Genomic DNA, 57,492 nt, shown 5'->3' with positions numbered 1-57,492 from the left:
AAGGAAGAGTTGACACACCGGGCCGCCCGCGCGGCCCGACCCCTTTCAACGCCGGTTCGAGAGGCTTGTTCATGGCCGACCACGCAACCCACGACGCCCAGGCTCGGGCCAGCCTGCACTTGCTGGTGCGGGACATCGAGCGGGTCCGCCGGCAGGTGGACGCACTGCGCACCCTCACCGCCCAGTTGGGCAACGTCTACCGCCCGCGCCGCTCCGGCCCCTCCACGGGCTTCGTCGTCTACGGGCGCGCCCCCGCCCCGACCGTCCGCCTCGCCCAGGAGCTGCGGGACAGTGTCGAGACCCTGGTCACGGCCGCCGTGGACTTCGACCGTTCGCTCGGCTTCTCGTGGGACGCGGTGGGCTCCGCGCTCGGCGTGACCAAGCAGGCGGTGCACCGGCGCTACGGCTCCCGGCGCGCCGCGGCCCAGACGGCGGCGCCCGCGGCCGAGGCCGGCGAGCACGCACCGGAGCCGACGGGCACCCGCCCGGTCAACGTGGGCTCGGGGCTCCCTGCGGTGCCCACGGTCCCGGCGGCCCGGTCCATGCCGACCCAGCCGACCTCGGGCAGCCCGTCCCTGCGCGACGAGGTCCGCCCGACCGCCTTCCCCGGCCCGCGCAACGGCTGACCCACGACGCGGCCCACGCCGGCCGACGCACAACGGTCGCCCCGTCATCCCGGCGCATCTCCGGGAAGGCGGGGCGTCGGCATGTGCGCCGCTCACCCGATGTCGGGCGGATCGATGCGCACCCACACCGCCGTGTCGCTCCCGCGTGCCGTCCGCGTCGCCTGGGCGGCCTTCAGCGCACCGGCCAGCGCCGCCCCGCGCCCCGGCGGCACCCGGACCAGTGCCCGCTCCCAGTGCTCCCCGGGCGGCGGCGCGCCCACCCGCCGCGGCCGCCCCGCCGCCGTGACCGGCAGGGGCACGGGGCCGAGCACCTCCGCCTCCGGCGGCAGTTCGACCGCGTCGAGGAAACCGCCGACCGCCTCCGGCGGCCCCGCCACGGCCGCCATCCGCGACACCGGGGGGAAGCCCAGCTCCGCCCGTTCGGCGAGCTCACGCAGCGCGTGTCCGACCGGGTCCCAGCGCACCAGCGCCTGCACCGGCCGCAGCGTCGGCTCGGCGACCGCGACGACGGTGCCCCCGGCGCTCTGCGGACGTACCAGGGCGGCGGCGGCCAGCCAGCGCCGCAGCGCGTCCTCGCCGGACCGCAGGTCGGGCCTGCCGAGCATGGCCCAGCCGTCGAGCAGCAGCGCCGCCGCGTAGCCGCCCTCGGCGACCGGTTCGGCCCCCGGAGTACTCACGATCAGCGCGGGGGCCCCGGACACGGTGTCCAGCACGTGCTCGCGTCCGGAGGTGCGCACGGGCACGGCCGGGAAGGCCCGCCCCAGCTCCTCCGCGGTGCGCCGGGCGCCCACGACCTGCGCACGCAGCCGGAAGGCGCCGCACTCCGGGCAGTGCCAGGCGCCCTCCTCGCGCCCGCACCAGCCGCACCGCAGGGCGGAGGCGGACTCCTGCCCCTCCAGCGGCCCCGAGCAGTGCCGGCACCGCGCGGGCGTCCGGCACGCCGCGCAGGCCATCCGGGGCACGTAACCCCGTCGGGGCACCTGCACGAGCACCGGTCCGTGCCGCAGCCCTTCCCTGACGGCCTGCCAGGCGAGGGTGGGCAGGCGCGCGGCACGGGCGGCCTCGTCCCGGGCCAGGTCCTGGTCCCCCACGGTCCGCACCAGCGGGGCGGCGCCCCTTACCTGCTCGCGGGTGGCGACCAGGGGCCGGGCCCAGCCGGTCTCCACGAGCTGGGCGGCGTCCACGGTGCAGCTCCAGCCGCCCAGCAGGAAGGCGCAGCGGTCCTGGGCCGCGCGCAGCAGCAGTACCTCGCGCGCGTGCGGCTGCGGCGCGTGCGGCTCGCTGTGACTGTCGTCGCCGTCGTCCCACAGGGCGACCAGACCGAGGTCGCGCACCGGCGCGAACATGGCGCCCCTGGTCCCGACCACGGCCCGTACGGCGCCCCGGCGCACCGCCAGCCACTGTGCGTACCGCTTCTCGGGACCGGCGTCGGCCGTGAGCACCGCGTGCCGTCCCTCGCCCAGGAGCGCGGTGAGCGCGGCGTCGGCGCGGGCGACCGCCCGCCCGTCCGGCAGGACGACGAGGGCGCCCCGGCCGGAGGCCAGCGTGGCCGCCACGGCCCGCGCGAGCTCCTCGGCCCAGTGCGGACCGGGCAACGCGTTCCACACCGCCCGCGGTGCTCCCCCGGAGGCCAGGGCGGCCACGAACGCCGCCCCCTGCTCGTACCGCGCCCACGAGCCCGGCTCGGGCACCGGCGGGGCGGGCAGCGGCTGCGGCGACTCCCGCTTCTCGGCGCGGGCGTTGCGCGGGGGGACGGCAAGCTGGAGGACGTCCGCGACGCTGCCCGCGTACCGGTCTGCGACCGACCGGACCAGGCCGAGCAGCTCCTCGTCGAGGATCCGCTCGGGTGAGACGACCTGGGCCAGTGCCGCCAGGGGTCCCGCGTAGTCGGACTCGGCGAGCCGCTCGACGAGGAAGCCGTCGATGAGCCCGCCGCCCTCGCGCCGCCCGTCCCGCACCCGGTGGCGTCCGGCCCCGAAGCGCACCCGCACCCGCACACCGGGCTGGGCCTCGGCGTCCAGCTCCTCGGGCACGGCGTAGTCGAAGTACCGGTCGAGGTGGAGCACGCCCTTGTCGACGAGGACCCGGGCGACCGGCAGCTCCTTGGCGAGCGCGGCCCCACGCCAGGTGCGCGGCTTGGCGCGGGGTGTCTGCGTCCTGCGCACCGTCTCCCGGATGAGCGCGAGCTGCTCGGGCGGCGCGTCCTGCGCGCCGCCCTGCTCCGGTCCGTTCTCGCTGCTCACGCCTGCATTCTCGCAAAGACCACTGACAACACCGCCGGGACCGGCTCCATGTGACGAGGCCCGGCGCCCCCTCCGGGGGCACCGGGCCTCAGCTGTCACAAGGGGCGACGGGGCCCCGGATCCTTACAGGCCGGCGGCCTCGCGCAGCGCGTCGACGCGGTCGGTGCGCTCCCAGGTGAAGTCCGGCAGCTCACGGCCGAAGTGGCCGTAGGCGGCGGTCTGGGCGTAGATCGGGCGGAGCAGGTCGAGGTCGCGGATGATGGCGGCCGGACGCAGGTCGAAGACCTCGTCGATCGCCTTCTCGATCTTCTCCGGCTCGACCTTGGCGGTGCCGAAGGTCTCCACGAACAGGCCGACCGGCTCGGCCTTGCCGATGGCGTAGGCGACCTGGACCTCGCAGCGGGCGGCGAGGCCCGCGGCCACGACGTTCTTGGCGACCCAGCGCATCGCGTAGGCCGCGGAGCGGTCCACCTTCGACGGGTCCTTGCCGGAGAAGGCGCCACCGCCGTGGCGGGCCATGCCGCCGTAGGTGTCGATGATGATCTTGCGGCCGGTCAGACCGGCGTCGCCCATCGGGCCGCCGATCTCGAAGCGGCCGGTCGGGTTGACCAGGAGACGGTAGTTCTCCGTGTCGATCTTGATGCCGTCCTCGAGGAGCGCCTTCAGCTCCGGCTCGACGACGAACTCCTTGATGTCCGGGGCCAGCAGCGACTCGAGGTCGATGTCGCTCGCGTGCTGCGAGGAGACGACGACGGTGTCCAGCCGGACCGCCTTGTCGCCGTCGTACTCGATGGTGACCTGGGTCTTGCCGTCCGGACGCAGGTAGGGGATGGTGCCGTTCTTGCGGACCTCGGACAGGCGCTTGGACAGGCGGTGCGCCAGGAAGACCGGCAGCGGCATCAGCGTGGGCGTCTCGTCGGAGGCGTAGCCGAACATCAGGCCCTGGTCGCCGGCGCCCTGGCGGTCCAGCTCGTCCTCGTCGCCCTCCACGCGGTTCTCGTACGCGGTGTCGACACCCTGCGCGATGTCCGGGGACTGGGCGCCGATGGAGACCGAGACGCCGCAGGAGGCTCCGTCGAAGCCCTTCTTGGAGGAGTCGTAGCCGATGTCCAGGATCTTGCCGCGGACGAGGTTGGCGATGTCCGCGTAGGCCTTGGTGGTGACCTCTCCGGCCACGTGCACCAGACCGGTGGTGATCAAGGTTTCGACGGCGACCCTGGAGGTCGGGTCCTCACGCAGAAGCGCGTCGAGAATCGTGTCGCTGATCTGGTCAGCGATCTTGTCGGGGTGACCTTCGGTCACGGACTCCGAGGTGAACAGGCGACGGGACACAACGCTCCCTGGGGTTGCAGCGGCTGCTGGCTGATCATTGGTGGACGGCACGGGGAGCTGCACCCGGCGACGTCCGAGAACAGTTTATCGGTCGCACTCTGCCGCGGGCCCACCTGTCTCAGCTCTCGGGAGGGCTGTGACCTGCGGCACGCGCATTCTGCCCAGAAGAAAGCGCCCTTGGCCAGGGGCGCCACGCTCGAATGCGCCTTCTTCTGCGTCGTCTTCGCTGCTCCTTCGAGCAAATGGGTCATTCACTCCAGCCGCCGGGCGACGAGGTCCCACACCGCGTCGGCCAGGGCTTCCTTCGGTCCGTGGGCGACCGGCGTCTCACTGCCGTCGGCGCCCAGGACCACCGCCTCGTTCTCCTCGGAGCCGAAGGTCTTGCGCTCCCCCACCTCGTTCACCACGAGGAGGTCGCAGCCCTTGCGCTTCAGCTTGGCCCTGCCGTTGGCCAGGACGTCGTCGGTCTCGGCGGCGAAGCCGACGACCACCTGCCCCGCGCGGGCCCGGGGTGCGGAGAGCTCCGCGAGGATGTCCGGATTGCGCACCAGGGTGATCGGTGCGGGTTCCTCGCCGTCCTTCTTCTTGATCTTCCCGGTGGCGTAGGCCGCGGGCCGGAAGTCCGCCACCGCCGCGGCCATGACCACGGCGTCGGCGTCGGCCGCTGCGCGCAGCATCGCCTCGCGCAGCTCCACCGCCGTGCCGACCGGCACCACGTCCACGCCGGCCGGGGCCGGCATCGAGGCGTTCGCCGAGACGAGCGTGACGCGGGCGCCGCGGGCGGCCGCGGTGCGGGCGAGGGCGTAGCCCTGCTTGCCGGAGGAGCGGTTGCCGAGGAAGCGGACCGGGTCGAGGGGCTCCCGGGTGCCGCCGGCGCTGACGACCACGTGCCGTCCGGCGAGGTCGGGCTCGCGCACCCCGCGGGCGAGGACGCGGCGGCAGACCTCGAAGATCTCGCCCGGGTCGGGCAGCCGGCCCTTGCCGGTGTCGACGCCGGTGAGGCGGCCGACGGCGGGCTCGATCACCACGGCGCCGCGGCGGCGCAGCGTCGCCACGTTCTCCTGGGTGGCCGGGTGCTCCCACATCTCGGTGTGCATGGCGGGGGCGAAGACGACGGGGCAGCGGGCCGTGAGCAGGGTGTTGGTGAGCAGGTCGTCGGCCAGGCCGTGGGCCGCCTTGGCGAGCATGTCGGCGGTGGCCGGGGCGACGACGACCAGGTCGGCGTGCTGGCCGATGCGCACGTGCGGGACCTCGTGGACGTCGTCCCAGACCTCGGTCGAGACGGGGTTGCCGGACAGGGCGGACCAGGTGGCGGCGCCCACGAAGTGCAGTGCGGAGGCGGTGGGGACGACGCGGACCTCGTGCCCCGACTCGGTGAGTCTGCGCAGCAGCTCACAGGCCTTGTACGCGGCGATGCCGCCACTGACCCCCAGAACGACCTTCGGCTTGTCCACCGTCTCTCCCCGGCTCGGATAACGCGCTCGGACCACGCGCCCGGACGACGCGTTGGAACTGCGCCCGGACGGCGCGTACGTCCCATCACACACCACAGGCCCGACAGTCGGGCTGCCGGGCCTGTGGATAAGTCAGCGTAAGGCTGAAGATACTACCGCCGATGTTGCCGGTGTTACTGCGCCGGACCCTCGATGGCCTCGGAGGTCAGCAGCCCCGCGTTGATCTCGCGCAGGGCGATCGAGAGCGGCTTCTCGTGGACGTGGGTGTCGACGAGCGGACCCACGTACTCGAGGAGGCCCTCGCCGAGCTGCGAGTAGTACGCGTTGATCTGGCGGGCCCGCTTGGCCGCGTAGATCACGAGGCTGTACTTCGAGTCCGTGGCCTCGAGGAGCTCGTCGATCGGCGGGTTGATGATGCCCTCGGGCGCGGAGATGGAAGAGGACACGCTCTACCTTCCGATGGATGGGAAAGATTCTGTCGGGATGACCGCAGGGTGACCTGTAACGATCACACGACGTTCGTCAAGGCTAGCAGCTCGCGCGCCACGTCCTCGACGGAGGTGTTCACCAGGGTCTGGTCGAACTCCGGCTCGGCCGCCAGCTCGACCTTGGCCGCGGCGAGGCGGCGCTCGATCACCTCGGGCGGTTCGGTGCCCCGGCCGGTGAGCCTGCGCACCAGCTCGTCCCAGGAGGGCGGGGCCAGGAACACCAGCCGGGCCTCGGGCATGGACTCGCGGACCTGCCGCGCACCCTGGAGGTCGATCTCCAGGAGCACCGGCTCACCGGCCTCCAGGCGCTCCAGCACGGCCGCACGCGGCGTGCCGTAGCGGTTGCCGGCGAACTCGGCCCACTCCAGCAGCTCACCGTTGGCGATCAGCTTGTCCATCTCCTCGTCGCTGACGAAGAAGTAGTGGACACCGTGCTGCTCGCCGGGGCGTGGCCTGCGGGTCGTCGCCGAGACCGACAGCCATACCTCGGGGTGTTCCTTGCGCATATGGGCGACGACCGTGCTCTTGCCGACCCCCGAGGGGCCGGAGAGCACGGTCAGCCGCGGACGTGCGTCCGGGGGTACGGGGGACGTCCCCCGGGGTGTTGCAGCCATGCAGCGATTATTCCAGCAATCCCGGAGTGGTCCGGACTCAGCTGCCGGTGCTGCCGAACTCGCGCTCCAGGGACGCGATCTGGTTGGACCCGAGACCGCGCACGCGGCGGCTCTCGGAGATGCCCAGTCGCTCCATGATCTGCTTGGCGCGGACTTTGCCCACGCCCGGCAGGGACTCGAGGAGGGCGGAGACCTTCATCTTGCCGATGACGTCGTTCTCCTGACCCTGCTTGATGACCTCGTGGAGGGAGGCGCCGGAGTGCTTGAGTCGATTCTTGACCTCGGCCCGCTCCCGGCGAGCCGCGGCGGCCTTTTCGAGCGCGGCTGCGCGCTGTTCAGGGGTAAGGGGCGGAAGAGCCACGCCTACGTCACCTCGGATGTCGAACTGTCGGATACGGACCGGTGAGGAACCTAGTCGCCCCTCACCTGGTGAGCCACGAGCAACACGCTTGCCCGTTGACTCTCGACGGAGACTAGCGGTCAAGTCCGCCAGAGTCAGCGAGAACAGCGGAAAAGTCCTGGTCAGCCTCCGTCAGGCCGGACATTTAGGACATACTCCCTCTGATTTGAGGATGTATCCAGGGTCAGGACGCCGTGACCGCGGTCCGGATCTCCGCCGCGAAACGGTCGGCGGCCGTCCGCAACGCGGCCACATCCGGACCGTGACGAAGGACACCCCGGCTGACGCTCGGCACCACGTCGCGCACCGCGGCACCGAACACGCGCGGCAGGTCCGCGGGCGTGGCCCCCTGGGCTCCGATGCCCGGCGCCAGCAGCGGACCGTTGATGCCCAGGTCGTACGAGGACAGGTCACCGAGTGTGGCACCGACCACCGCGCCGAAGGAGCCGAGCGGCTCCTCCCCCGCGTTCTCGGCGGCCAGGTGCGCCAGCATCGTCGCCCCGACGCCGCGTCCGTCGCCCCGGACCGCGTGCTGGACCTCGCCGCCCTCCGGGTTGGAGGTCAGCGCCAGCACGAACAGGCCCGCGCCGCTCTCGCGCGCCAGGTCGACGGCCGGCTTCAGGGAGCCGTAACCGAGGTACGGGGAGACGGTCAGCGCGTCCGAGAACAGCGGCGCGTCCTTGTGCAGGAACGACTCGGCGTACGCGGCCATCGTCGAGCCGATGTCGCCGCGCTTGGCGTCCATGACGACCAGCGCACCGGCCGCCCGCGCCTCCTGGACCGACGTCTCCAGCACCGCGACGCCGCGCGAGCCGAACCGCTCGAAGAAGGCGCTCTGCGGCTTGAGGACGGCGACCCGGTCGGCCACCGCCTCCACGACGGTGCGGCTGAAACGCTCCAGGCCGGCCACGTCGTCGTTCAGGCCCCACTCGGCGAGCAGGGAGGCGTGCGGGTCGATGCCGACGCACAGGGGACCGCGCTCGTCCATCGCGTGGCGCAGCCGGGCGCCGAAGGGCTCCAGAACCGTCATGCGTGCTTCCTCACGTCGGCGCCGACCGCGTCGGCGAGGGTGGCGTACGGGCTCTGCCGCAGGCGCGCGGCGAGCCCCTTGTGGATCGCGCGGCCCCAGAAGGGCCCCTCGTAGATGAAGGCGCTGTAGCCCTGGACCAGCGTGGCACCGGCCAGGATGCGCTCCCAGGCGTCCTCGGCCGTTTCGACGCCCCCGACGCCGACCAGGGTGATCCGGTCGCCCACGCGCGCGTAGAGGCGGCGCAGCACCTCCAGGGAGCGCGCCTTGAGGGGGGCGCCGGACAGCCCGCCGGTCTCCCCGACAAGGGCGGGCGACGAGGTCAGGCCGAGGCCCTCGCGCGCGATGGTGGTGTTGGTGGCGATGATGCCGTCCAGGCCCAGCTCAACGGCCAGGTCGGCGACCGCGTCCACGTCCTCGTCGGCGAGGTCGGGCGCGATCTTGACCAGGAGCGGGACACGCCGGGCGGTCACCGCGCGGTCGGCGGCCTCGCGGACCGCGCTCAGCAGCGGGCGCAGCGCCTCGGTCGCCTGGAGGTTGCGCAGGCCGGGCGTGTTGGGCGAGGAGACGTTGACGACCAGGTAGTCGGCGTGCGGGGCGAGCCGCTCGGCGGACTTCACGTAGTCGCCGACGGCCTCCTCCTCGGGGACGACCTTGGTCTTGCCGATGTTGACGCCGACGACGGTCCGGAGGACGGGCGTGCGGGAGGCCAGCCGGGCCGCTACGGCGAGCGAGCCGTCGTTGTTGAAGCCCATGCGGTTGATCAGCGCGCGGTCGCCCACCAGGCGGAACAGCCGCTTCTTGGGGTTGCCGGGCTGGGGCTCGCCGGTGACGGTGCCGATCTCGACGTGGTCGAAGCCGAGCATCGCCATGCCGTCGATCGCGACGGCGTTCTTGTCGAAGCCGGCGGCGAGACCGAAGGGGCCGTGCATCCGCAGGCCCAGGGCCTCGGTGCGCAGTTCCTCGTACCGGGGCGCGAGCGCGGCGGCGACGAAGGTCCGCAGGACGGGGACGCGGACGGCCAGGCGGATCCAGCGGAAGGCGAGGTGGTGGGCCGCCTCCGGGTCCATCCGCTTGAAGACGAGAGAAAAGAAGATCTTGTACATGGTGTCCTCATGAAGAGGGGGACACCGTTTCCGGTGTCCCCCTCGGGGCTGCTAGTCGCGGGCCGCGGTCAGGAATTCGGCGTGTTCCTGGAGTGAGCGCACTCCCACGTCGCCGTGGTTGAGGGCGTCGATGCCCTGGACCGCCGCCGCCAGCGCCTGGACCGTCGTCAGGCAGGGCACGGAGCGGGCCACGGCCGCCGTACGGATGTCGTAGCCGTCGAGGCGGCCGCCGGTGCCGTACGGCGTGTTGACGATCAGGTCGACCTCGCCGTCGTGGATGAGCTGGACGATGGTCTTCTCGCCGTTCGGGCCGGTGCCCTCGGACTGCTTGCGCACGACGGTGGCGTTGATGCCGTTGCGCTTGAGGACCTCGGCGGTGCCGGAGGTGGCCATCAGCTCGAAGCCGTGGGCGACCAGCTCGCGCGCCGGGAAGATCATCGAGCGCTTGTCGCGGTTGGCGACCGAGATGAAGGCGCGGCCCTTGGTCGGCAGCGGCCCGTAGGCGCCCGCCTGCGACTTGGCGTAGGCCGTGCCGAAGACGGAGTCGATGCCCATGACCTCGCCGGTGGAGCGCATCTCCGGGCCGAGCACCGTGTCGACGCCGCGGCCGTGGATGTCCCGGAAGCGGGACCACGGCATCACGGCCTCCTTGACGGAGATCGGCGCGTCCAGCGGCAGGGTGCCGCCGTCGCCGCTCGCCGGGAGCAGGCCCTCGGCACGCAACTCGGCGATGGTCGCGCCCAGCGAGATGCGGGCGGCGGCCTTGGCCAGCGGCACCGCCGTCGCCTTCGAGGTGAAGGGGACGGTGCGGGAGGCGCGGGGGTTGGCCTCCAGGACGTAGAGGATGTCCCCGGCCATCGCGAACTGGATGTTGATCAGGCCGCGTACGCCGACGCCCTTGGCGATGCCCTCGGTGGAGGTGCGCAGCCGCTTGATGTCGAAGCCGCCGAGCGTGATGGGGGGCAGGGCGCACGCCGAGTCGCCGGAGTGGATGCCGGCCTCCTCGATGTGCTCCATAACGCCGCCCAGGTACAGCTCCTCGCCGTCGTACAGGGCGTCGACGTCGATCTCGATGGCGTCGTCCAGGAAGCGGTCGACCAGGACCGGCCGGGACGGGCTGATCTCGGTCGACTCGGCGATGTACGCCTCCAGGCGCGTCTCGTCGTAGACGATCTCCATGCCGCGTCCGCCGAGCACGTAGGAGGGCCGCACCAGGACCGGGTAGCCGATCTCGTCGGCGATGGCCTTGGCCTCGGCGAAGGTGGTGGCGGTGCCGTGCTTGGGGGCCGGGAGCCCGGCCTCGGCGAGGACCCGGCCGAAGGCGCCGCGGTCCTCGGCGGCGTGGATGGCCTCCGGGGAGGTGCCGACGATCGGCACGCCGTTGTCCTTGAGCGCCTGGGACAGGCCCAGCGGGGTCTGGCCGCCGAGCTGGACGATCACGCCCGCGACGGGACCGGCCTGCTGCTCGGCGTGGACGATCTCCAGGACGTCCTCCAGGGTGAGCGGCTCAAAGTAGAGCCGGTCGGAGGTGTCGTAGTCGGTGGAGACGGTCTCCGGGTTGCAGTTGACCATCACGGTCTCGTACCCGGCGTCGGACAGCGCGAAGGAGGCGTGGACGCAGGAGTAGTCGAACTCGATGCCCTGGCCGATCCGGTTGGGCCCGGAGCCCAGGATGATCACCGCGGGCTTCTCGCGGGACGCGACCTCGGTCTCCTCGTCGTAGGAGGAGTAGAAGTACGGCGTCCGGGCGGCGAACTCGGCGGCGCAGGTGTCGACGGTCTTGTAGACCGGGCGGACGCCGAGCGCGTGCCGCACCTGGCGGACCACGTCCTCGCCCAGGCCGCTGATCTCGGCGATCTGCTGGTCGGAGAAGCCGTGCCGCTTGGCCTCGGTGAGCAGGTCGGCGGTCAGCTCGCGGGCCCCGGCGATCTCGTCGGCGATCTCCTTGATGAGGAAGAGCTGGTCGACGAACCACGGGTCGATCTTGGTGTGCTCGAAGACCTCCTCGGGCGTGGCGCCCGCGCGGATGGCCTGCATGACGGCGTTGATGCGCCCGTCGGTGGGCCGCACGGCCTCGCGCAGCAGCTCCAGCTTGTCGCCGGGCTCGCCGACGAAGGTGAACTGGCTGCCCTTCTTCTCCAGCGAGCGCAGCGCCTTCTGGAAGGCCTCGGTGAAGTTGCGGCCGATGGCCATGGCCTCGCCGACCGACTTCATGGTGGTGGTGAGGGTGGAGTCGGCGCTCGGGAACTTCTCGAAGGCGAAGCGCGGTGCCTTGACGACCACGTAGTCCAGCGTGGGCTCGAAGGAGGCCGGGGTCTCCCGCGTGATGTCGTTCGGGATCTCGTCGAGGGTGTAGCCGACGGCGAGCTTCGCGGCGATCTTGGCGATGGGGAAGCCGGTCGCCTTGGATGCGAGGGCCGAGGAGCGCGACACGCGCGGGTTCATCTCGATGACGATCACGCGACCGTCCTCGGGGTTCACCGCGAACTGGATGTTGCAGCCGCCGGTGTCGACGCCGACCTCGCGGATGATGGCGATGCCGACGTCGCGCAGCACCTGGTACTCGCGGTCGGTGAGCGTCATCGCGGGCGCCACGGTGATCGAGTCGCCGGTGTGCACGCCCATGGGGTCGAAGTTCTCGATGGAGCAGACGACCACGACGTTGTCGTTCTTGTCGCGCATCAGCTCCAGCTCGTACTCCTTCCAGCCGAGGATGGACTCCTCCAGGAGCACCTCGGTGGTCGGCGAGAGGGTGAGGCCCTGGCCGGCGATGCGGCGCAGCTCCTCCTCGTCGTGGGCGAAGCCGGACCCTGCGCCGCCCATGGTGAAGGAGGGGCGGACGACGACGGGGTAGCCGCCGAGCGCGTCGACGCCCTTGAGGACGTCGTCCATGGAGTGGCAGATGTAGGACCGGGCGGACTCGCCGTGGCCGGTCTTCTTGCGGACCTCCTCGACGACCTCCTTGAACAGGTCGCGGTCCTCGCCCTTGTTGATGGCCTCCACATTGGCGCCGATCAGCTCGACGCCGTACTTCTCCAGGACACCGTTGCCGTGCAGCGAGATGGCCGTGTTGAGGGCCGTCTGGCCGCCCAGGGTGGGCAGAAGGGCGTCGGGGCGCTCCTTGGCGATGATCTTCTCGACGAACTCGGGCGTGATCGGCTCGACGTAGGTGGCGTCGGCGATCTCCGGGTCGGTCATGATCGTCGCCGGGTTGGAGTTGACCAGGACGACGCGCAGGCCCTCGGCCTTGAGCACGCGGCACGCCTGGGTGCCGGAGTAGTCGAACTCGGCGGCCTGGCCGATGACGATCGGGCCGGAGCCGATGACCAGGACGGACTGGATATCGGTGCGCTTAGGCACGCTGGCCCTCCATGAGGTTCACGAAGCGGTCGAACAGGTAGGCGGCGTCGTGCGGGCCCGCTGCCGCTTCGGGGTGGTACTGGACGCTGAAGGCCGGCTTGTCGAGGAGCTGGAGGCCCTCCACCACGTTGTCGTTGAGGCAGACGTGGGAGACCTCGGCGCGGCCGTAGGGGGTGTCGGAGACCTTGTCGAGCGGGGCGTCGACGGCGAATCCGTGGTTGTGCGCGGTGACCTCGACCTTGCCGGTCGTACGGTCCTGCACGGGCTGGTTGATGCCGCGGTGGCCGTACTTCAGCTTGAAGGTGCCGAAGCCGAGGGCGCGGCCCAGGATCTGGTTGCCGAAGCAGATGCCGAAGAGCGGGGTGCCGCGCTCCAGGACGCCCCGCATGACGGAGACCGGGTGGTCGGCGGTGGACGGGTCGCCGGGGCCGTTGGAGAAGAACACGCCGTCCGGGTCGGCGGCGTAGACGTCCTCGACGGTGGCCGTGGCGGGCAGCACGTGTACCTCGATGCCGCGCTCGGCCATCCGGTGCGGGGTCATGCCCTTGATGCCGAGGTCGATCGCGGCGACGGTGAACTTCGCGGTGCCGATCGGGACGGCTTCGCCGTCGGGGCCGATCGCCGGGACGACGTACGCCTCGGTGGTGGCGACCTCGGCGGAGAGGTCGGCGCCGCTCATCTCGGGGGCCTGGCGGACCTCGGCGAGCATGGTGCCCTCGTCGGGCAGCGCGTTGCCGGAGAAGATGCCGACGCGCATGGCGCCGCGCTCGCGCAGGTGGCGGGTGAGGGCGCGGGTGTCGATGCCGGAGATGCCGACGACGCCCTGGGCGGCCAACTCCTCGTCGAGGGAGCGCGTCGAGCGCCAGTTGGAGGGCACGCGCGCGGGGTCGCGCACCACGTAGCCGGAGACCCAGATCTTCCTGGACTCCATGTCCTCGTCGTTGATGCCGGTGTTCCCGATGTGCGGGGCGGTCATGACGACGACCTGGCGGTGGTACGACGGGTCGGTGAGGGTCTCCTGGTAGCCGGTCATGCCGGTGGAGAACACGGCTTCGCCGAAGGTCGCCCCCACGGCCCCGTAGGCACGGCCGCGGAAGGTCCGGCCGTCCTCCAGGACGAGTACGGCGGGAGTCCGGTGGGCTCCCCTGGTGGAGGTCGTCATCGTGCGCCTTCCGTTTCCGTCTTGTTGATCATGTCGTTCAGGGTGTCGACCCACTCGTTGTGCTCGGCCGCGTGGTCGGAGCGGAAGCCGGAGTCGATCAGCTTGTCGCCGTGGGCCCAGGTGACGACGAGCAGGCCGCCCTCGGTGAGGACCTTGCCGGCGATGCCCTTGTCCAGCCGGGCCTCGCGCAGCGCGGCGACGGGGACGAAGAAGTCGGCGGCGCCGGGCCGTACGACGTCCAGTCCCGCGTCGGTCAGGGTCAGCTCGACCCGGCTGCGGGTGCCCAGGCCGTGCGCGACGATGCGGTCCAGCCACTGCCCCGCGGTGGTGGAGCCGTGGTAGCGGCCGCTCATCGTCAGTTTCGCCCGGCCGGGCGAGTCCGGCGCGGCGGGGAGGGCCGGCAGGTCGCTCTGGAGGGTGCCGCGCCACTTCCAGCCCTCGCGCATGAGCCAGTAGACGAGCGCGACGAACAGGCCGAGGCCGACGACCCAGCCGACGCGGGCGGCCCAGTCGGTCACTTCCGCCGATTCCTTCTCGGCGGCCAGCAGGATTACCGGTGCTACAGATGTCACGTGAGCTTCCCGTCGACGAGCGTGGCCTGGCCCCGCAGCCACGTGTGCGTCACACGGCCCGGCAGCTCACGACCCTCGTAGGGGGTGTTGCGGCTGCGCGAGGCGAAGCCCGCGGGGTCCACCCCGCCACGGTATTCCGTGTCGACCAGGGTGAGGTTGGCGGGCTCACCGGCCGAGACGGGACGGCCGTGTCCGGTGGCCCGTCCGATCCGCGCGGGCGTGACGGACATGCGGTCGGCGACGCCCGCCCAGTCCAGCAGGCCCGTGTCCACCATGGTCTCCTGCACCACCGACAGCGCGGTCTCCAGGCCGACCATGCCCATGGCGGCGGCGGCCCACTCGCAGTCCTTGTCCTCGTGCGGGTGCGGGGCGTGGTCGGTGGCGACGATGTCGATCGTGCCGTCGGCGAGCGCCTCGCGCAGGGCCAGGACGTCACGCTCGGTGCGCAGCGGCGGGTTGACCTTGTAGACCGGGTTGTACGACCGGACCAGCTCGTCGGTGAGGAGGAGGTGGTGCGGGGTGACCTCGGCGGTGACGTCGATGCCGCGGGACTTGGCCCAGCGGACGATCTCGACCGACCCGGCGGTCGACAGGTGGCAGATGTGGACGCGGGAGCCGACGTGCTCGGCGAGCAGCACGTCCCGCGCGATGATCGACTCCTCGGCGACGGCGGGCCAGCCGCCGAGGCCCAGCTCGGCGGAGACGACGCCCTCGTTCATCTGGGCGCCCTCGGTCAGCCGGGGTTCCTGGGCGTGCTGGGCGACGACGCCGCCGAAGGCCTTCACGTACTCCAGGGCGCGGCGCATGATCACGGCGTCGTGGACGCACTTGCCGTCGTCGGAGAAGACGGTGACGCCGGCCGCGGACTCGTGCATGGCGCCCAGCTCGGCGAGCTTGGCGCCCTCCAGGCCGACGGTGACGGCGCCGATGGGCTGCACGTCGCAGTAGCCGGACTCCTGGCCGAGCCGCCAGACCTGCTCGACGACGCCGGCGGTGTCGGCGACCGGGAAGGTGTTGGCCATGGCGAAGACGCTGGTGTAACCGCCGCTCGCCGCGGCGCGGGTGCCGGTGAGGACGGTCTCGGAGTCCTCACGGCCGGGCTCGCGCAGGTGGGTGTGGAGGTCGACCAGGCCGGGCAGCAGCACCTTGCCGGCGGCCTCGACCACCTCGGCGCCCTCGGCGGACAGGCCGGGGCCGACCACCTCGATGACGCCGTCGTCGATCAGCACGTCCTGCGGCACGCCGCCGAGCACCTTCGCACCGCGGATCAGGGTCTTGCTCATCGTCTTACTTCTCCTCGGTGGGTCGGGCGTGGGTGACGGCGGGCTCGGCACCGCCGAGCAGCAGGTAGAGGACGGCCATCCGGACGGAGACGCCGTTGGTGACCTGCTCGACGACGGTGCAGCGGCCGGAGTCGGCGACCTCGGCGGTGATCTCCATGCCGCGGACCATCGGGCCGGGGTGCATCACGATGGCGTGGTCGGGCATCTTCGCCATGCGGTCGCCGTCGAGGCCGTAGCGGCGGGAGTACTCGCGCTCGGTGGGGAAGAACGCCGCGTTCATCCGCTCGCGCTGCACGCGCAGCAGCATCACCGCGTCGGACTTGGTCAGCGTGGAGTCGAGGTCGTAGGAGACCTCGCAGGGCCAGGTCTCGACGCCGACCGGCAGCAGGGTGGGCGGGGCGACGAGGGTGACCTCGGCGCCGAGGGTGTGCAGCAGGTCGACGTTGGAGCGGGCGACGCGGCTGTGCAGGATGTCGCCGACCAGCGTGACGCGGCGGCCGTCGAGGTCCTTGCCGAGGCCCGCGTCGGGGCCGACCAGGCGGCGGCGCATGGTGAAGGCGTCCAGCAGGGCCTGGGTGGGGTGCTGGTGGGTGCCGTCGCCGGCGTTGATGACGTGGGCGTCGATCCAGCCGGAGGTGGCCAGGCGGTAGGGGGCGCCGGAGGCGCCGTGCCGGATGACGACGGCGTCGACGCCCATGGCCTCCAGGGTCTGGGCGGTGTCCTTGAGGGACTCGCCCTTGGAGACGCTGGATCCCTTGGCGGTGAAGTTGATGACGTCCGCGGACAGCCGCTTCTCGGCGGCCTCGAAGGAGATCCGGGTCCGGGTGGAGTCCTCGAAGAAGAGGTTGACGACGGTACGGCCGCGCAGGGTCGGCAGTTTCTTGATCGGCCGGTCCGCGACCCGGGCCATCTCCTCGGCGGTGTCGAGGATCAGGACGGCGTCGTCGCGGGTGAGGTCGGCGGCCGAGATGAGATGACGCTGCATCTGTCAGGCTCCGTAGGGCGATTCATGCGGAAGAGCGGGATAATTCGGGCGGCCGGGCGCGTACGGGGGCGCGCCGAGCAGGCGTACGGCACCGGTGGGCGCGTACGCGGAACGCTTGCTACGGGTGGGCGCCCGGGGTGTCCGGCTTGGCACCGAGCAGCACGGTGTCGCGACCGTCCTCCTCGGCGAGCTGGACCTTGACCGTCTCCCGCAGCGACGTCGGGAGGTTCTTGCCGACGTAGTCGGCGCGGATGGGCAGTTCGCGGTGACCGCGGTCGACGAGGACGGCGAGCTGCACCGCGCGCGGGCGGCCGATGTCGTTCAGCGCGTCGAGGGCGGCGCGGATGGTGCGGCCGGAGAAGAGCACGTCGTCGACGAGGACGACGAGCCGGCCGTCGATCCCGTCACCGGGGATCTCGGTGCGGGCCAGGGCGCGCGGCGGGTGCATGCGCAGGTCGTCGCGGTACATGGTGATGTCGAGCGAGCCGACCGGCATCTTGCGCTCGGTGATCTGCTCCAGTTTGTCGGCGAGCCGCCGGGCGAGGAAGACGCCGCGGGTCGGGATGCCGAGGAGCACCACGTCGTCGGCGCCCTTGGCGCGTTCGACGATCTCGTGGGCGATGCGGGTGAGCACCCGCGCGATGTCGGGCCCTTCCAGCACGGGCCGGGCCTCGGACTGCGCGACGGGCTGCGGGTCGCCCTGCTCGCCCTGCCGCGTGTTCTGCTGCTTGTCCATACGAAACGGACCCCCTTCTCCGCCTCACGGGACGGACCTTAAAGGACGTCGGAATTGCGCCACCTACGGTACCAGGCTCACAGAACCGGCCCGAAGGCCCCCCTGACACTCCCCCGTCACCCTTCTGCCGCACCCCGGCCACCCGTTCGGAGCAACGGAAGGCGAATACCACGGAAGAGTCGGTGCGGACCATTCGGCTTGACGCAGCAGAGTAACGCTGCGTAACCTCACAGTGAGTTACCAGCCGCGCGGCCGACAACAGAGCCTGCCGCGTCGACACCTTGTCCGGGGAGCCATATGTCCAGCGAATACGCCAAACAGCTCGGGGCCAAGCTCCGGGCCATCCGCACCCAGCAGGGCCTTTCCCTCCACGGTGTCGAGGAGAAGTCCCAGGGCCGCTGGAAGGCCGTCGTGGTCGGCTCGTACGAGCGCGGCGACCGTGCCGTGACCGTGCAGCGCCTCGCCGAGCTGGCGGATTTCTACGGCGTTCCCGTACAGGAGCTGCTGCCGGGCACCACCCCGGGCGGTGCCGCCGAGCCGCCGCCGAAGCTGGTCCTGGACCTGGAGCGGCTGGCCACCGTGCCGGCCGAGAAGGCGGGCCCGCTCCAGCGCTACGCGGCGACGATCCAGTCGCAGCGCGGTGACTACAACGGCAAGGTGCTCTCGATCCGCCAGGACGACCTGCGCACGCTCGCCGTCATCTACGACCAGTCGCCCTCGGTCCTCACCGAGCAACTGATCAGCTGGGGCGTCCTGGACGCGGACGCGCGTCGCGCGGTGGCGTCCCACGAGGAGCTCTGACCCTCACCCGCCTCAGCAGAAACGTGCCGCCGGGGTGGCCGGAACCATTCGGTTCCCGCCACCCCGGCGGTTTCTTGCACGTGTGCGGCACGGGCGAGGCTCTGAGGCTACTCCCGGCGCAGCGAGGGCTTCAGGTCCTTCAGCCGGCCGAGGAGGCCGTTGACGAACGACGGCGAGTCGTCCGTGGAGAACTCCTTCGCCAGCTGCACCATCTCGTCCAGGACGACGGCGTCCGGGGTCTCGTCGACCCAGATCAGCTCGTACGCGCCCAGGCGCAGGATGTTGCGGTCGACGACCGGCATCCGGTCGAGCGTCCAGTCGACCGAGTACTGGGCGATCAGCTCGTCGATGCGCTCCGCCCGCGCGGCGTAGCCCTCGACCAGCTCCATCGTGTACTCGCTCACCGGCGGCTGCCGGGTGTCGGACCGGGAGTGCCGGACCCAGTCGGCGAGCACCGTCAGGACGTCGGCGCCGCGCTGATCGCCCTCGAAGAGGATCTGGAAGGCGCGTTTGCGGGCCGTGTTGCGAGCAGCCACGGTTAGCTGTTCACCCGGCCGAGGTAGTCGCTCGTACGGGTGTCGACCTTGATCTTCTCACCGGTGGTGATGAAGAGCGGCACGCTGATCTGGTGACCGGTCTCCAGGGTGGCCGGCTTGGTGCCGCCGGTGGAGCGGTCGCCCTGGACGCCGGGCTCGGTCTCCTGGATGGTCAGCTCGACGGCGGCCGGCAGCTCGACGAAGAGCACCTCGCCCTCGTGCTGCGCGACGGTGGCCTCGAAGCCCTCGACGAGGAAGTTGGCCGCGTCGCCGACGACCTTGCGGTCGATGTGCAGCTGGTCGTAGGTCTGCATGTCCATGAACACGAAGTACTCGCCGTCCATGTACGAGAACTGCATGTCCCGCTTGTCGACGGTGGCCGTCTCGACCTTGACCCCGGCGTTGAAGGTCTTGTCGACGGTCTTGCCGGAGAGCACGTTCTTGAGCTTGGTGCGCACGAAGGCCGGGCCCTTGCCGGGCTTGACGTGCTGGAACTCGACGACGGACCAGAGCTGGCCGCCTTCGAGCTTGAGCACCAGGCCGTTCTTGAGGTCGTTCGTGGAAGCCACGGTTTGGGAATCTCCTGGACTGGACTGACATGGACGACCTCGGGGTTGCGCGCACAGCGCGAGGCTAGAGCGCGAGCAGCTCCTTGGTCGTGATGGTGAGTAGCTCGGGTCCGCCGTCCGCCTCGGGGCGCACGACGAGCGTGTCATCGATCCGGACCCCGCCCCGGCCCGGGAGGTGGACCCCCGGTTCGACGGTGACCGGCACACAAGCGTCCAGTTTACCCATGGCCGCGGGGGCCAACTGCGGGTCCTCGTCGATTTCGAGTCCGACACCGTGACCGGTGAGCGCCGGAAGGTTCTCCGCGTACCCCGCGGAGTCCAGTGCCTGGCGGGCGGCGCGGTCCACATCACGGCAGGCGGCACCGGGTGCGAGGGCCTCGCGTCCGGCTCGCTGGGCGGAGAAGACGAGGTCGTACAACTCGATCTGCCAGTCGGCCGGCGAGGTGCCGATGACGAAGGTACGGCCGATCTCGCAGCGGTATCCGCGGTACGTCGCGCCGAGGCACACGGAGAGGAAGTCGCCCTCCTCCACCCTGCGGTCGGTGGGCCGGTGGCCGCGGCGCCCCGAGTTCGGGCCGGTGCCGACGGAGGTGGGGAAGGCGGGGCCGTCGGCGCCGTGGTCGACGAGGCGGCGTTCCAGCTCCAGGGCGAGGTGCCGCTCCGTGCGGCCGACCAGGATGGACTCCAGGAGCTCGCCGAGGGCCTGGTCGGCGATCTCGGCGCCGATGCGCAGGCAGGAGATCTCCTCCTCGTCCTTGACCACCCTCAGCTGCTCGACGGCCTGTCCCAGGTCCGTCAGGCGCAGCGCGGGGGCGACGGAGCACATGGCCCGGTGCCGGACCACGGTGAGGTGGTGGTCCTCCGTGGCGAGGGACTCGGCACCCTGGTCCGCGGCGAGGCCGGTGGCCGTGACGGCCGGATCGCCTCCGGGTCCGGGCAGGGTGCGCACCGGCAGCGCCTCGTCGGGGCGGCCCTGCGTGGGCCGGTCGTCCGGCGGGCCCGAGCAGACCAACAGGTCCTCGGTCCTGCCGAGCAGCAGCACGGCGCCGTGCGGGGCGGCGCCGGCGAGATAGCGCACGTTGGCGGGCCGGGAGACGAGCGCCGCCGCGCTGCCGCCCGCGTTGCAGCGTTCCCGTAGGCGCGTCCGGCGGGCCGCGTAGACCTCTGACATGAGCCGAGCGTATGGCTCCGCCGGTGGGGGCGCCGCTTGGGTGGGCCGAGTGAGCGGGGCCCGGGGGACGCGGGGTGCGCCACATGGGGTGGGGGCTTGTGTTGTGTTGCGTCTGGACGCCGGTGGGGGTTTCTCGCGCCCCCGCGGCGGAGCCGCATGTCGATACAGTCCCGCGCCCCTTTGGGGCGCTGCCCTGAACGGCGTCTACCAGTTCGGGGGGCTGGCTATGGAGCGGGAGAGGACCTCGTCGAGGAGGTGGGCGGTGTCCGGGATGTCGAGTTGGGAGTTGTCGATGATGGGGAGACCGGAGCCGTACCAGCCGGCCATGCGGCCGTGGATGCGGGCGACCTCCTCGTCGGTGAGGCGGCGGTTGCCGCTGCGTTCGGCGTTGCGCTCCAGGACGATGTCCAGACCCGGCAGGAGGACGACCGGGAGCAGGCCGGGGCCGACGTGCCGCTTCCAGCCGCCGAGGCCGACGACCGGGCGGTCCGGGAAGACCGCGTCGTCGAGGATGCAGGAGATGCCGTTGGCGAGGAAGTTGCGCGCGGAGAAGCCGCAGGTGCGGCGGGCGAGGCGGTACTGCGCCTCCGAGTGTTCGTTCCACCCGGTCTGGGGGTCGGCGAAGCCGGAGCGGACCCATTCGCGGACATCGTCGAGGCTGATGTGCGCGGTCGGGACCCGGCGGTGGTCCGCCCAGTACTTGGCGACGCTCGTCTTTCCGGCTCCCGCGGGGCCGATGAGCAGCACCGCGAGGGTGGTCGTGGTGGGGTCGGGCGCGGCGGCCGTGGCCGGGGGCACGCTGGGCACGGCCACCGGGCCGCCGGGGGGCAAGGCCACGTGGCCGGTGGTCTCCGACGCGGGAGCGGGGCCCGGGTGATGCGGTCCCGGCGCGGGGGCCGGCTGGTGCGGGGCCGGGCCGGAGGCCGGGTGCGGGGCCTGGCGCGGCGGCGCCGGGGCCTGACGCGGGGCCGTGGGGGGTCCCGGTGCCTGAGGCGGCACGGGGGCGGGTCCCTGGGGCGGGCCAGGGTGGTGTGCGGCCGGGGACCAGCCGAGGGCCGGTCCGTGCCCCGGCTGGTGGGGCGGCGGCAGCGGAGAACCCACTGGGTGCTGCATCCGGTGCCACTCCGTCTCGTACAGGCAGGCGATGGGCGCTGGCGGCGGGAAGGGGGCCCGCCGTCCTGCTACCGAACGGTACCGCCCCCGGCCGTTGTTTGGTGAACGGCCGGGGGCGGTCCGAAGTGCCCGTCCGGCAGGGCGAATCGGGCGGAAGGGAACAGCCGGGTACTACTCGCCCACCTCGCCGTAGGCGGCGAGGAGGACGGCCGGGTCGGGGCCCTCGAGGACGGTGGGCTTGGCCAGGCCGTCCAGGACGATGAAGCGCAGCAGGTCGCCGCGGGACTTCTTGTCGACCTTCATGTTCTCGACCAGCTTGGGCCACTGGTCGTAGCGGTAGTGGAGCGGGAGGCCGACTGCTTCGAGGATGCTGCGGTGGCGGTCGGCGGTGGCGTCGTCCAGCCGGCCGGCCAGGCGGCCCAGTTCGGCGGCGAAGTGCATGCCGACGGAGACGGCGGCGCCGTGCCGCCACTTGTAGCGCTCGTTCTTCTCGATGGCGTGGCCCAGGGTGTGGCCGTAGTTGAGGATCTCCCTGCGGCCCGCTTCCTTCAGGTCGGAGGAGACCACCTCGGCCTTGACCTCGATGGAGCGCACGATCAGCTCGGCGGTGTGCGGACCGGCCGGCGTGCGCGCCGCCTGGGGGTCGGACTCGATCAGGTCGAGGATCGCCGGGTCGGCGATGAAGCCGGCCTTGATGACCTCGGCCAGTCCGGAGACGTAGTCGTTGACCGGGAGCGAGTCCAGGGCGGCCAGGTCGCACAGCACACCGGCGGGCGGGTGGAAGGCGCCGACGAGGTTCTTGCCCTCGGCGGTGTTGATGCCGGTCTTGCCGCCGACGGCCGCGTCCACCATGGCCAGCACGGTGGTGGGCACGGCGATCCAGCGCACCCCGCGCAGCCAGGTCGCGGCCACGAACCCGGCCAGGTCGGTGCTGGCCCCGCCGCCGACCCCCACGATGACGTCGGTCCGCGTGAACCCGGACTGTCCGAGCGCCTTCCAGCAGTACGCGGCGACCTCGGCGGTCTTGGCCTCCTCGGCGTTGGGCACCTGGATGGCGACGGCCTCGTAGCCCTGCTCGGCGAGGTCGGCGCGCAGCGCGTCACCGGTTTCGGCCAGCGCCTCGGGGTGGATCACCGCGACCCGCTTCGCCTTCGCCCCGATCAGACCGCCCAGCTCGCCCAGGAGCTGACGGCCCACCAGGACCTCGTAGGGGTCGGACCCGGCGGTGCCGCCGACCTGGATCCGGGTGACTGCCTCGCTCATACGTCCTTCAACTCCACTGCGTCCAGGGCGGCTTGGGTGACTTCTTCCGGCGTGCGACCGTCCGTGGCCACGACGACCGTGGCGACCTCCTCGTAGAGGTGCCGGCGGGCCTCCATGAGCTCGCGCCACTGCTTGCGCGGGTTGACCGCGAGCAGCGGCCGCGCCGCGTTCAGACCGGTGCGCCTGACGGCCTCCTCGACGTCCATCGAGAGGTACACGACCCGCTGCCCGGCGAGCAGCGCACGCGTGTCGGCGTCGAGGATCGCGCCGCCACCGAGGGCGAGGACGCCGTCGTGCCCGGCGAGCGCGCTGCGCACGGCCTCCTTCTCCAGAGCCCGGAAGGCCGCCTCGCCCTCGTCCACGAAGATGTCGGCGATGGCCCGCCCCTGGGCGGTGACGATGTCCTCGTCCGTGTCCCGGTATCCGGTGCCCAGTCGCTCGGCGAGCAGCTGCCCGACGGTGGACTTGCCGACGCCCATCGGGCCGACGAGGACGATCAGCGGGGCGCTCATCGGATGGCCAGGTTGTCGAGGTAGGAGCGCACGTTGCGGCGGGTCTCGGTCACGCTGTCGCCGCCGAACTTCTCCGCCACCGCGTCGGCGAGGACCAGGGCCACCATGGCCTCGGCGACGATTCCGGCGGCCGGGACCGCGGACACGTCGGAGCGCTGGTGATGGGCCTGCGCGGCCTCGCCGGTGGTCACGTCCACGGTCCTCAGGGCGCGCGGCACGGTCGCGATCGGCTTCATCGCGGCGCGCACCCGCAGCAGCTCACCCGTCGTCAGCCCGCCCTCGGTCCCACCGGAGCGGCCGGAGACCCGGCGGATGCCGTCGGGCGTGCTCACGATCTCGTCGTGGGCCTGGGAGCCGGGCACGCGGGCCAGCTCGAAGCCGTCGCCGATCTCGACGCCCTTGATCGCCTGGATGCCCATGAGGGCGCCTGCGAGCCGCGCGTCGAGCTTGCGGTCCCAGTGGACGTGGGAACCGAGGCCCACCGGCACACCGTAGGCGAGGATCTCGACGACGCCGCCGAGGGTGTCGCCGTCCTTGTGGGCCTGGTCGATCTCGGCGACCATCGCCTCCGACGCGTCCGCGTCCAGGCAGCGCACCGGGTCGGCGTCCAGCCGCTCGACGTCGTCCGGCGTCGGGTACACGCCGTGCGGCGCCTTCGCCGAGGCCAGTTCGACGACGTGGCTGACGATCTCGACGCCGGTCGTCTCCTTCAGGTACGAGCGGGCCACCGCGCCCAGGGCCACCCGGGCCGCCGTCTCACGGGCGGAGGCGCGCTCCAGGATCGGCCGGGCCTCGTCGAAGCCGTACTTCTGCATGCCGGCGAGGTCCGCGTGGCCGGGGCGCGGCCGGGTCAGCGGGGCGTTGCGCGCCAGGCCGGCCAGCACCTCCGGGTCGACCGGGTCGGCCGCCATGACCTGCTCCCACTTGGGCCACTCCGTGTTGCCGACCATGACGGCGACCGGAGAGCCCATCGTCAGACCGTGCCGGACGCCACCGAGGAAGGTGACCTCGTCGCGCTCGAACTTCATCCGCGCACCGCGGCCGTAGCCGAGCCGCCGCCTCGCCAGGTGGTCCGCCACCATGTCGGTGGTGATCGGTACGCCGGCGGGCAGTCCCTCCAGCGTCGCGACGAGTGCGGGACCGTGGGACTCCCCCGCGGTCAGCCAGCGCAACCTGCTCAACGGTGCTCCTCAGTGCTCGCGCCCCGGTATGCCCCGCGTACGCTCCTTGTCCGCGTACGCGACGGTCCGACCGGGTGCGCGGCCCCGGCCCGCCGCCTCCGATCCTCCCACGTCCGGCCCCGGGGTCCGCTGATAGGTCCATCAGACGGACGGGCCGCATTAAAGGACGAGCACGCCGCCATGCACCTCGGCGTCAGCCACAGTTTCCGTAAGTGCTGGTGTGGTACCACTCATGAATGCTGGAGGCCCCGAGTTCCTGATAGTGCGCCCAAAATCGAACGCACTTGCCGGACGCATAGACGTAGACGGGACCCGCGTAGTACTTGTAGTCGCCGTCGTCCTTCTTCCACGAGCCACCTTCAGCCTGAATACCGGCGCCGAGACCGGTGGCCGTTCCGTAATAGGCCCCAGCATTCTCGTGCTTCAGAGTAACGACGCAATTGTTCCCCGTCGAGGAACTGTAGAGCTGGTAGACGGTGACATTCTGCCCCAACCCCATCGTGTGACTACGCTGAACGTAATAACTGGATCCACAGGCTGCCACGGCTCGCTGGGCAGGTGTCGCCGCTTGCGCCACCCCCGATCCAGCAAGCAACAATCCGAATGCCGCCGCAGTCAAAGCAATGATGCGACCGATCGATCTGCGCACAACTCTCCCCTCCGGCCGACACTGCTCAGCACCGACTGGGGAACCGTACATCGAAGCGATCAAGCCTGTCAGGTGCGCATCAAATCAGCCACATTCTGGCCGAATCACTTCCGTGCGGCCCGCAAAGCCCGTTCTCCCGCCACCCTCATGGCCGCGAGCGGGGCGGGTGCCCGCCGCGTCATCCGCTCCACCTGGAGCACCGCCTGGTGGAGCAGCAGGTCGAGGCCGCTGACGACGGCACCGCCATGCGCCGACCAGCGGGCGGCGAGCGCAGTGGGCCACGGGTCGTAGAGCACGTCGAAGAGGGTGGCGGGCCGCTCCGGGACGGCCGCGGCGAGCGCGTCGGTGGCGCCGGCCGGGGTGGTGGCCACGACCAGCGGGGCGTGCAACGCCTCCTCGGCGTCCGACCAGTTGGCGATGCGCACCTCGACGTCCAGCCGCTCGGCCCAGCCCTGCATCTCGGCGGCGCGCGCCTCGCTGCGGACGTAGACGGAGACCTCACCGGTGCAGATCCGGGCCAGTGCGGCCAGCGCCGAGGACGCGGTGGCGCCGGCGCCGAGGATCGCGGCGCTCTCGACCTTTTCGACGCCGTGCTCGCGCAGGGCGGCGACGATGCCGGGGATGTCGGTGTTGTCGCCGGTCTTCCGGCCGTCCTCGCCGAACACCACGGTGTTCACCGCGTCGACGGAGGCCGCCGTCTCGCTGATGCCGTCGAGCAGCGGGATCACCGCCCGCTTGAGCGGCATGGTCAGTGACAGCCCCGCCCACTCGGGCCCCAGCTCCGCGAAGAAGCCGGGCAGGGCGGCCTCGTCGATGTCGAAGCGGTCGTACGTCCAGTCCTTAAGTCCCAGCTCGGCGTAGGCGGCACGGTGCAGCACCGGGGAGAGTGAGTGGGCGATGGGCGAGCCTAGAACGGCGGCTCGGCGGGGTACGGACGTCACTGGTTCTTCGAGGCTTCCCACTGGTCGACCAACTTCTGGTGTTCCGCGTTGGTCTTGGTGAACTCGCTCGTCTTGCCGTCGCGCGAGATGAAGTAGTACCAACCGTCACCGGTCGGGGCGAGAGCGCCCTTCAGCGCCTCCTCGCCGGGATTGCTGATGGGGCCGGGCGGCAGGCCCTTGGTGTAGTAGGTGTTGTACGGGTTGTCGAAGGTGCGCAGTTCCTTGAGGGACAGGTCGATCTTGCTCTGGTTCTTGACGTAGTTGTACGTCGAGTCGAACTCCAGCATCCCGTTGGTCTGCTCGTTGCCCGGCTTGAGGCGGTTGTAGACAACCTCGGCCATCTTGCGGAAGTCCTCGTGGCTCCTGCCCTCCGCCTGGACGAGGCTGGCGACGGTGAGCAGTTGCCACGGCCCTTCGAGACCCAGGCCTTCGGCCTTCTTCTCGAGACCCATCTCCTCGTATTTCGCGGTGGCCCGCTCCACCATCTGCTTCAGCACGTCCTCGGGCTTCTGCCCCTTGGCCGCCGAGTAGCTGGACGGGTAGAGGAAGCCCTCCAGGGGGTCCTTGACGTCCTTGTGGTTCAGCGCCCATTCGGGCAGGCCGAGGTTCTTGTACTCGGACTTGGCGACCTTGGCGGTGGTGCCTTCCTTCACTTCGAGGCGTTTGTCGATGAGCTCGTAGACGTCGGCGTTGCGCCTGCCCTCGGCGACGATCAGGTTGCTGCGGCTCTCCGGGCTGAGCAGGAGTTCGACCGCGCTCTCGGCCGACATCTCCTTCTGAAGCGTGTAGACGCCGTCCTGGATGCTCTTGCCACGCGGATTGCTCTGCTGGGCGGCGATGAAGGCGTCGACGCTCTTCACCACGCCCTGGCGTTTGAGTTCCTGGCCGATCGTGGAGCCGCCGGCGCCCTTGGGGATGGTGACGGTCACCTGCTCGCCGTTGCCGTCTCCCGCGAAGTCCGGGGCCGCGCCGAAACGATCCTGGTAGAACTGGTAGCCGAAGTATCCGATACCGGCCACGCCGCCGCCGAGCACCAGGCAGACCACCAGGCAGGCGCATCCGCTGCGACGCTTCTTCGGCTTGCCGCCGCCCCGGGTCCTGCGCTCCCCGCGGTCCTCGCGGCCGTCGTCCGCCGCGTCGTCGTCACCGTCGCCGCCCCCGCCGGCGAAGAAGGCGTGCTCCCCCTCGTCGGGGCCCGGATCCCAGTCGGTGCGCTGCGGCTCGGGCTCGGCACGGCGGCGGGTGGGCGGCTCCGGCGGCGGGTACGCCTCGGGGGTGCCGTAGAAGTCGGGCTGTTCGGCGCCGTAGCCGCCGGCCTGCTGTCCGTAGGGGTCGGACGGGTCGGCCGGGTACTGCGCCTGGGGGTGTGCGCCGCCGCCCCAGCCGTTGTCGTGACCCTGCTGCGGCTGGGCCTGGGGTGCGTACTGCTGGTCGTACTGCTGCTGACCGTACTGGTGCTGGTCGTACTGCTGCTGGGGGTACGGCTGACCGTACTGGTCGTACTGCTGCTCGGCGTGCTGGTGGCCGTACTGGTCGTACTGGGGCTGCCCGCCGCCGTACGACGACTGGCCGCCGTTGCTCCAGTCGCCGTACTGCTGCTGCGCCTGCTGCTCCGGATACTGCTGCGGCTGGCCGCCGTAGGGGGACTGCTGACCCGTCTGGGCCTGCTGTCCGCCCCATCCGCCGTCCCCGTACAACGGGTCCTCCGGATGCCACGGTTCGGGGCCTGGGCCCCGGCCATACTCAGTCATCGATCCCCTAGAGCCGCGAGGCGACGGAGGGGCGCGACCTGTGCCGGAGGGTCCGCTTCCGTTCCGCCTCTTGCTGTGCGGTGGCTGTTCGAATGCCTCCCGCATCGCGCGGAACGTTACCGTACCGCGATCAGATGACCACTTCGACGCCCTCGCCGGGGGGCCTGCCTGACACCCGTTCGGATTCCAGTGCCTGCTGGAGGATGATCACAGCGGCGGCCTGGTCGATGACGGACCGGCCCTTCTTGGACTTCACCCCGGAGGCGCGCAGCCCCTGGCTCGCCGTGACCGTCGTCATGCGCTCGTCGACCAGCCGGACCGGGACGGGCGCGATGCCCTTGGCCAGCTCCTGCGTGAAGCGCCTGACCTTGGCCGCGGCCGGGCCCTCGCCGCCCTTGAGGGAGCGAGGGAGGCCGACGACGACCTCGATGGGCTCGTACTCGGCGACCAACTGCCGCAGGCGCCGGTGCGCCGCCGGGACGTCGCGGCCGGGGACGGTCTCCACCGGGGTGGCGAGGATGCCGTCGGGGTCGCAGGACGCGACCCCGATACGGGCGTCGCCGACGTCGATCGCCAGGCGGCGGCCGCGGCGCATCACCGGGCCGTCCGCCTGCTCGTGGGACGGTGTGCTCACTTGGCGGAGTCCGCCACGAGGCGCTCGACGGCGTCGACGGCGTCGCCGATGGCGGCCGGGTTCTGGCCGCCGCCCTGGGCGACGTCCGGCTTGCCGCCACCGCCGCCGCCGAGGGTCTTGGCGGCGGTGCGCACCAGGTCACCGGCCTTGAGGCCGCGCTCGCGGGCCGCCTCGTTGGTGGCGATGACCGTGAGGGGCTTGCCGCCCACCGTGGTGAACAGGGCCACGACCGCGGCCCGGCCGCCCTGGATGCGGCCGCGCACGTCGAGGACCAGCTTGCGCAGGTCGTCGGCGGTGGTGCCGTCGGGGACCTGGCCGGTCACCAGGGCCACGCCCCGCACGTCCTTGGCGGAGTCGGCGAGGCCGCCGGCCGCCTGGAGGACCTTCTCGGCGCGGAACTTCTCGATCTCCTTCTCGGCGTCCTTCAACTTGCCGAGCATCGCGGAGACCTTCTCCGGCAGCTCCTCCGGACGGCCCTTGATCAGCTCCTGGAGCTGGGCGACGACCGTGTGCTCGCGGGCGAGGAAGCTGTAGGCGTCCACGCCGACCAGGGCCTCGATCCGGCGCACGCCGGAGCCGATGGAGGACTCGCCGAGCAGCTTGACCAGGCCGAGCTGGGCGGTGTTGTGCACGTGGGTGCCGCCGCACAGCTCCTTGGAGAAGTCGCCGATGGTGACGACGCGCACGCGCTCGCCGTACTTCTCGCCGAACTCGGCGATGGCGCCCTGCTTCTTGGCCTCGTCGATGCCCATGACGTCGGCGCGCACGTCGAGGTCGCGGGCGAGCACCTCGTTGATCTTCTGCTCGACGTCGGTCATCACGGCCGTCGGCACGGCGGACGGCGAGCCGAAGTCGAAGCGGAAGCGGCCGGGCTGGTTCTCGGAACCGGCCTGGGCGGCCGTCGGGCCGAGGGCGTCGCGCAGCGCCTGGTGGGTGAGGTGGGTGGCCGAGTGGGCGCGGGCGATGGCCTTGCGGCGGCGGTCGTCGATGGAGGCCTGCGCCTTGGCCCCGACGGTGACCTCGCCGACCTGGACGACGCCCTTGTGGACGTACACGCCCGGCACCGGCTTCTGGCAGTCGCGGATCTCGATGACGGCGCCGGTGTCGACCCGGATCCGGCCAGTGTCGCCGATCTGGCCGCCGCCCTCGGCGTAGAACGGGGTGCGGTCCAGCACGATCTCGACCTCGTCGCCCTCGGTGGCGGCCGGGGACGAGGCGCCGTCGACGAGGATGCCGACGACCGTGGACTCGGTCTCGGTGTCGGTGTAGCCGACGAAGTCGGTGGCGCCGGCCTTGTCGGCGATCTCCCGGTAGGCACCGGCACCGGCGTGGCCGGTCTTCTTGGCCTGGGCGTCGGCCTTGGCCCGCTCCCGCTGCTCCTTCATCAGGCGCCGGAAGCCGTCCTCGTCCACGGACAGCCCCTGCTCGGCGGCCATCTCCAGGGTGAGGTCGATCGGGAAGCCCCAGGTGTCGTGGAGCAGGAACGCCTTGTCACCGGCGAGGACGGTGCCGCCGGAGGCCTTGGTGTCGCTGACGGCGGTGTCGAGGATGTTGGTGCCGGCCTTCAGCGTCTTGAGGAAGGCGTTCTCCTCGGCGAGGGCGACCTTCTCGATGCGCTCGCGGTCGGTGACCAGCTCGGGGTACTGCTGCCCCATCATGCCGATCACGACGTCGATGAGGTCCTTGACGACCGGGCCGGTGGCGCCGAGCAGGCGCATGTTACGGATGGCGCGGCGCATGATGCGGCGCAGTACGTAGCCGCGGCCCTCGTTGCCGGGGGTGACGCCGTCGCCGATGAGCATCACGGAGGTGCGCATGTGGTCGGTGACCACGCGCAGGGACACGTCCGAGGCCTGGGCGTCGCCGTAGGCCACGCCGGTCAGTTCGGTGGCCTTCTTGATGACGGCCATGGAGGTGTCGATCTCGTACATGTTCTGCACGCCCTGCAGAATCATGGCGAGGCGCTCCAGGCCGAGGCCGGTGTCGATGTTCTTGCTCGGCAGCTCGCCGAGGATCTCGAACTCCTCCTTGCCGGTGCCCTCGCCCCGCTCGTACTGCATGAAGACGAGGTTCCAGATCTCCACGTACCGCTCGTCGTTGACGGCGGGGCCGCCCTCGGCGCCGAACTCGGGGCCGCGGTCGTAGTTGATCTCGGAGCAGGGGCCGCAGGGTCCGGGGACGCCCATGGACCAGTAGTTGTCCTTCTTGCCGAGGCGCTGGATGCGCTCGGAGGGGACGCCCACGACGTCGTGCCAGATGCGCTCGGCCTCGTCGTCGTCCTTGTACACGGTGATCCACAGGCGCTCGGGGTCGAGGCCGTAACCACCCTTGTCCTGGGGGCTGGTGAGCAGCTCCCAGGCGTACTTGATGGCGCCTTCCTTGAAGTAGTCGCCGAAGGAGAAGTTGCCGCACATCTGGAAGAACGTGCCGTGGCGGGTGGTCTTGCCGACCTCTTCGATGTCCGGCGTGCGCACGCACTTCTGCACGCTGGTGGCGCGGTCGAAGGGCGGCTTGACCTCACCCAGGAAGTAGGGCTTGAAGGGCACCATGCCGGCCGGGACGAGGAGCAGAGTCGGGTCGTCCGCGATGAGCGACGCCGAAGGGACGACGGTGTGACCGCGCTCCTCGAAGAAGCTCAACCAGCGGCGACGAATCTCGGCCGACTCCATCAGTGGTCCTCATTCCGGTTGTACGAGTACGTCGTGTACGACGTGCTGTCGTCGACGACGGACTTCGGGTCCTTGCTGTTCTCGATGGCGGCGTGGTGCCGCAGTGCGGGCAGTTCACCGTCGACGGGGGCCTTCAGGCCCAGCGCGTCGTCCAGTTCGGCCTCCCGCTGGGCCATGTTGTCGCGGACGTCGAGCGCGAAGCCCACCGCGCGGTCCCTGACCCGGGCGCCCACGTCGAGCGCCTTGTTCGCCGCGGTGGCGGCGAGGCTGTCGGGGGTGAGCTGCTTGAGCTTCCGGTTGACCTTGGTGGTGGCCCACACACCGGCGGCCATGCCGGTGCCGAACCAGAACGTACGGCGGAACATCCCTCGGTCAGCCCTTCTTCCGCTTCGTCCGCCGCGCGGCCGGGAGCGTACGGCCCACGATCACGGTGCGCCGTGCCTGGCCGGCGGGGGCGGACATGTCCTCCTTGCGACCGCCGAGTGCCCGGCGCACGCCGTATCCGAACGCCGCGACCTTGACCAGCGGGCCGCCGAAGGTGGAGGCCACGGTGGTGGACAGCGCGGAGGCGTTCGAGGTGACCTCCTGGACGTCGGAGGCGATCGCGTCGACCCGGTCGATCTGGGTCTGCGCGCTGCGCACCGCCGCCGAGGCGTCGGCCAGCAGCGGGACGGCCTGGTCGGTCACGTCCGCCACGAGTTTGGTGGTCGTCCTGAGCGTCTGGGCCAGCCTCGCCAGTGCGACGGCGAGGAAGGAGACCAGGATCGCCCAGAAGACGGCCACCAGGATCCCGGCCACCTCGCCACCGGACACTGTGTGCACCCGCTCCCTGAAATACGTGCCTGAACATCGGGAAAGTCGTGCACCGAGCCTATCGCGCCGGGCGCGGGGCTCCGTACCGGATTCCCCGTCGCGCGCGGCGCGGTGCGGCCGGGCCGGTCGAAGCGATTGTACGGAGTGAATACGGTTCAGTACGCTCCGTGTTTCATGCGAGACCTTCGGCGCGACGGCGTCCCGCACGGCAATCTACCGCTGGAACTCGACGCCTTCGTGGGCAGAGCGACGGAGCTCGTGGAGCTGGCCGGTGCGCTGGACTCGGCACGGCTGGTGACCGTCACCGGGGCCGGCGGTGTCGGCAAGTCCCGGCTGGCCGCGCGGGCGGCCGGGCGCCGCTCGCCCCGGCACGGGGTGTGGCGGGTGCACCTCGCGCCGGTGCGGGACGAGGAGTTCGTCGACTACGCGGTCGTGGAGGCGCTGGGCCTGACCGACCACACGACCCGGCTGCCGCGCGAGACCCTGCTCGCCCACCTGGCCGGGCGGGAGCTGCTCCTGCTCCTGGACGGGGTCGAGCACCTGGTGGACGCCTGCGCGTCGCTGGTGACCGACCTGCTGGGCCGGGCCCCCGGGCTCAGGGTGCTGGCGGTGGGGCGCCGGCCGCTGGACGTGGCCGGGGAGCGGCTGGTTCCGCTGGCGCCGCTGGGCACGGAGGAGGCGGTGGAGCTGCTGACGGTCCGGGCCGGGCTGCGCGGCGGTGTCCCTGAGTACGCCGCCGACCCGGACGCGGACCTGCGGGAGGTGCGCGAGCTGTGCCGGCGCCTCGACGGGATCCCGCTGGCGGTCGAGCTGGCGGCGGGGCGGCTGGGCGCGCTGTCGCCGGGGCAGGTGCTGCGCCGCCTGGACGACCGGTTCCGGCTGCTGGCCGGCGGGGACCGCACCGCGCTGCCCCGGCACCGGACGCTGCGCACGGCGATCGGCTGGAGCCACGAGCTGTGCACGCCGCCGGAGCGGCTGCTGTGGGCGCGGCTGTCGGTGTTCAGCGGCCCCTTCGACCTGGAGGCCGCCGAGTACGTGTGCAGCGGGGACGGACTGGCGGCCGAGGACGTGCTGGACGTGCTGACCGCGCTGCTCGCCCAGTCCGTGCTGACCCGCGAGGAGTCCCCCACCGGGGTGCGCTACCGGATGCTCGACACGGTCCGGGCATACGGCGCCGACTGGCTGGAGGCGACGGGCGACGCGGACCGGCTGCGGCGGCGGCACCGGGACTGGTACGTGGGCCTGGCGACCTGGTGCGAGCTGGAGTGGTTCTCCCCGCGCCAGGACGAGGTCGCCGCGCGGGTGGACGCGGAGCTGCCGAATCTGCGCAGCGCCCTGGAGCACTGCCTGGACGAGCCGGACGGCGCCCACCTGGGCCAGTACCTGGCGGGCGCCCTGTGGTTCCACTGGGTCGGCTGCGGGCGGCTGTCGGAGGGGCGGCACTGGCTGGAGCAGGCGGTGCGGCTGGAGGCGGAACCCACGGCGGGCGAGCAGTCCCGGTTGAAGGCGCTGTGGGTGCTCGCCCACGTGGCGATCCTCCAGGGCGACACGGTGCCGGCGCTGGCGGCGCTCCAGGAGTGCCGCCAGGAGGCGGAGCGGTCGGCGAACCCGACGGCGGTGGCGTACGCGGAGCACCGCACCGGCTGTCTGGCGCTGGTGACGGACGACCTGCCGCGCGCGGAGACGCTGCTGCGGTCCGCGCTGCACCGCTACCGGGAGATCGGCGAGCTGAACAGCAACGTGCTGATGGGCCAGGTGGAGCTGGCGATGGCCCGGGCGTTCCAGGGCGATCTGCCGGACGCGGTGCGCCTGTGCGAGGACGTGCGCCAGGTGTGCGAGGACCACGGCGAACGCTGGGCCCGGGGGTACGCCCTGTACGTGCTGGCGTACGCGGCCTGGAGCGAGGGCGACCCGGTGCGCGCCCGCGAGCTGCTGGCCGACTGCCTGGGCGGGGCGCACCGTTTCCGCGACCAGCTGGGCTCGGTGCTGGCGGTGGAGCTCCTGGCCCTGGTCACGGTGGCGGAGGGCGACGCGGCGGAGGCGGCGGTGCTGCAGGGCGCGGCGGGGCGGATGTGGCCGTCGGTGGGGCTGCCGCTGTTCGGCTCGGCGCACTACAACGCGCCGCACGAGCTGTGCGAGGCGGCGGCCCGGGAGCAGCTGGGCGACGAGCGGTACGTGGAGTGCGTACGGCACGGCGCGCGGCTGGGCCGCCGGGAGGCGGTGGCGCGGGCACTGCGCCGGCCCGGGGTGCCCGCCTCGCTGCCGGCGCCGCGCGCGGCGGCCGGGCACCGCGGCGCGGCGGGGTCCGGCACGGCGAAGCCCGCCGCCTCGCCCACCCGGAAGGGCGGGGAGACGGCGGGCTGAGTACCGCGGTGGTACCGCGCCTGCTCGATTCAGCGTGTGTGCTGGATCAGCGGGCGTAGTACTCGACGACGAGCTGCTCGTCGCAGATCACCGGGATCTCCTTGCGGTTCGGCTCGCGGTCCAGGCGGAACGCCAGGGCCTTGAGGTTCACCTGGAGGTAGCGCGGGGTCTCGCCGTCGGGGGCGAAGCCACCCTCGCGGGCGATGGTGAAGAGCGTCTTCTCCTTGGAGCGGTCGCGCACCTGCACGACGTCGTCCGGGCGGACGCGGAAGGACGGCTTGTCGACCTTCTGGCCGTTCACCTGGATGTGGCCGTGGACGACCATCTGGCGGGCCTGGTAGATCGTGCGGGCGATGCCCGAACGCAGGACCAGCGCGTCGAGACGGCGCTCGAGCTCGATGACCAGGGCCTCGCCGGTCTTCATGTTGGTCTTGGAGGCACGCTCGTAGGCGCGGACGAGCTGGCGCTCGCTGAGGTCGTACTGCGCGCGCAGACGCTGCTTCTCGAGCAGACGGACCTTGTAGTCCGAGTTCTGCTTGCGGCCGCGGCCGTGCTCGCCCGGCGGGTAGGGGCGGGCCTCGAAGTACTTGACGGCCTTCGGGGTCAGCGCGATGCCGAGGGCACGCGACTTCTTGACCTTGGGGCGGGACTGGTTCGCCACTGTCTGTGTCTCTTCTCTGAAGGTTCCGGCTTGTCAGGGTTGTGGGAGGTCGCAATCCGCAGCCGGGGAAACCCGCCTGGTCCGCTCGGGACCTGCCGGGCAGCCGCTCCCCTGGTCTGGGCACATACGTGCAGCACGCGAGTGGCCCACCGACCGCTCCCGGAAGCCGGGTGGTGGTGGGCTGCCCGCGACACCGATCGACGGTGCGCGACGCTCCTGGAACCCCGGAGGGTTCCGGCCGGTTGTCCCGTTCTGACGGCACGGGACTCGGCACTCCGGGCGATTCTACAGGCTGCTCAGGACGGCCTGCGACCGAGGTGCCCGCGGGTCCACTCCACGGCGTCCGCGTACCTTGCCTCGGCGCCGTGCCGGGTCGGCGTGTAGTACGTCCGGTCCTTGAGCCCGTCCGGGGCGTACTGCTGGGCGGCGATGCCCTCGGGCAGGTCGTGCGGGTACACGTACCCCTGCCCGTGACCCAGCTTGCCGGCGCCCTTGTAGTGGCTGTCGCGCAGGTGCGCGGGGACCGGCCCGGCGTGGCCCTTGCGCACGTCGTCCAGGGCGGCGCCGATGGCGGTGGTCGCGGCGTTGGACTTGGGGGCCAGCGCCAGGGCGATGGTGGCGTGGCTGAGGGTGAGCGAGGCCTCGGGGAAGCCGATCATGGCGACGGCCTGGGCGGCGGCGACCGCGATCTGCAACGCGTTCGGATCGGCGAGGCCGATGTCCTCGCTGGCGGAGATCATCAGGCGCCGGGCGATGAAGCGGGGGTCCTCGCCGGCCTCGATCATGCGGGCCAGGTAGTGCAGGGCGGCGTCCACGTCGGAGCCGCGGATGGACTTGATGAGGGCGCTGGCGACGTCGTAGTGCTGGTCGCCGTCGCGGTCGTACTTCACCGCGGCCCGGTCGACCGTCTCCTCGAGGGTGGTCAGGCCGATCTCCGCCTCGCCCTTGTCGAGCGCGGCCCCGGCGGCGGCCTCCAGGGCGGTGAGCGCGCGCCGGGCGTCGCCGCCGGCGATGCGCAGCAGGTGCTCCTCGGTGTCCTCGGGCAGGGCGAGGGCACCCCCCAGGCCGCGCTCGTCGGTCAGGGCGCGGCGCAGCAGGCCCCGGAGGTCGTCGTCGGTGAGGGGTTCGAGGGTGAGCAGGAGGGAGCGGGAGAGCAGCGGAGAGATCACCGAGAAGTACGGGTTCTCCGTGGTGGCGGCGATCAGCGTGACCCAGCGGTTCTCCACGGCCGGGAGCAGGGAGTCCTGCTGGGCCTTGCTGAAGCGGTGGATCTCGTCGAGGAAGAGGACGGTCTCCTTGCCGTACCCGCCGACCGCGCGGCGGGCGCCGTCGATGACCGCGCGGACCTCCTTGACGCCCGCGGTGATCGCCGACAGCTCCACGAACCGCTTGTTGGTGGCCTTGGAGACGACGTACGCCAGGGTGGTCTTGCCGGTGCCCGGCGGGCCCCAGAGGATGACCGAGGACGGCCCCGCGGGGCCGGACGCGCCCTCGCCGACCAGGCGGCGCAGGGGGGATCCGGGCTTGAGCAGGTGCTGCTGGCCGACGACCTCGTCGAGGGTGCGCGGGCGCATCCGCACGGCGAGGGGACTGCCGGTCGGGTCCTTCTCCTGGCGTTCTTCGGCTGCGGCGGTGAACAGATCGGGCTCCACGCTCTGAACCCTAAAGGACCGCACCGACAACGCGGCGGGCCCGGTGGGCCCGCCCGCGCGGAAGGCCCGTCAGCTGGTCCAGAAGTCCCACCAGCGGGTGAGGATCATCATGCCGATGATGCCGATGTGCAGCACCGGCAGGACCCAGGTGAACTCGCTGAAGAAGCCGCGCAGCCAGCCCGGAGCGGGCAGGAAGCCCTTGCGGACGTTGAAGGAGGTCACGTACCAGAACATCAGGATCGTGGCGACCCACGCCAGGCAGCACCACAGGCACAGCGAGTTGATCCGGTACAGGGACTCGAACTGCAGCCAGGAGACGAAGCCGACGCCGAAGAGGCAGCCGGCGTTGAAGGTGAGCCAGTACCAGCGCGGGTAGGTGGCGCGGGCGAGCAGGCTCATGCCGACGCAGATGACGATGCCGTAGGCGACGAGGCCCAGCATCGGGTTGGGGAAGCCGAAGGCGGAGGCCTGGTCGCTCTCCATGATGTTGCCGCAGGAGACGACCGGGTTGAGGCTGCAGCCGGGCGTGAACGTGGTGCCGGCGACCTTGGCCTCGAGGATCTTCTGCTTGTCGATCGTGATGACCCAGGCGGCGAGCAGGCCGGCCGCACCCGTGATCACCAGCAGCAGGGCGAGGGCGCGGCTGCCGCCCTCGGTGCGCGGGGTGCGGGTGCCGCTGTCCGGCGCGGACTCTGCCACGGTGGAGACGTCCTTCACTGTCGTCTTGCTCATCACGCCGATTCCGTCACTGGAGAGTGGGACCTGCTTCGGGCAGGGGCCATTGTGCCGCACAAGCCTGTATGGGCACCGTTCGATGAGCCTATGAACGGACCGGCGGTCACTCCTGAGCGGCGCGTTTTGGCCACCACCCGTTCCCCAGGGGCACGCGCGAGCGAAAACACGTGGCCCTGGGGGTGCGGGCGGGTCGGCCCGGGGTGCGGGCGGGTCAGCCGAGCCTCGACTCCAGCTCCGCGACGATCTCGTTGACGCCGATCGCGGTCTGCTCGCCGGACTCCATGTCCTTGAGCTGAACGACGCCCTCGGCCAGGTCGCGCTCGCCCAGGACCAGGGTGTAGCGGGCGCCGGAGCGGTTGGCCGCCTTCATCGCCGCCTTGAGCCCCTTGCCGCCGTAGGAGAAGTCGGCGGCGACGCCGTTCTTGCGCAGCTCGGTGACCTTGGCGAAGAGGATCCGGCGGGCCTCCTCGCCCAGCGGGACCGCGAAGACCGAGGTCGCGGACGGGATGTCCAGTTCGATGCCCTCCGCCTCCAGGGCGAGGACGGTGCGGTCGACGCCGAGCGCCCAGCCGACCGAGGGCAGGGAGGGGCCGCCGATCATCTCGGACAGGCCGTCGTAGCGGCCGCCGCCGCCCACCGCGGACTGGGAGCCGAGGCCGTCGTGGACGAACTCGAACGTCGTGCGCGTGTAGTAGTCCAGGCCGCGCACCAGCTTCGGGTCGTCCTCGAAGACCACGCCCGCCGCCGTGATCAGCTCGCGCACCTCCTCGTGGTACGCCTTGCAGGCGTCGCACAGGTAGTCGCGCAGCAGCGGGGCGTCGGTGAGCTGCTTCTGCACCTCCGGGCGCTTGTCGTCCAGGACGCGCAGCGGGTTGATCTCGGCGCGGCGCAGGGTCTCCTCGTCCAGGTCGAGCCCCCGCAGGAAGTCCTGGAGCGCGGCCCGGTAGACGGGACGGCACTCCTTGTCGCCCAGGGAGTTGAGCAGGATGCGGAAGTTCCGCAGGCCGAGGGCGCGGTACGACTGGTCGGCCAGGATGATCAGTTCGGCGTCGAGGGCCGGGTCCTCGGCGCCGATCGCCTCGGCGCCGACCTGGGAGAAGTGGCGGTAACGGCCCTTCTGGGGGCGCTCGTAGCGGTACTGCGAGCCGGAGTACCAGACCTTCACCGGCAGGTTGCCCGCCTTGTGCAGGTTGGCCTCCAGGACCGCGCGGAGCACCGGAGCGGTGGTCTCCGGGCGCAGGGCGAGGCGGTCGCCGCCCTTGGTCTCGAAGACGTACATCTCCTTGGTCACGATGTCGGTCGACTCACCGACGCCGCGCGCGAACAGTTCGACGTTCTCGAAGCCGGGCGTCTCGATGTAGCCGTAGCCGGAGTTGCGCAGCGGGGCGGCGATCGCCTCGCGGACCGCGAGGAACTTGGCGGAGTCGGGCGGCAGCAGGTCGTACGTGCCCTTGGGGGCCTTGAAGGTGCTCACGGAAGGTCTCGTCACATTCCTCGTCGGGGCGCGTCGGAAGCGCTCTGGCCGGCGGCCACCTGCCGCAGATACGGATTGGTGGCGCGCTCCTGGCCGATGGTCGTCTGGGGGCCGTGTCCGGAGAGCACCACGGTCGAGTCGTCGAGCGGCAGGCACACGCGTGCCAGGGACTCGAGCATGTCGTCCATGGAGCCACCGGGGAAGTCGGTGCGTCCGATGGAGCCGGCGAACAGCAGGTCGCCCGAGAACATCACCGGCGGGATGTCCGCCGCCTCGGGCAGGCCGAAGGTCACCGACCCCTTGGTATGGCCCGGGGCGTGCGCGACGGTCAGCTCCAGGCCCGCCAGCGCCAGCTTCGCGCCGTCGGTCAGCTCCTTGACGTCGTCCGGCTCCCCCACGGTCAGCTCGCCCATGAGCGGCATGCCGATGCTGCGGCCGATCCCCTTCTCGGGGTCGCTCATCATGTAGCGGTCCTCGGGGTGGATCCAGGCCGGCACGTCGTGGGCGCCGCACACCGGGACGACCGAGGCGACGTGGTCGATGTGGCCGTGGGTGAGGACGACGGCGACGGGCTTGAGCCGATGCTTGCGGATCGCTTCCTCGACTCCGGGGGCCGCCAGGTGGCCCGGGTCGATGATCACGCACTCCTCACCGGCGGCGGGGGCGACGAGGTAGCAGTTCGTCCCCCAGGCCCCGGCGGGGAACCCGGCAATGAGCACGATCGTCCTTCGTTTGGGTCGTTACGGGTGGGCTTGCGAACGGGTCGCGCCCATGGTCAGAGCCTACCGGCGGTGCCGATTCCTCAGCGAACCCATATACGGTACGGGGCTACACGCCCACGGTCGGCTCATCGCACCCACGCGTACCGGTCGGCACACGAAGACGCATGAGGAGAGAACCCGGTGGTCACCCAGGAGCAGCGGCGGCGTCAGCTCGCCCGGGAGAAGTTCTTGCGCCAGCAGCAGCGACGCACCTCCGCGCGACGCAGGGCGCGCATGCGCAACGCCGCGATAGCGTCGGTGCTCGGCGTGATTCTGATCGGCAGTGTCGCGCTGTACACGACCGGAGTGGTCCTGGGGGACGACGACGACAAGACGAACGCGAGCGCGGAGGTCACTCCGAGCGCGTCGGCGCCGAGCAAGGCTCCCGACCCGTGCGACAAGCCGGCCGACGGCAAGGTCAAGACGCAGACCTGGAAGAAGGAACCTGCGATGACCGTCGACGAGTCGGCGAAGTACACGATGAAGCTGGAGACGTCGTGCGGTGACATCGACATCGCGCTGAAGGCGAAGGCGGCACCGCACACCGTCAACTCGTTCGACTTCCTGGCCGGGAAGGGCTACTTCGACCACACCAAGTGCCACCGGCTCACCACCGAGGGCATCTACGTGCTCCAGTGCGGCGACCCCACCGCCAAGGGCAACGGCGGTCCCGGCTACAACATCCCGGACGAGAACCTGAAGGACAAGAGCCTCAAGGACAACATGTACCCGGCGGGCACGGTGGCGATGGCCAACACCGGGCAGCCGGACTCCGGCGGCAGCCAGTTCTTCCTCGTGTACCAGAACAGCCAGCTGCCCCCGAGCTACACGCCGTTCGGCACGGTGTCGGACGCCGGGATGAAGGTTCTCAAGAGGATCGCGGCGGCCGGGGCTCAGGCACCCGACCCCACGACGGGCAATACGGCGCCCAACGCGACGGTCGTGATCGACAAGGCCACGGTCACCAAATCCTGACCCTCATCAGCGAAAGTTCGGTCGTGCGGGATGCGGACAGGCCCCCCGCCGGTCGCCTATGTTGGCCGTGACGAAACTGTGGACGATGCCCGGGGGTAGCGAAGCCCTCCGCCGGCATCATGTGGAGGAGGCGCTGTGAGCAGCGACCCGTGGGGCCGCGTCGACGAGACGGGGACCGTGTACGTGCGTACGGCCGACGGCGAGCAGGTCGTCGGTTCCTGGCAGGCAGGCTCCCCCGAGGAGGCACTGGCCTACTTCGAACGCAAGTACGAAGGCCTGGTTGTCGAGATCGGCCTCCTCGAGAAGCGGGTGAAGACCACCGACCTGTCGGCCAAGGACGCCCAGACCGCCGTCGACCACCTGCGCGAGCAGGTGGACGCGCACCACGCGGTCGGCGACCTGGACGCGCTGCGGGCCCGGCTGGACAAGCTCGTCGCGCTCGTGGAGACCCGGCGCGAGGAGCGCAAGGCCCAGCGGGCCAAGCAGTCCGACGAGGCGCGCGGTGCCAAGGAGGCGCTGGTCGCCGAGGCCGAGGAGCTGGCGCGCTCGGACCAGTGGCGGGCGGCCGGTGAGCGGCTGCGGTCCCTGGTGGACACCTGGAAGGGCCTGCCGCGCCTGGACCGCAAGTCCGACGACGAGCTGTGGCACCGCTTCTCGCACGCGCGCTCGGCGTTCTCCAAGCGCCGCAAGCAGCACTTCGCGCAGCTCGACGCGCAGCGCGAGGAGGCCCGCCGCACCAAGGAGCGGCTGGTCTCCGAGGCCGAGGCGCTGTCGAACTCGACGGACTGGGGACCGACGGCCGCGCGCTACCGCGACCTGATGTCCGAGTGGAAGGCCGCGGGCCGCGCCCAGCGCGAGCACGAGGACGACCTGTGGAACCGCTTCCGCGGCGCCCAGGACGTGTTCTTCGCCGCCCGCAGCTCGGTCTTCGCCGAGCGGGACGCCGAGCAGACGGAGAACCTGAAGCTCAAGGAGGAGCTGGTCACGGAGGCCGAGAAGCTCGTCCCGGTCACCGATCTCAAGGCGGCCCGTGCCGCGTTCCGTTCGGTCAACGAGCGCTGGGAGGCGATCGGCCACGTGCCGCGCGACGCCCGGCCGAAGGTCGAGGGACGGATGCACGCGGTCGAGCGGGCCCTCCAGGAGGCCGAGGAGGCCGAGTGGCGCCGGACCAACCCGGAGGCACGCGCGCGTGCCGAGGGCCTCACCGGTCAGCTCCAGGCCGCCGTCGACAAGCTGCGCTCCCAGATCGAGCAGGCGCGCAGCCAGGGCAACGACGCCAAGGCCGACAAGCTCGCCCGTGAGCTGGAGGGCCGCCAGGCACTCCTCGACCAGGCGCTCAAGGGGCTGCACGAGTTCGGCGGCTGATCCTCGGCATCTGGATCACGGCGGCCCGGCGGTGCATGTCCGCCGGGCCGCCGCACCGTTTCATCGCGGTCCGGCGTGCTCGCTGATGTCGAGGGCGTGTTTGAGCACCTCGCAGGCCTGAAGATGGTTGCCGGACTCCTGCAACAGGTCGGCCAGACGGCGGCAGACCAGTACGGCTTCGGGCCCGTACACCTGGTGCACCCGCTGGAAGGCGAACTCCAGCACCTCGATCGCCTCCCGCACCTGCCCGGTCTCGGCCAGCAACTCCGACAGCTCCAGTTGCACGTCGACCAGGCTTCCGTACCGGCCGCCGGCTTGCTCCGGTGCTCGCCGCAGACGTCCGCGAGCGGGAGCCGTCCGACGCCGTTCTCCTGGGAGCGCCGCGGCAGTGGCCGGTTCTTGGCCCGCAGGCGTTCCTCCAGGACCCGGTGCAGGGTGTCCAGGTCGATCAGTTCGGGACCGTCCACCATCCCGTCCCGCAGGCTGCCGAGCAGTTCACCGGTGAACGCCGTGTGGCGTTCGCCGTCCGGGTGTGCTCCCCCGTCACTCCGCTACGACGGCCTGCGCGCCGAGGTCACCCGGTACACGTCGTAGACGCCCTCCACGCCGCGTACGGCCTTCAGGACGTGCCCGAGGTGCTTGGGGTCGCCCATCTCGAAGGTGAAGCGGGAGGTGGCCACCCGGTCGCGGGAGGTCTGGACGGCCGCCGAGAGGATGTTGACGTGCTGGTCGGACAGCACGCGGGTGACGTCCGAGAGGAGCCGTGAGCGGTCCAGGGCCTCGACCTGGATGGCGACCAGGAAGACCGAGGACTGGGTGGGCGCCCACTCGACCTCGAGGATGCGCTCGGGCTCGCGGGAGAGCGAGTCCACGTTCACGCAGTCGCTGCGGTGGACGGAGACGCCGCTGCCGCGGGTGACGAAGCCGATGATCGGGTCGCCGGGGACGGGCGTGCAGCAGCGGGCCAGCTTGACCCACACGTCGTCGACGCCCTTGACGACCACGCCCGGGTCGGCGTTGGCCCGGCGCTTGCGGCCGCGGCCCCGGGACGGCGGGACCGACTCGTCGATCTCCTCGGTGGCCGCCTCCTCGCCGCCGAGCGCCTGGACGAGCTTCTGCACGATGTTCGGCGCGGAGACGTGGCCCTCGCCGATCGCCGCGTACAGCGCGGAGATGTCCGAGTAGCGCATCTCGTGCGCGAGCGTGACCAGGGAGTCGCCGGTCAGGATGCGCTGGATCGGCAGGTTCTGCTTGCGCATCGCGCGGACGATGGCGTCCTTGCCCTGCTCGATCGCCTCGTCGCGGCGCTCCTTGGAGAACCAGGCGCGGATCTTGTTGCGGGCGCGCGGCGACTTGACGAAGCCCAGCCAGTCGCGGGACGGCCCCGCGCCGGCCGCCTTGGAGGTGAAGACCTCCACCAGGTCGCCGTTGTCCAGGGTGGACTCCAGCGGCACCAGCCGTCCGTTGACCCGTGCTCCTATGGTGCGGTGGCCGACCTCGGTGTGGACGGCGTAGGCGAAGTCCACGGGGGTGGCGCCGGCCGGGAGCGCTATGACGTCGCCCTTGGGGGTGAAGACGAAGACCTCGTTGCGGGAGAGGTCGAAGCGCAGGGACTCCAGGAACTCGCCCGGGTCCTCGGTCTCCTTCTGCCAGTCGAGGAGCTGGCGCAGCCACGCCATGTCGTTGAGGTGGTCGTCCTTGCTCTTGCCGGACGACTTGGGGGCGTCGGTGCGCACCTTGGAGGCGCCGGCGACGGCCTCCTGCTTGTACTTCCAGTGCGCGGCGATGCCGTACTCCGCGCGGCGGTGCATGTCGAAGGTCCGGATCTGCAGCTCGACGGGCTTGCCGCCGGGCCCGATGACCGTCGTGTGCAGCGACTGGTACATGTTGAACTTGGGCATCGCGATGTAGTCCTTGAACCGCCCCGGAACCGGGTTCCAGCGGGCGTGGACCGTGCCGAGCGCCGCGTAGCAGTCGCGGACGGTGTCCACCAGGACGCGGATGCCCACCAGGTCGTAGATCTCCGCGAAGTCCCGGCCGCGGACGATCATCTTCTGGTAGACGCTGTAGTAGTGCTTGGGGCGGCCGGTGACGGTCGCCTTGATGCGGGCCGCGCGCAGGTCCTGCTGGACCTCGTCGGTGACGACGGCCAGGTACTCGTCGCGCTTGGGGGCGCGCTCGGCGACCAGGCGGACGATCTCGTCGTACATCTTGGGGTAGAGGATCGCGAAGGCGAGGTCCTCCAGCTCCCACTTGATGGTGTTCATGCCCAGCCGGTGGGCGAGCGGCGCGTAGATCTCCAGGGTCTCGCGCGCCTTCTTCTCCTGCTTCTCGCGCTTGAGGTAGCGCATGGTGCGCATGTTGTGCAGGCGGTCGGCGAGCTTGATGACCAGGACGCGGGGGTCCTTGGCCATGGCGACGACCATCTTGCGCACGGTCTCGGCCTGCGCGGCCTCGCCGAACTTGACCTTGTCCAGCTTGGTGACGCCGTCGACGAGGAGGGTGACCACGTCGCCGAAGTCGCGGCGCAGGTCCTCCAGGCCGTACTCGGTGTCCTCAACGGTGTCGTGCAGCAGCCCGGCCATCAGGGTGGCCGGGTCCATGCCGAGCTCGGCGAGGATGGTGGTGACGGCGAGCGGGTGCGTGATGTACGGGTCGCCGCTCTTGCGCTTCTGGCCGCGGTGCCAGCGTTCGGCGACCTGGTAGGCGCGCTCGATCTGGCGCAGGGTCGCCGTCTCGATCTTGGGGTCGTTGCCGCGCACTATGCGCAGCAGGGGCTCCAGGACCGGGTTGTACGGGTTGGCGCGCTGCACACCGAGGCGGGCGAGGCGGGCGCGGACGCGGTTGGAGGAGCCGGAGCGGGCGGGCTGCCCGCCGGGGGCGCGCACCACGGGCGCGTTCTGCGGCCGCTCGGAGGGGAGCGACTTGGGGCGCGGCTGCTGCTCGGCGGGCTTGTCGACCGGCGCGGACGGGGCGTGCTGGATCGGCCCACGCGTGTCGTTCTTCGCCTGGGGCGCGCTCGGCGCGGGCTTCGCCGCGGACGCCGAGGCGGACTCGGGCTTTGCGGCGGTCAGTGGCTGGGCCTCGTCTGGCAAGAGGACTCCTCGTGCGCGATCCGGGTCCCCCGGTCAGGCTCCGGATACCCCATGGTAGCGATCCTGCCCTCCAGGATCGCCTTCTGGCCAATGTGAGGGCTGTCAACTCGTGAAACGTCCGGGGCGGGCGCCGGATTCCTCCGGGCCCGCCCCAGCCGTGCGGTTCGCGTGGTTCAGACCGTGAGCAGCGCCTTCAGCGGGGCCCCGGCCAGGGCCGGCTCCAGCCGGGCCCGCCCGCCGAGGAAGCCCAGCTCCATCAGGACGGCGAGGCCCGCGACCTCGGCACCGGCCCGGCGGATCAGCTCCAGCGAGGCCTCGGCGGTGCCGCCGGTGGCGAGGACGTCGTCGACGACCAGCACGCGGTCGCCCGCGCTGAGGTCCTCGGCGTGCACCTCGATCTCGGCGGAGCCGTACTCCAGGTCGTACGCCTGGCTGAGCGTGGCTCCGGGGAGCTTGCCCGCCTTGCGCACGGGGATGAAGCCGAGGCCCGCCCGCAGGGCCACCGGGGCGCCGAGGATGAAGCCGCGCGCCTCCAGGCCGACGACCTTGGTGGCGCCGGTCCGCCCGGCGATCTCGGCGAGGGCGCCGGTCAGGGCGGCGAACGCGGTCGGGTCCGCCAGGAGCGGGGTGATGTCCTTGAACATCACGCCCGGCTCCGGGTAGTCCGCCACGTCCCGGATGCGGCTGAGAAGCAGCTCCGTGATGTCGGTCGTCTCGGTCATCGGCGCTTCCCCGACGGCCGGCCGCGTCCCCTGCCGCGGGACGTGGGCTGGTTGCGGGGCCCGACGACCGCGGCTGCCGCGTCGTCGGTCCCGTCCTCCGCGTACGGTGCCTCGTCCGCGGCGGCCGGTGCCTCCTCGCCCTTGGCCGACGCCTGGGCGCGCTTGGCGAGGACCCGCTTCTTGAGGCTCTTCATCTGCGGCTCGGCCTCCTTGAGGTCGGCGACGAGCGGTGTGGCGATGAAGATCGACGAGTAGGCACCCGCGGCGAGACCGACGAACAGCGACAGCGAGATGTCGTTGAGCATGCCGGCGCCGAGCACACCGCCGCCGATGAACAGCAGGCCCGCCACCGGCAGCAGTGCGACCACCGTGGTGTTGATGGAACGGACCAGGGTGCTGTTGATCGAGCGGTTGGCGATCTCCGCGTAGGTCCAGCGGGTCTGTTTGGTGATGTCCTTCGTCTGCTCCTTGAGGCTGTCGAAGACGACGACCGTGTCGTAGAGCGAGTAACCGAGGATCGTCAGCAGACCGATCACCGTGCCGGGTGTGACCTCGAAGCCGACGAGGGCGTAAATGCCCACCGTGATGGTGATGTCGTGGACCAGGGCGACGAAGGCGGCCAGTGCCATCCGCCACTCGAACGCGATCGCCAGGTAGATCACCACGAGGACCATGAAGATCCCGAGGCCCTGCCAGGCCTTGTTCGCGATCTGGTCGCCCCAGCTGGGACCGACCAGGTCGGCGTTGATCTTCTCCGCCGGGACGTCCAGCTTCTGCGAGAGGTCTTCCTTGATCTGGTCCGACTGCTGGGTGTCGGTGCCCGAGATCTGGATGCGGAGACTGCCGTCACCGAGCTTCTGGACGATCGCGTCGTGGCCGGACGCGTCCTCCGCCCAGGTCTCGGCCTGGGCGACCGAGGCGCTCATGTTCTTCGGGGTGGTGAAGACCGCGCCGCCCTGGAACTCGATGCCCATGTGCAGGCCGCGCACCGCCAGGCCGACGATGGCCGTGATGGTGATGAGGATCGAGATGCCGTACCAGATCTTGCGGTTCTTGACGAAGTCGTAGCCGACCTCGCCGTGGTGCAGTCGGGCGCCGAGTGTGCCGAGCTTCGACATCTCTCACGCCTCCTTCGGGTCGACAGGGCCGGCGGCAGGACGGGACGGACGGCGGGTGCGGCGCAGCGGGGGCTTGGCACCCAGGGCCTTGGGGTCGAGGCCGGACCACTTGTGACCGCTCGCGAAGAACTTGCGCCGGGCCATCAGCGTCAGCAGCGGCTTGGTGAAGAGGAACACCACGACCACGTCGAGCAGGGTCGTCAGCCCCAGCGTGAACGCGAAGCCCTGCACCTTGCCGACGGTGACGACGAAGAGCACCGCGGCGGCGAGGAAGGACACGAAGTCGGAGACGAGGATGGTGCGCCGGGCGCGCGGCCAGGCCCGCTCGACGGCGGGACGCAGCGTGCGGCCCTCCCGGATCTCGTCGCGGACGCGTTCGAAGTACACGATGAACGAGTCCGCCGTGATGCCGATGGCGACGATGGCACCGCACACGGCCGGCAGGTTCAGCGCGAAGCCGATGGTCGGGCCGAGCAGCGCCATGATCACGTACGTGAGGCCGGCCGAGACCAGCAGCGAGCAGACGGCGATGAACGACAGTCCGCGGTAGTAGAACAGCAGGTAGAGGACGACCAGGGCGAGGCCGATGGCGCCCGCGATCAGACCGGCCTTGAGCTGCTCACCGCCCAGCGCGGCGGTGACGGTGGTGACGCTGTCCTCCTTGAAGGTCAGCGGCAGCGCGCCGTAGGACAGCATGTTGGCGAGGCTCTGGGCCTCTTCCTGGTCGAAGCTGCCGGAGATCTCCGCGCTGCCACCGGTGAGTGCCTGGCTGACGTACGGGTCGGAGACGACCTCGTTGTCCAGGACGATGGCGAACTGGTTCTGCGGGGACTGGTTCTTCGCCAGCTTGCCGGTGATGTCCGCGAACTTCTTGCTGCCCTCGTCCGTGAACTTCATCGTCACGGTCCAGCCGGCGCCGGACTGCGTGTTGTAGACGGCCTCGGCCTCGTCGACCTCGGTGCCGTCGACCGCGGCGGCTCCGAGGATGTACTTCTGCCACTGGCCCTGCGAGTTCTGGCCGCAGGCCACGGTCTGCTCGCTCGGCTTGGCGCCGTCGCCTGCCTTGGCGCGGGCGTTCTCGTCGGTGCAGTCCAGGACCGCGTACTGCTGCTGCAGCTTGGCGGCGGAGTCGTCGCCGGAGGCGCTCGGGGACGGGGAGGCGCCGTCGGAGCTCGTCGCGGACGGGCTCGGGTCGGCCTTCAGGGCGTCGCTGGCGGCGCGGCCCTGGGTGGTGGCGCTCGCCGAGGCGGAGTCGGACGGCGTGCCGCTCGCCTTGTCCCCGTCGGTGGCCTTGTCCTTGTCGGTCGCCTTGTCCGTGGCCTTGTCGGTGGCCTTGTCCGAGGCACCGCCGGTCTCGCTCGCCGAGGGGGTGCCGGTCGCGTTGGCGCCGGAGAGTTCGGTGGCGAGGACCGGACGGAAGTACAGCTTGGCGGTGGTGCCGACCTGCTGCCGGGCTTCCTTCGAGTTCGTCCCCTTGGGGATGTTGACGATGATGTTCCGGTCGCCCTGGGTCTGTACCTCGGCCTCGGAAACACCCAGCCCATTGACACGGCGGTTCATGATCTCGACCGCGGTGTCCATGTTGGTCTTGTTGATCGCGGACTCCTGGCCCGCCTCCGGGACGGCCCGGAGCGTGATGCTCGTGCCGCCCGCCAGGTCGATGCCGAGACGCGGAGTCGTGTGTCCGGAGGCGAACATGCCGCCGGTGAGCGCCACGATGGCGATCAGGATCAGGGCCAGCGAGCGCCCGGGCTTACTCTGAGCGCTCGCATTCTTTCCCTTTTTAGGTGCTACCACCTTGGTGTACTCCCTCTCGGGCCGCTTCGCGCCCAGAAGGCGTCACCGGCGGCCATCACATGGTGTCCGGATCCGTGCGAGCCGCGCGTCACGCGGGGTGCGCGGGAACCCGTCCCGCGCACCCCGGGGCACGGCTTACTTCGCCTCGGAACCGCCGTCGGACTTCTTCGCCTGCTCGTCCGCCTTCGCCTCGGCGGGCGCGGCGTCGACCGTCGGCTCGTCGGCCGTCTCGTCTGCGGGCTCGGCCTTCTTGCCGAGGTCGACGGACTTGTCGTCGGAGGCGTCGTTGTCGGAGGCGTCGGACTCGGTGAGGGAGGAGGCGTCGTCGGGGACGACGTCCGCGTCGGACTTCAGGTCGTGCTCGATGCCGTGGACGATGCGGTTGTACTCGTCGTCGGTGAGGACGGCACCGATGGAGTTCTTGGCGAAGAGCAGCTCGACGCCCGGGCCGGCGTCGAGGAGGACCGTGTCGTCGTTGACCTCCTTGACCGTGGCGTACATGCCCCCGATGGTGCGGACACCGGTTCCGGGCTGCATCTCGTTCCGCATGTTGGCGGCCTGCTGCTGCTTCTTCTTCGCCGACCGGGTCATCAGGAACATGGCCCCGATGAGCACGATGAACGGGAGGAGGGTCACGAGACTCACGGGTCGGTACTTCCTTCACACGACCGCGATGGTGAGCGGCCTGATGGTTGGGGGTGTGTACGCCGCCGACAAGGGCGGCATCGGCGGAGTCTAGGCGAGTCCGCGCGCATGGAACAACGCCCAGCATGGCACCGGGGTTCCTGCTCCGGCGAATGTGCCCCGTGTGAGCGGGTCGTCACGCCCCGAACAAGTCCTGTTGTCCGTTTCCTGAACTCTGCGAACGCGGCGGGGTGAGGCCGAGGTGTGCCCATGCGGCCGGAGTGGCCACCCGCCCGCGTGGGGTGCGGGCGAGCAGACCCTCCCGTACGAGGAAGGGTTCGGCGACCTCTTCCACTGTCTCACGCTCCTCCCCCACGGCGACGGCGAGCGTGGACAGGCCGACCGGTCCGCCGCCGAACAGCTTGAGGAGGGCCTCCAGCACGCCCCGGTCGAGCCGGTCCAGGCCCCGGGCGTCGACCTCGTAGACGGCGAGGGCGGCCTCGGCGATCTCCTGGGTGATCAGGCCGTCGGCCTTGACCTGGGCGTAGTCGCGGACCCGCCGCAGCAGGCGGTTGGCGATGCGGGGGGTGCCGCGGGAGCGGCCGGCGATCTCGGCGGCGCCGGTGGGGTCGATCTCGACGTCGAGCAGGCCGGCGGAGCGGTGGATCACGCGCTCCAGTTCGGCCGGTCCGTAGAACTCCATGTGGGCGGTGAAGCCGAAGCGGTCGCGCAGCGGGGGCGGCAGCAGGCCCGCGCGCGTGGTGGCGCCGACCAGGGTGAACGGGGGAAGCTCCAGGGGGATGGCGGTGGCGCCGGGGCCCTTGCCGACGACGACGTCGACGCGGAAGTCCTCCATCGCCATGTAGAGCATCTCCTCGGCGGGCCGCGACATGCGGTGGATCTCGTCGAGGAAGAGGACCTCGCCCTCCTGGAGGGAGGAGAGGATCGCCGCGAGGTCGCCGGCGTGCTGGATGGCGGGTCCGGAGGTGATGCGGATGGGCGCTTCCATCTCGGCCGCGATGATCATCGAGAGGGTGGTCTTGCCGAGGCCGGGGGCGCCGGAGAGCAGTACGTGGTCGGCGGTGGCGCCACGGGCGCGTGCGGCGCGCAGCACCAGGTCGAGCTGCTCGCGGACCTTCTCCTGGCCGATGAACTCGCCGAGGTCCTTGGGGCGCAGGGCGGCCTCCACGGCCTGGTCCTCGCCGTCGGCGACAGCGCCCACCAGCCGCTCGGCCGCGGCCTCCGCGTCGGTCGTGTCGTCCCAGTTCACTTCGTTCTCCTTGCCGTGGCGCACCGGGTCGGTGGTGGCGGGCGGGGTCAGCGGGCGCGGTTCAGCGTCTGGAGGGCGGCCTTGAGCAGCGCGCCCACCTGCGGCGTGCCGCCGGCGGCCTCGGCCTGCGGCGCCACGGCGGAGACGGCCTCGTCGGCCTCCCGGGTGGCGTACCCGAGGCCGATCAGGGCGGCGTGCAGCTGGTCGCGCCAGCCGGTGCTGACCGGCGCGCCGACGGCGGGGGCACCGATGGGCTCGCCGAGCCGGTCCTTCAGCTCCAGGAGCAGCTTCTGCGCGCCCTTCTTGCCGATGCCGGGGACGGCGGTGAGCGCCTTCTCGTCTCCGGTGGAGACGGCTCTGCGCAGGGCGTCGGGCTGGTGCACGGCGAGCATGGCCTGGGCGAGGCGGGGTCCGACGCCGCTGGCGGTCTGGAGCAGCTCGAAGACCTGGCGCTCGTCGTCGTCGGCGAAGCCGTAGAGGGTGAGCGAGTCCTCGCGGACGACGAGGGAGGTGGCCAGCCTGGCGGGCTTGCCGAGCCGCAGGGTGGAGAGCGTGTTCGGCGTGCACTGGACGGCCATGCCGACGCCGCCGACCTCGACCACCGCGGCGTCGGGGGCGAGGGCGGCGACGGTGCCGCTGACGAAGGCGATCATGTCGTACGGCCTTTCGGGACGTGCGGGGTGCGGGGGGCGCGGGACGCGTGCAGGGCCGCGGCCTGCTGGAGCCGGTTCTGGGCGGGGGCGCGCCAGATGTGGCAGATGGCGAGGGCGAGGGCGTCGGCGGCGTCGGCCGGCTTGGGCGGGGCGGCGAGCCGCAGCAGGCGGGTGACCATGGCACCGACCTGTGCCTTGTCGGCGCGGCCGCTGCCGGTGACGGCGGCCTTGACCTCGCTGGGGGTGTGCAGGGCGACGGGGATGCCGCGCCGGGAGGCGCACAGGATGGCGACGGCACTGGCCTGGGCGGTGCCCATGACGGTGCGGACGTTGTGCTGGCTGAAGACGCGCTCCACGGCGACGAACTCCGGCCGGTGCTCGTCCAGCCACTGCTCGATGCCCTGCTCGACGGCGACGAGGCGGTGGCCGAGGTCGGCGTCCGCGGGCGTGCGGACGACACCGACGCCGATCATGGTGAGCGGCCGGCCCGCGACGCCCTCCACGACGCCGACCCCGCAACGGGTCAGCCCCGGGTCCACCCCCAGTACGCGCACGCTCTGCCCACCCCTCTCGCCGATCACCTGTTTGTGCAGGCTATCGGGTGCCACCGACAAAGCGACGGGCCGACGGGTTGTGTCCCCGTCGGCCCGCTGAGCACAGGGCTCGGCCTATGCGTCCACCTTCTCCATGACCTCGTCGCTCACGTCGAAGTTGGCGAAGACGTTCTGCACGTCGTCGCTGTCCTCCAGGGCGTCGATGAGCCGGAAGATCTTCCGGGCGCCCTCCTCGTCCAGCTCGACCTGCATGGTCGGGACGAAGTTGGCGTCGGCCGACTCGTAGTCGATGCCCGCCTCCTGGAGGGCGGTGCGGACCGCGACCAGGTCGGTGGCCTCGCTGAGCACCTCGAAGGACTCGCCGAGGTCGTTGACCTCCTCCGCTCCCGCGTCCAGGACGGCGTCGAGAACGTCGTCCTCACCCAGCTCGCCCTTGGGCACGATCACGACGCCCTTGCGGTTGAACAGGTACGACACCGAGCCCGGGTCGGCCATGGAGCCGCCGTTGCGGGTCATGGCGACGCGGACGTCGGAGGCGGCGCGGTTGCGGTTGTCGGTGAGGCACTCGATGAGCACCGCGACGCCGTTGGGGCCGTAGCCCTCGTACATGATCGTCTCGTAGTCGGCGCCGCCGGCCTCCAGGCCGCCGCCGCGCTTGACCGCTGAGTCGATGTTCTTGTTCGGGACCGACTGCTTCTTCGCCTTCTGGATGGCGTCGTACAGCGTCGGGTTGCCCTCGATGTCGACGCCGCCCATGCGCGCCGCGACCTCGATGTTCTTGATCAGCTTCGCGAAGAGCTTGCCGCGCTTGGCGTCGATCACGGCCTTCTTGTGCTTCGTCGTAGCCCATTTAGAGTGGCCGGACATCTGCCTGTCTCCTTCGCGTAACCCATCTCCTGCAACGAACGCAGGAATCCTACAAGGACTGAGCGGCCCGGTTCGCGCGCACCATGTCGGCGAAGAGCCGGTGCACGCGGTGGTCGCCGGTCAGTTCCGGGTGGAACGAGGTGGCCAGCGCGTTGCCCTGGCGGACGGCGACGATGTGGCCGTCGTGCTCGGCGAGCACCTCGGCGGCGGCGCCCACGGACTCGACCCAGGGGGCGCGGATGAAAACGGCCTCCACGGGATCGCCCTCGACGCCCCGGACGTCGACGGCGGCCTCGAAGGACTCGTTCTGCCGCCCGAAGGCGTTGCGGCGCACGATCATGTCGATGCCGCCGACCGTCTCCTGCCCGGAGCGGGGGTCGAGGATCTTGTCGGCCAGCATGATCATGCCGGCGCAGGTGCCGTAGACGGGCATGCCGTCCCGCACGCGCGCGCGGAGGGGTCCCATCACGCCGAAGAGGACGGCGAGCTTGGAGATGGTGGTGGACTCACCGCCGGGGATGACCAGGCCGTCCACCTCGGCGAGTTCTTCGGGGCGCCTCACCGGCCTGGCCACGGCGTCGGCCACGGCCAGGGCGACGAGGTGCTCCCGTACGTCGCCCTGGAGGGCCAGGACGCCGATGACGGGGGTGTCACTCATGGGTCGGGAGCCCTACCAGCCGCGGTTGGCGTAGCGCTCGGTCTCGGGGAGGGTGTCGCAGTTGATGCCGACCATGGCCTCGCCGAGGTTGCGGGACGCGTCCGCGATGATCTTCGGGTCGTCGTAGAAGGTGGTCGCCTTCACGATGGCGGCGGCGCGCTTGGCCGGGTCGCCGGACTTGAAGATGCCGGAGCCGACGAAGACGCCCTCGGCGCCGAGCTGACGCATCAGCGCGGCGTCGGCCGGGGTGGCCACACCGCCGGCCGAGAAGAGGACGACCGGCAGCTTGCCCAGCTGGGAGACCTCCTTGACCAGCTCGTAGGGGGCGCGCAGCTCCTTGGCGGCGGCGTACAGCTCGTTGTTGTCGTAGCCGCGCAGCCGGGCGATCTCGTTCTTGATCTGGCGCAGGTGGCGGACGGCCTCGACGACGTTGCCGGTGCCGGCCTCGCCCTTGGAGCGGATCATCGCGGCGCCCTCGGCGATCCGGCGCAGGGCCTCGCCCAGGTTGGTGGCGCCGCAGACGAAGGGGGTGGTGAAGGCGAACTTGTCGCTGTGGTTGACCTCGTCGGCCGGGGTGAGGACCTCGGACTCGTCGATGTAGTCGACGCCGAGGGACTGAAGGACCTGGGCCTCGACGAAGTGGCCGATGCGGGACTTGGCCATCACGGGGATGGAGACGGCGCCGATGATGCCCTCGATCATGTCCGGGTCGGACATCCGGGCCACGCCGCCGTCCTTGCGGATGTCGGCGGGGACGCGCTCCAGGGCCATGACGGCCACGGCGCCCGCGTCCTCGGCGATCTTCGCCTGCTCCGGCGTGACGACGTCCATGATGACGCCGCCCTTGAGCTGCTCGGCCATGCCGCGCTTCACGCGGGCGGTGCCGGTCTCGGATGCCTGGTTTTCGGGGAGCGTGCTGGACACGGGTACCTCGCTGAGGAGAAGGGGGGTTTGTGCAGCAACGAGGAAACGCGAGGCGAGCAGGCCACAGCAAGGGCCAATGAGTAGCCGGTGGATCGTTTTCGTCCCCCTGGCGTTACGCCGCCCGCTCCACCAGGGCGGCCGGCGACTCGTCGTCCATCTCGAAGGCGAGCGGGAAGGGCGCGTGCCCGGCGAGGCGGAACCAGCGGACCTTGCGGTGCTCGCGCAGTCTGCGGGCGGCTCCCACCGCGTCGTTGTGGAAGCGCCGGGCCATCGGCACCCGCCGCACGGCCTCGGCGAGTTCGTGGGCCGCCGCCTCTCCCCCGGGCGCCTCGCGCAGGGCGTCCACCTGGTGCGCGTCGGCGAAGACGGCGCGCAGGGCCTGGCTCAGCTCGCTCTCGGCGACCTCCCGCAGCTCCTCCTCGGCCTGCCGGGCGGCGTGTGCGGCCTCGTAGAGGACCATGGAGGCGGCCGGGTCGAGCACGCCGGAGGTGGCGAGTTCCTGGGCCACGGACGCCCTGCGCAGCAACTGCGCGTCCAGGGCGGCACGGGCGGCGTCGATCCGGGCGTGCAGCCGGTCCAGGCGGCCCGCCGTCCAGCTGAGGTACAGGCCGACGGCGACGAGGACGACCAGGATCCAGATGAGGGTTGCGGTCACGGGCCGCAACCCTATCGGTGGGCCGCGCGGGCCGAGTGCGGCCGGTGGGCGCCGGTGCGCTCGGAGGACGCCGTGCGTCCGGTAGGCGCCCTGCGCTCGGAGGACGCCGTGCGTCCGGTGGGCGCCCTGCGCTATGAGGACGCCGTGCGTCCTGGGGGCGTCGTGCGCGCCCGTAGCCTCCCGCACGCCGGTGACTCGGTGCGCGACGTGTCTCCGGCCGCGACGACGGCCCTGTGGCCTGCCGGACGGCCGCGCCCGCCCGTGCACGCCGGACGGTCGCCCCGCGCCTGCGGGCCGACCGCGCTCGACGGTGGCCTGGCGGTACCGGCCCCGGTCGGCCCCGTGCCCAGCAGTGGCCGTACGCGCGCGTGGGCTCGTGCGCGCCCGTGGGCCGGTGCGGGCCGGCGGGTCATTCCCTCACCAGGTCGAAGCGGGCCCGCAGGCCCGTCGCGCGGTGGGCAGGCGCCGCCGGTGGCCCCCTGTACGGCGGCGGCTCACTCCCCGCCAGGAGGAAACGAACCCCCGGGCCTGCCGCCCGGAGGGCAGGCGCCGCCAGTGAACGGGCGCCGCCGGTGAACGGGCGCCGCCGGTGAACGGGCGCCGCCGGTGAACGGGCGCCGCCGGTGAACGGACGCTGCCGGTGAGCAGGAGCCACCGCAGGCCCGCGTACGGCGGCGTGTCAGTCCCCCGCCGCCCGGAGGGCAGGCGCCGCCGGTGAGCGGGCGCTGCCGGTGAGCGGGCGCTGCCGGTGAGCAGGCGCCGCCGCAGGCCCGCCTACGGCGGCGTGTCAGTCCCCCGCCGGCCCGAAGCGGCCCGCAGGCCCGTGGCCGGCGAGCAGGCGCCGCCGATGGCCCCGTGTGAGCCGGTGGTCAGTCCCGCGCCAGGCCGAAGCGGGCCCGCAGGCCCGTCGCGCGGTCGTCCGTCGCCACGGCCGCCGCTCCGGCGGTGACCGTCTCGTAGACGGACAGGATGTCCGCGCCCACGGTGGACCAGTCGAAGCGCCGTACGTGGGCGCTGCCCCGCTCCGTCAGCGCGGCACGGCGGTCAGGGTCGGCCAGCAGGCGTACGGCCGCGTCGGCCAGGGCGTCGGCGTCCTCGTTGGGGAAGAGTTCACCGGCCGCCCCCTGGTCGAGGACCTGGGCGAAGGCGTCCAGGTCGGCGGCGAGGACGGGGGCGCCCGCCGACATGGCCTCGACGAGGATGATGCCGAAGCTCTCGCCGCCGGTGTTGGGCGCGACGTACAGGTCGACGCTGCGCAGGAAGCGGGCCTTGTCCTCGTCGCTGATCATGCCGAGGAACTCCACGCGGGACCGCAGTTCCTTCGGCAGGCTCTCGACCGCCTCCTCCTCGTCGCCCCGGCCGGCGACCAGGAGCCGGGTCTGCGGACGGGCGGCGAGGATCTTGGGCAGCGCCCGCATGAGCACCGGCAGGCCCTTGCGGGGCTCGTCGATGCGCCCTATGAAGCCGATCGTGTCGCCCTGCCACTCGGGTTTGGGCTCCGCGTCGGCGAAGAAGTCGACGTCGACGCCGTTGGGGATGACGACCGCGTCGCCGCCCAGGTGCTCGACCAGGGTGCGGCGGGCATACTCGCTCACCGCGATCCGGGCGCTGATCTTCTCCAGGGCGGCCTGGAGGATCGCGTACGCGGCGATCATCGCGCGGGAGCGGGGGTTGGAGGTGTGGAAGGTGGCCACGATCGGGCCCTGCGCCGCCCAGCAGGTCAGCAGGCCCAGCGAGGGCGAGGTCGGCTCGTGGATGTGGATGACGTCGAAGGCGCCCTCGTGCAGCCAGCGCCGGACCCGGGCCGCCGACAGGAAGCCGAAGTTCAGCCGGGCCACCGAGCCGTTGTACGGCACCGGCACCGCGCGGCCCGCGGAGACGACGTACGGGGGCAGCGGGGTGTCGTCGTCGGCCGGGGCGAGGACGGACACCTCGTGGCCGAGCCGGATGAAGTACTCGGCGAGGTCCCGGATGTGGAACTGGACGCCGCCCGGCACGTCCCAGGAGTACGGGCAGACGATGCCGATCCTCACTGGGCGCCCCGCTCGCGAGCCCCCGGCGCCTTGGCCGGGTCGAGATCCTTGAGCCACAAGCGCTGCAGCATGTGCCAGTCCTCCGGGTGGTCGGCGATCCCCGTGGCGAAGGCGTCGGCCAGCGCCTGTGTCATGACAGACGCCTTCTCGGCCCGGGTGCCTGACTCGGGCACCTCGACCGGCGGGTGGACGCGGCCCTGCATCACGGGCGAGTCGTCGTACCAGAGCGTCACCGGCAGCAGCAGCGCGCCCGTCTGCTGGGCGAGCAGGGCGGGGCCCGCCGGCATCCTGGCGGTCTCGCCGAAGAACTCGACCTCCACGCCGGAGGCGGACAGGTCGCGGTCGGCGACCAGGCAGACCAGACCCCCGTCGCGCAGCCGTCGCGCCAGCGTGCCGAAGGCGGTGCCGCCGCTGTGCGGCAGGACCTCCATGCCGAGGCCCTCGCGGTAGGCGACGAAACGGTCGTACAGCGTCTCCGGCTTGAGGCGCTCGGCGACGGTGGTGAACGGGATGCCGAGCTTCGTGGTGACCCAGGCGCCCGCGA

At 71.5% G+C, this 57,492-nt stretch carries 53 protein-coding genes (1 of these 53 only partly in view); 5 read left to right on the top strand and 48 right to left on the bottom strand.

Translation table 11 applies throughout. The features are described 5' to 3' along the window. Positions 1–71: 71 nt before the first annotated feature. Positions 72–626, top strand: a complete 555-nt coding sequence (locus Sco07f_RS25415) for a hypothetical protein (protein ID WP_087791978.1) — start codon at positions 72–74, stop codon at positions 624–626. A 92-nt stretch (positions 627–718) separates the two neighbouring features. Here Sco07f_RS25415 and Sco07f_RS25410 read toward each other — a convergent pair whose 3' ends face one another. The 14 genes from Sco07f_RS25410 to pyrR form a co-directional block, all read right to left on the bottom strand. Further along, positions 719–2,869, bottom strand: a complete 2,151-nt coding sequence (locus Sco07f_RS25410) for a primosomal protein N' (RefSeq protein ID WP_108989282.1) — start codon at positions 2,867–2,869, stop codon at positions 719–721. Between the two features lie 123 nt (positions 2,870–2,992). Beyond that, positions 2,993–4,201, bottom strand: coding sequence for a methionine adenosyltransferase (metK, locus tag Sco07f_RS25405; protein ID WP_007447418.1), 1,209 nt, complete (start codon positions 4,199–4,201; stop codon positions 2,993–2,995). Positions 4,202–4,452: 251 nt separating this feature from the next. Further along, a complete protein-coding gene (coaBC, locus tag Sco07f_RS25400; protein ID WP_054101815.1) occupies positions 4,453–5,655 on the bottom strand; it encodes a bifunctional phosphopantothenoylcysteine decarboxylase/phosphopantothenate--cysteine ligase CoaBC in 1,203 nt (400 codons plus the stop codon). Positions 5,656–5,828: 173 nt separating this feature from the next. Beyond that, positions 5,829–6,101, bottom strand: coding sequence for a DNA-directed RNA polymerase subunit omega (gene rpoZ, locus Sco07f_RS25395; protein ID WP_003977348.1), 273 nt, complete (start codon positions 6,099–6,101; stop codon positions 5,829–5,831). A 62-nt stretch (positions 6,102–6,163) separates the two neighbouring features. Beyond that, positions 6,164–6,757 carry a guanylate kinase gene (gene gmk, locus Sco07f_RS25390; RefSeq protein WP_007447514.1) on the bottom strand — a complete coding sequence of 198 codons (594 nt, stop codon included), beginning with the start codon at positions 6,755–6,757 and terminating at the stop codon, positions 6,164–6,166. A gap of 37 nt (positions 6,758–6,794) precedes the next feature. Next, positions 6,795–7,118: an integration host factor gene (locus tag Sco07f_RS25385; protein WP_003977346.1), complete on the bottom strand. Its 324-nt coding sequence runs from the start codon at positions 7,116–7,118 to the stop codon at positions 6,795–6,797. 223 nt (positions 7,119–7,341) lie between these two features. After that, positions 7,342–8,187, bottom strand: coding sequence for an orotidine-5'-phosphate decarboxylase (gene pyrF / locus Sco07f_RS25380; RefSeq protein ID WP_007447515.1), 846 nt, complete (start codon positions 8,185–8,187; stop codon positions 7,342–7,344). Then, positions 8,184–9,290, bottom strand: coding sequence for a quinone-dependent dihydroorotate dehydrogenase (locus Sco07f_RS25375; RefSeq protein WP_007447522.1), 1,107 nt, complete (start codon positions 9,288–9,290; stop codon positions 8,184–8,186). The genes pyrF and Sco07f_RS25375 overlap by 4 nt, the downstream gene beginning before the upstream one ends. Before the next feature lie 51 nt (positions 9,291–9,341). Beyond that, on the bottom strand, positions 9,342–12,650 hold the full coding sequence (gene carB / locus Sco07f_RS25370) for a carbamoyl-phosphate synthase large subunit (RefSeq protein ID WP_108989280.1): 3,309 nt from the start codon (positions 12,648–12,650) through the stop codon (positions 9,342–9,344). Next, the gene (gene carA, locus Sco07f_RS25365) at positions 12,643–13,812 is read right to left on the bottom strand and encodes a glutamine-hydrolyzing carbamoyl-phosphate synthase small subunit (RefSeq protein ID WP_108989279.1); all 1,170 of its coding nucleotides are present in this window, start codon (positions 13,810–13,812) and stop codon (positions 12,643–12,645) included. Before carA ends, carB begins: the two co-directional genes overlap by 8 nt. Further along, a complete protein-coding gene (locus Sco07f_RS25360) occupies positions 13,809–14,384 on the bottom strand; it encodes a PH-like domain-containing protein (protein ID WP_007447528.1) in 576 nt (191 codons plus the stop codon). The genes carA and Sco07f_RS25360 overlap by 4 nt, the downstream gene beginning before the upstream one ends. Continuing rightward, a complete protein-coding gene (locus Sco07f_RS25355; protein ID WP_108989278.1) occupies positions 14,381–15,667 on the bottom strand; it encodes a dihydroorotase in 1,287 nt (428 codons plus the stop codon). The genes Sco07f_RS25360 and Sco07f_RS25355 overlap by 4 nt, the downstream gene beginning before the upstream one ends. A gap of 4 nt (positions 15,668–15,671) precedes the next feature. Continuing rightward, positions 15,672–16,652 (bottom strand): aspartate carbamoyltransferase catalytic subunit, encoded by a 981-nt coding sequence (locus tag Sco07f_RS25350; RefSeq protein ID WP_061445774.1) that lies wholly within the window; start codon positions 16,650–16,652, stop codon positions 15,672–15,674. 118 nt (positions 16,653–16,770) lie between these two features. Continuing rightward, positions 16,771–17,388, bottom strand: a complete 618-nt coding sequence (gene pyrR, locus Sco07f_RS25345; protein ID WP_007447533.1) for a bifunctional pyr operon transcriptional regulator/uracil phosphoribosyltransferase PyrR — start codon at positions 17,386–17,388, stop codon at positions 16,771–16,773. A 297-nt stretch (positions 17,389–17,685) separates the two neighbouring features. Between pyrR and bldD the strand changes: the two genes are divergently transcribed. Continuing rightward, positions 17,686–18,189: a transcriptional regulator BldD gene (gene bldD, locus Sco07f_RS25340; protein WP_007447547.1), complete on the top strand. Its 504-nt coding sequence runs from the start codon at positions 17,686–17,688 to the stop codon at positions 18,187–18,189. A gap of 107 nt (positions 18,190–18,296) precedes the next feature. On the opposite strand, the gene nusB is transcribed toward bldD, so the two are convergent. The 14 genes from nusB to Sco07f_RS25270 all read right to left on the bottom strand — a co-directional run bounded on the left by nusB (position 18,297) and on the right by Sco07f_RS25270 (position 32,000). Then, on the bottom strand, positions 18,297–18,725 hold the full coding sequence (gene nusB / locus Sco07f_RS25335; protein ID WP_007447535.1) for a transcription antitermination factor NusB: 429 nt from the start codon (positions 18,723–18,725) through the stop codon (positions 18,297–18,299). A 2-nt stretch (positions 18,726–18,727) separates the two neighbouring features. After that, the gene (gene efp / locus Sco07f_RS25330; RefSeq protein ID WP_007447537.1) at positions 18,728–19,294 is read right to left on the bottom strand and encodes an elongation factor P; all 567 of its coding nucleotides are present in this window, start codon (positions 19,292–19,294) and stop codon (positions 18,728–18,730) included. Between the two features lie 64 nt (positions 19,295–19,358). Next, complete coding sequence (locus Sco07f_RS25325; RefSeq protein WP_007447539.1) at positions 19,359–20,465, bottom strand: aminopeptidase P family protein; 1,107 nt, start codon at positions 20,463–20,465, stop codon at positions 19,359–19,361. 204 nt (positions 20,466–20,669) lie between these two features. Beyond that, positions 20,670–21,578: a Pro-rich N-terminal domain-containing protein gene (locus Sco07f_RS25320; protein ID WP_108989277.1), complete on the bottom strand. Its 909-nt coding sequence runs from the start codon at positions 21,576–21,578 to the stop codon at positions 20,670–20,672. Positions 21,579–21,749: 171 nt separating this feature from the next. After that, positions 21,750–22,841, bottom strand: a complete 1,092-nt coding sequence (gene aroB / locus Sco07f_RS25315; RefSeq protein ID WP_007447489.1) for a 3-dehydroquinate synthase — start codon at positions 22,839–22,841, stop codon at positions 21,750–21,752. Beyond that, positions 22,838–23,353, bottom strand: coding sequence for a shikimate kinase (locus Sco07f_RS25310; protein ID WP_054101821.1), 516 nt, complete (start codon positions 23,351–23,353; stop codon positions 22,838–22,840). The genes aroB and Sco07f_RS25310 overlap by 4 nt, the downstream gene beginning before the upstream one ends. After that, a complete protein-coding gene (gene aroC / locus Sco07f_RS25305; RefSeq protein WP_054101822.1) occupies positions 23,350–24,534 on the bottom strand; it encodes a chorismate synthase in 1,185 nt (394 codons plus the stop codon). Before aroC ends, Sco07f_RS25310 begins: the two co-directional genes overlap by 4 nt. Positions 24,535–24,727: 193 nt before the next feature. Then, on the bottom strand, positions 24,728–25,183 hold the full coding sequence (locus Sco07f_RS25300; RefSeq protein WP_087791969.1) for a serine/threonine protein kinase: 456 nt from the start codon (positions 25,181–25,183) through the stop codon (positions 24,728–24,730). 104 nt (positions 25,184–25,287) lie between these two features. After that, positions 25,288–26,124 (bottom strand): shikimate dehydrogenase, encoded by an 837-nt coding sequence (locus tag Sco07f_RS25295; protein WP_108989276.1) that lies wholly within the window; start codon positions 26,122–26,124, stop codon positions 25,288–25,290. Further along, complete coding sequence (mltG, locus tag Sco07f_RS25290) at positions 26,121–27,875, bottom strand: endolytic transglycosylase MltG (protein ID WP_108989275.1); 1,755 nt, start codon at positions 27,873–27,875, stop codon at positions 26,121–26,123. Before mltG ends, Sco07f_RS25295 begins: the two co-directional genes overlap by 4 nt. A gap of 130 nt (positions 27,876–28,005) precedes the next feature. Continuing rightward, positions 28,006–28,470, bottom strand: coding sequence for a Holliday junction resolvase RuvX (gene ruvX, locus Sco07f_RS25285; protein ID WP_007447501.1), 465 nt, complete (start codon positions 28,468–28,470; stop codon positions 28,006–28,008). Positions 28,471–28,505: 35 nt separating this feature from the next. Further along, positions 28,506–31,178 (bottom strand): alanine--tRNA ligase, encoded by a 2,673-nt coding sequence (gene alaS / locus Sco07f_RS25280; protein ID WP_054101825.1) that lies wholly within the window; start codon positions 31,176–31,178, stop codon positions 28,506–28,508. Further along, positions 31,178–31,543 (bottom strand): hypothetical protein, encoded by a 366-nt coding sequence (locus tag Sco07f_RS25275; RefSeq protein ID WP_007447505.1) that lies wholly within the window; start codon positions 31,541–31,543, stop codon positions 31,178–31,180. The genes alaS and Sco07f_RS25275 overlap by 1 nt, the downstream gene beginning before the upstream one ends. A 7-nt stretch (positions 31,544–31,550) precedes the next feature. Continuing rightward, positions 31,551–32,000 carry a DUF948 domain-containing protein gene (locus Sco07f_RS25270; RefSeq protein WP_007447510.1) on the bottom strand — a complete coding sequence of 150 codons (450 nt, stop codon included), beginning with the start codon at positions 31,998–32,000 and terminating at the stop codon, positions 31,551–31,553. 165 nt (positions 32,001–32,165) lie between these two features. On the opposite strand from Sco07f_RS25270, the gene Sco07f_RS25265 reads away from it, so the two are divergent. Further along, positions 32,166–34,355, top strand: coding sequence for an ATP-binding protein (locus Sco07f_RS25265; protein WP_167468220.1), 2,190 nt, complete (start codon positions 32,166–32,168; stop codon positions 34,353–34,355). A 46-nt stretch (positions 34,356–34,401) separates the two neighbouring features. On the opposite strand, the gene rpsD is transcribed toward Sco07f_RS25265, so the two are convergent. From rpsD to Sco07f_RS25240, 5 genes are all read right to left on the bottom strand, one after another. After that, positions 34,402–35,016: a 30S ribosomal protein S4 gene (rpsD, locus tag Sco07f_RS25260; RefSeq protein ID WP_007447552.1), complete on the bottom strand. Its 615-nt coding sequence runs from the start codon at positions 35,014–35,016 to the stop codon at positions 34,402–34,404. 296 nt (positions 35,017–35,312) lie between these two features. Beyond that, positions 35,313–36,668 carry a replication-associated recombination protein A gene (locus tag Sco07f_RS25255; RefSeq protein WP_007447553.1) on the bottom strand — a complete coding sequence of 452 codons (1,356 nt, stop codon included), beginning with the start codon at positions 36,666–36,668 and terminating at the stop codon, positions 35,313–35,315. 69 nt (positions 36,669–36,737) lie between these two features. Continuing rightward, complete coding sequence (locus tag Sco07f_RS25250) at positions 36,738–37,400, bottom strand: vitamin K epoxide reductase family protein (protein ID WP_167468219.1); 663 nt, start codon at positions 37,398–37,400, stop codon at positions 36,738–36,740. Positions 37,401–37,614: 214 nt separating this feature from the next. Continuing rightward, positions 37,615–38,877 carry a histidine--tRNA ligase gene (gene hisS, locus Sco07f_RS25245; protein ID WP_007447555.1) on the bottom strand — a complete coding sequence of 421 codons (1,263 nt, stop codon included), beginning with the start codon at positions 38,875–38,877 and terminating at the stop codon, positions 37,615–37,617. 11 nt (positions 38,878–38,888) lie between these two features. Beyond that, entirely contained in the window at positions 38,889–39,596 is a 708-nt protein-coding gene (locus Sco07f_RS25240; protein WP_108989272.1) for an MBL fold metallo-hydrolase, read from the bottom strand. 183 nt (positions 39,597–39,779) lie between these two features. Between Sco07f_RS25240 and Sco07f_RS25235 the strand changes: the two genes are divergently transcribed. Together Sco07f_RS25235 and Sco07f_RS25230 are read left to right on the top strand one after the other, a co-directional pair. Continuing rightward, positions 39,780–40,613, top strand: coding sequence for a peptidylprolyl isomerase (locus tag Sco07f_RS25235; protein WP_108989271.1), 834 nt, complete (start codon positions 39,780–39,782; stop codon positions 40,611–40,613). A gap of 135 nt (positions 40,614–40,748) precedes the next feature. Continuing rightward, positions 40,749–41,978 carry a DUF349 domain-containing protein gene (locus Sco07f_RS25230; protein ID WP_007447579.1) on the top strand — a complete coding sequence of 410 codons (1,230 nt, stop codon included), beginning with the start codon at positions 40,749–40,751 and terminating at the stop codon, positions 41,976–41,978. 60 nt (positions 41,979–42,038) lie between these two features. Here the strand turns inward: Sco07f_RS25230 and Sco07f_RS25225 are convergent, their stop codons facing one another. From Sco07f_RS25225 to Sco07f_RS25155, 15 genes are all read right to left on the bottom strand, one after another. Continuing rightward, the gene (locus Sco07f_RS25225; RefSeq protein ID WP_108989270.1) at positions 42,039–42,263 is read right to left on the bottom strand and encodes a tetratricopeptide repeat protein; all 225 of its coding nucleotides are present in this window, start codon (positions 42,261–42,263) and stop codon (positions 42,039–42,041) included. Between the two features lie 266 nt (positions 42,264–42,529). Beyond that, on the bottom strand, positions 42,530–45,073 hold the full coding sequence (gene relA, locus Sco07f_RS25220; RefSeq protein WP_007447560.1) for a GTP pyrophosphokinase: 2,544 nt from the start codon (positions 45,071–45,073) through the stop codon (positions 42,530–42,532). A 173-nt stretch (positions 45,074–45,246) separates the two neighbouring features. Beyond that, complete coding sequence (locus tag Sco07f_RS25215; protein WP_007447562.1) at positions 45,247–45,795, bottom strand: adenine phosphoribosyltransferase; 549 nt, start codon at positions 45,793–45,795, stop codon at positions 45,247–45,249. Continuing rightward, positions 45,792–46,913 (bottom strand): protein translocase subunit SecF, encoded by a 1,122-nt coding sequence (secF, locus tag Sco07f_RS25210; protein ID WP_108989269.1) that lies wholly within the window; start codon positions 46,911–46,913, stop codon positions 45,792–45,794. Before secF ends, Sco07f_RS25215 begins: the two co-directional genes overlap by 4 nt. A 3-nt stretch (positions 46,914–46,916) precedes the next feature. After that, positions 46,917–48,710, bottom strand: a complete 1,794-nt coding sequence (secD, locus tag Sco07f_RS25205) for a protein translocase subunit SecD (RefSeq protein ID WP_167468218.1) — start codon at positions 48,708–48,710, stop codon at positions 46,917–46,919. Positions 48,711–48,845: 135 nt separating this feature from the next. Then, positions 48,846–49,355 (bottom strand): preprotein translocase subunit YajC, encoded by a 510-nt coding sequence (gene yajC, locus Sco07f_RS25200; RefSeq protein WP_007447567.1) that lies wholly within the window; start codon positions 49,353–49,355, stop codon positions 48,846–48,848. 175 nt (positions 49,356–49,530) lie between these two features. Next, positions 49,531–50,604 carry a Holliday junction branch migration DNA helicase RuvB gene (gene ruvB / locus Sco07f_RS25195; RefSeq protein ID WP_007447568.1) on the bottom strand — a complete coding sequence of 358 codons (1,074 nt, stop codon included), beginning with the start codon at positions 50,602–50,604 and terminating at the stop codon, positions 49,531–49,533. A gap of 47 nt (positions 50,605–50,651) precedes the next feature. Beyond that, entirely contained in the window at positions 50,652–51,257 is a 606-nt protein-coding gene (gene ruvA / locus Sco07f_RS25190) for a Holliday junction branch migration protein RuvA (RefSeq protein ID WP_042825788.1), read from the bottom strand. Continuing rightward, positions 51,254–51,811 carry a crossover junction endodeoxyribonuclease RuvC gene (ruvC, locus tag Sco07f_RS25185; RefSeq protein WP_042825785.1) on the bottom strand — a complete coding sequence of 186 codons (558 nt, stop codon included), beginning with the start codon at positions 51,809–51,811 and terminating at the stop codon, positions 51,254–51,256. Before ruvC ends, ruvA begins: the two co-directional genes overlap by 4 nt. A 114-nt stretch (positions 51,812–51,925) precedes the next feature. Continuing rightward, entirely contained in the window at positions 51,926–52,678 is a 753-nt protein-coding gene (locus Sco07f_RS25180; RefSeq protein ID WP_007447571.1) for a YebC/PmpR family DNA-binding transcriptional regulator, read from the bottom strand. Between the two features lie 49 nt (positions 52,679–52,727). Further along, positions 52,728–53,336 carry a pyridoxal 5'-phosphate synthase glutaminase subunit PdxT gene (gene pdxT, locus Sco07f_RS25175; protein ID WP_108989268.1) on the bottom strand — a complete coding sequence of 203 codons (609 nt, stop codon included), beginning with the start codon at positions 53,334–53,336 and terminating at the stop codon, positions 52,728–52,730. A gap of 12 nt (positions 53,337–53,348) precedes the next feature. Then, complete coding sequence (pdxS, locus tag Sco07f_RS25170) at positions 53,349–54,260, bottom strand: pyridoxal 5'-phosphate synthase lyase subunit PdxS (protein WP_007447573.1); 912 nt, start codon at positions 54,258–54,260, stop codon at positions 53,349–53,351. Positions 54,261–54,372: 112 nt separating this feature from the next. Next, complete coding sequence (locus Sco07f_RS25165) at positions 54,373–54,915, bottom strand: membrane protein (RefSeq protein ID WP_007447575.1); 543 nt, start codon at positions 54,913–54,915, stop codon at positions 54,373–54,375. 869 nt (positions 54,916–55,784) lie between these two features. Beyond that, positions 55,785–56,948, bottom strand: a complete 1,164-nt coding sequence (locus Sco07f_RS25160; protein WP_108989267.1) for a glycosyltransferase family 4 protein — start codon at positions 56,946–56,948, stop codon at positions 55,785–55,787. Beyond that, positions 56,945–57,492, bottom strand: the 3' portion of a protein-coding gene (locus tag Sco07f_RS25155; RefSeq protein WP_087791950.1) for a phosphatidylinositol mannoside acyltransferase. It continues 382 nt past the right edge of the window; the window shows 548 of its 930 coding nt (coding positions 383–930); its start codon lies off the right edge, out of view — the gene reads right to left on this strand; its stop codon occupies positions 56,945–56,947. The genes Sco07f_RS25160 and Sco07f_RS25155 overlap by 4 nt, the downstream gene beginning before the upstream one ends.

Source organism: Streptomyces coelicoflavus (genome assembly GCF_003112555.1).
GTDB classification, from domain to species: Bacteria; Actinomycetota; Actinomycetes; order Streptomycetales; family Streptomycetaceae; genus Streptomyces; species Streptomyces coelicoflavus.
This window is presented reverse-complemented; position numbering and strand designations above follow the sequence as displayed.

What these genes read in the sequence shown, in the direction of transcription:
- Sco07f_RS25415 (WP_087791978.1), top strand. Translation starts at nt 72, where the DNA reads ATGGCCGACCACGCAACCCACGACGCCCAGGCTCGGGCCAGCCTGCAC.
- gmk (WP_007447514.1), bottom strand. Translation starts at nt 6,757, where the DNA reads ATGGCTGCAACACCCCGGGGGACGTCCCCCGTACCCCCGGACGCACGT.
- pyrF (WP_007447515.1), bottom strand. Translation starts at nt 8,187, where the DNA reads ATGACGGTTCTGGAGCCCTTCGGCGCCCGGCTGCGCCACGCGATGGAC.
- Sco07f_RS25375 (WP_007447522.1), bottom strand. Translation starts at nt 9,290, where the DNA reads ATGTACAAGATCTTCTTTTCTCTCGTCTTCAAGCGGATGGACCCGGAG.
- carA (WP_108989279.1), bottom strand. Translation starts at nt 13,812, where the DNA reads ATGACGACCTCCACCAGGGGAGCCCACCGGACTCCCGCCGTACTCGTC.
- Sco07f_RS25355 (WP_108989278.1), bottom strand. Translation starts at nt 15,667, where the DNA reads ATGAGCAAGACCCTGATCCGCGGTGCGAAGGTGCTCGGCGGCGTGCCG.
- Sco07f_RS25350 (WP_061445774.1), bottom strand. Translation starts at nt 16,652, where the DNA reads ATGCAGCGTCATCTCATCTCGGCCGCCGACCTCACCCGCGACGACGCC.
- pyrR (WP_007447533.1), bottom strand. Translation starts at nt 17,388, where the DNA reads ATGGACAAGCAGCAGAACACGCGGCAGGGCGAGCAGGGCGACCCGCAG.
- bldD (WP_007447547.1), top strand. Translation starts at nt 17,686, where the DNA reads ATGTCCAGCGAATACGCCAAACAGCTCGGGGCCAAGCTCCGGGCCATC.
- Sco07f_RS25325 (WP_007447539.1), bottom strand. Translation starts at nt 20,465, where the DNA reads ATGTCAGAGGTCTACGCGGCCCGCCGGACGCGCCTACGGGAACGCTGC.
- Sco07f_RS25320 (WP_108989277.1), bottom strand. Translation starts at nt 21,578, where the DNA reads ATGCAGCACCCAGTGGGTTCTCCGCTGCCGCCGCCCCACCAGCCGGGG.
- aroB (WP_007447489.1), bottom strand. Translation starts at nt 22,841, where the DNA reads ATGAGCGAGGCAGTCACCCGGATCCAGGTCGGCGGCACCGCCGGGTCC.
- Sco07f_RS25310 (WP_054101821.1), bottom strand. Translation starts at nt 23,353, where the DNA reads ATGAGCGCCCCGCTGATCGTCCTCGTCGGCCCGATGGGCGTCGGCAAG.
- mltG (WP_108989275.1), bottom strand. Translation starts at nt 27,875, where the DNA reads ATGACTGAGTATGGCCGGGGCCCAGGCCCCGAACCGTGGCATCCGGAG.
- ruvX (WP_007447501.1), bottom strand. Translation starts at nt 28,470, where the DNA reads ATGCGCCGCGGCCGCCGCCTGGCGATCGACGTCGGCGACGCCCGTATC.
- alaS (WP_054101825.1), bottom strand. Translation starts at nt 31,178, where the DNA reads ATGGAGTCGGCCGAGATTCGTCGCCGCTGGTTGAGCTTCTTCGAGGAG.
- Sco07f_RS25275 (WP_007447505.1), bottom strand. Translation starts at nt 31,543, where the DNA reads ATGTTCCGCCGTACGTTCTGGTTCGGCACCGGCATGGCCGCCGGTGTG.
- Sco07f_RS25265 (WP_167468220.1), top strand. Translation starts at nt 32,166, where the DNA reads ATGCGAGACCTTCGGCGCGACGGCGTCCCGCACGGCAATCTACCGCTG.
- Sco07f_RS25250 (WP_167468219.1), bottom strand. Translation starts at nt 37,400, where the DNA reads ATGAGCAAGACGACAGTGAAGGACGTCTCCACCGTGGCAGAGTCCGCG.
- Sco07f_RS25215 (WP_007447562.1), bottom strand. Translation starts at nt 45,795, where the DNA reads ATGACCGAGACGACCGACATCACGGAGCTGCTTCTCAGCCGCATCCGG.
- secF (WP_108989269.1), bottom strand. Translation starts at nt 46,913, where the DNA reads ATGTCGAAGCTCGGCACACTCGGCGCCCGACTGCACCACGGCGAGGTC.
- ruvA (WP_042825788.1), bottom strand. Translation starts at nt 51,257, where the DNA reads ATGATCGCCTTCGTCAGCGGCACCGTCGCCGCCCTCGCCCCCGACGCC.
- Sco07f_RS25180 (WP_007447571.1), bottom strand. Translation starts at nt 52,678, where the DNA reads ATGTCCGGCCACTCTAAATGGGCTACGACGAAGCACAAGAAGGCCGTG.
- pdxT (WP_108989268.1), bottom strand. Translation starts at nt 53,336, where the DNA reads ATGAGTGACACCCCCGTCATCGGCGTCCTGGCCCTCCAGGGCGACGTA.